The sequence below is a fragment of the Streptomyces enissocaesilis genome, assembly GCF_039533765.1.
Taxonomy (GTDB): Bacteria; Actinomycetota; Actinomycetes; order Streptomycetales; family Streptomycetaceae; genus Streptomyces; species Streptomyces enissocaesilis.
On record NZ_BAAAUD010000049.1, the window covers coordinates 54,371 to 108,646 of the forward strand.

The following is a 54,276-nucleotide window of genomic DNA, read 5'->3' on the forward strand; positions in this document are numbered from 1 at the left end:
GAAGGTCGCCGACGACCACCGCACCCGTACCGGCTCACCGATCGACACCGACACCCTGCGTGCCCGTCTCGGGGTCCCGCCCCAGCTCGCCGCCGCCATCGCCGCCCAGCTCGCCTGAACCGACTTGAACCGAGAGGAGATCCACTATGCCCGCTCGCGACCACTTCCACTCCGTGCTGCGGATCGGTCCGGTGCAGATCGGTACCCACCGCGACCGGCACGGCCGCACCAAGCACGCCGCCGTGTGCACCGCCGACCGCTGCGGTTGGTCGTCCGACTTCACCAACCGGTCCGCCGCCCAGCTCGCCGCCCGTACCCACCGCTGCAAGGTCCGCTGAAGGAGCCCCGCCATGGACGTCCCTCTCTGGCTCGCCCTGATCGTCGTCGGCTGGCTCGGCGTGAAGTTGATCCGCCCGCCCTGGTGGCTCGTGCTCGTGCTGCTGCTCGGCGGTTACCTCCTCGCCGACAGCCTGCTGTCCCCCGTGATCGACACCGCCGTCAAGTAGGCCCGACCGAAGGGAGAACCACCATGCTCCGCCCGAAGATCCCCACCAACCCGACGCCGATCGGCATCGTCACGGGGTCCGCCCGGACCGACGTGCCCGCCGCGCTCCACCCCACCCCGGCTCCCGTACCCGCCGCCCCGGCCCCGGCCCGTCCCACAGTCCAGCTCACGCCCGGTGCCGTCGTCGCCGTCATCGGTGGCGGTACGGCCGTGGTCCTGGTCGTCGGCGCGGTCCTGGTGTCCATGCTGCTGGCGGTCGCCGTCTCCGCCGCGTCGCTCGCCATCTGCGCGCTGGTCATCCGCTCGCTCGTGGCGTCGCAGAACCACCGCTGACCGGCTTCCGGGCGGCCTCGATACCGCCAAGCATCCGCCGCCCGGAAGCCGTGCCCCTGTCCGAACCACAGATCCGGAAGGAAGCACCATCATGACCGACCGCAACCGCCCGTCGTCCCGCGTCTGTTCGGCCTGCCGCGGTTTCGCCTCCGTCGCGATCACCCTCGGCGGACGCGAACGACACGGCCACCGCCGGACCGTCACGGCGAACTGCTCGACCTGCCACGGCACCGGGACCGTCGGCACCACACGTCTCCGGGAGAGTGCACATGCCTGAGACGCCGCTCGACCGGATCACCCTCGGCGACCTGCTGAGGGTGGCTTCGGCCCCCGACTTCCACCGCTGGGAAGACCAGATCCGCCGTACCGGCGGCTGCTCCGACCCGATCCACCTGACCGGCTGGACCCTCACCAAGGACAAGACCACCGGCGAGACCCTGCACCACTACTCGACCGAGTCGGAACCCGGCGGACGCCTTCGTCTCGCCTGCGGCAACCGCCGCGCCTCCCGCTGCCCGTCCTGTGCCTGGACGTACGCCGGAGACACGTACCACCTGATCCGCGCGGGCCTGGCCGGAGACGACCGCCGCGACGTGCCCGCCACCGTGCGGGATCACCCCCGTGTCTTCGCCACCCTCACCGCGCCGTCCTTCGGACCGGTTCACAACCGGCCCGACCGGGGCACCTGTCGCTGCGGCGGCCGGCACTCCGCCGACGTCCCCGAACTCGGCACCGCCCTGGACCCGGAGACGTACGACTACGCCGGATCGGTCCTGTTCAACAACCACGCCGGTGATCTCTGGATGCGGTTCACCACCCGCCTCCGACGGGAGATCGCCGCCCGCGCCGGACTCACACAGGCCGAACTGAAGGAATCCGCCCGGCTCTCGTACGGCAAGGTCGCGGAGTTCCAGAAGCGCGGGGCGATCCACTTCCACGCCGTGCTGCGGATCGACGGGCCGGACGGACCCGACACCCCGCCTCCGTCCTGGGCCACCGTCGGCCTGCTCACCGACGCGATCCACGCCGCCGCCCGGCACAACTACACCTCGGTGTCCGCTCCCGCCGTCGACGACCAGCCCGCTCGCACGTTCCGCTGGGGCACCCAGCTCGACGTCCGCCCGGTCACCGCCTTCGGCGACGGTTCCGACATCACCGAGCAAGCCGTGGCGTCCTACGTCGCGAAGTACGCCACCAAGGCCGCGGAGAACACCGGCACCCTGGATCGGCGCATCGGCGAACTCTCCGAACTCGACCGCCACGGCGTCCCCGATCACGCCCGTCGCCTCATCGCCGCGTGCCACCTCCTCGATCCGCTCTACCCCGAACGCCGGCTGTGGGCCTGGGCGCACATGCTCGGGTTCCGCGGGCACTTCTCCTCGAAGTCCCGCCGCTACTCGACCACCCTCGGCGAGCTCCGCCAGGCCCGCGCCGACTTCCGCGCCGCGCAGGAACGACAGTCCCTCGGCATGGACGACCGCGCCCCGGACACCGTGCTCGTCCTCACCGACTGGCAGTACGCCGGGCACGGCCACTCCCCCGGCGAATCCGTCCTCGCCGCGACCATCGCCCGAGATCTCCGGCTCAACCGTGAGACCGCCCGCGAAGCCATGGCGGAGCTGGCCGATGAGAGGGAGTGGTGACCATGGCGCTTCCCCTGCCGAGTCGCTATCTGACGCCTGACGACCTGGTCGAGATGTTCGAGCTGCCCAGTGTGGAGACGGTCTACCAGTGGCGACGGAAGCGGACCGGTCCGCGCGGCTTCCGTGTCGGCCGGCACCTTCGCTTCGACCCCGACGACGTACGGGCCTGGGTCGACTCCCGTCGGGGCGAGGTGGCTGCCTGATGGCCGGACACGTCCAGGACCGCTGGTTCACGACGGAGACCGGCCCCGACGGCAAGCCACGCAAGGTGAAGTCGGAGCGCTATGGATCCGGGCTGCGCTACCGCGCCCGCTACGTCGGCCCAGACGGTACGGAGAAGTCCAAGAGCTTCCCCGACCGACAGAAGCGACTGGCTGATCAGTGGCTGGCGCACATCGAGGCGGACATGGCGCGTGGCCAGTACATCGACCCTCGTGCCGCCCGGACCACCTTCCAGCAGTACGCGGAACGCTGGGTAGCCACGCAGGGGGCCGACCCCAACACGCAAGCCTCGATGGAGTCGCAGCTCCGGCTGCACGCGTTCCCGTACCTGGGCGCGCGTCCGCTCGGTTCGTTCCAGCCGGCGCACATCCGCGACTGGGTGCAGCAGCTCCAGGCGAACGGTGTCCGCGGCTCGTACGCCCGGACGATCTACTCCAACGTGCGGGCGGCTCTGAGCGCGGCCGTGGACGACGGGCACCTTCCCCGGAACCCTTGCGCTGCCCGCTCGGTCCGGCCGCCGACCGTGGACACGAAACGTGTCACGCCCTGGACCGCGGAACGGCTCTTCGCTGTGCGCGCGGCCATGCCCGAGCGGTATCAGGCGATGGTCGACCTCGGCGGCGGCTGCGGCCTCCGGCAAGGCGAGATCCTGGGCGTCGCCGTGGACGCGATCGACTTCGACGCGGACACGCTGCACGTCGTCCAGCAACTGAAGCTGAGCCGCAGCAAGCCCGTCTTCGCCCCGCCCAAGGGTGGCAAGCTCCGGGACGTACCGCTCCCGGGTCCCGTCGCTGACGCGCTACGGGCCCACATGAAGCAGTTCCCGCCGGTCGGGATCACGTTGCCGTGGAAGGTCGCGGGCGGGCCGATGGTGACCAAGCGGCTCATTTTCACGGGCCCGCGCGGTGGCCACGTCTGGCGAACCTCGCTCAACGAGGAAGCGTGGAAACCGGCTCTGGCCTCGGCCGGAGTCATCTCGGTGCCTGCGGCCGGCACCCCACATGCCGAGTCGCGCGAGAACGGGATGCACGCCGTGAGGCACTTCTACGCATCGGTGCTGCTGGACGCCGGGGAGAACATCAAGGCGCTCGCCGAGTACCTCGGTCACTCGGACCCCGGCCTGACGCTGCGGGTGTACGCACATCTGATGCCGTCGAGTCAGGAGCGCACGCGGAAGGCAATCGAGCACACATACGAAATCCAGGGGCACGGAAACTGAGCTCTCAAGATTCAGTAAAGCTCAAAAACTGAGCGCGAGGCGTGAATTGGAGCCCGATTACCTAGCCTTCATTCATGCACGATTGACTTCCGTTCGCGCATGAACGATTGAAAATCCCTGCAAGGAAGGTCCGGAAGGCTCCACGCTTCTCGAACATCCCTGCCTGGGCAGGCAACTCCCCACTCAGGCAGGGTGTTCGAGCCATCCCAGCCATACAAGGAAACGTCCAACCAGTAAAACGAGTCAGCGTCCGCGTAAATCAATCTGCGACTTTTCTGCTGTTGCAGTTAAGCCCTCTTCTAGCTGCACGTTTGTCTGCGAAGCTGAGCTGTGCGAAAGTCTCACCACATGCGAATGCCGCCCGTGCATGGGCGGCATTCGTTTCCATTTCCGCACTCGGAATCCCTAGCCAGGAACCAACCGCAGATGGAGGCCTCATGGTCCCACGCACAGGTGTCACCGTCGACATCTGTCCTCGCGACTTGCCGCTCGCGCTCGTCGGCACAGCCGGCGGCGCGCTCGCCTTATGGGCCGACGCCCCCGCCGAGATCGCCGTCCCCGTAGCGCTGCTGATCGTCCTCGACATCCGCATCCGCCGCTGGCGTCGCCGCACCTGACGGCCCGCCCAAGCACCTCACGGCCCACAGACGGCCCAGCGCAGTGAAAAGCCCCCCACCACGCGGAAAACCCGCAGGTGGGGGGCTTACAGCTGGTTGGTTACTTCTTCTTGCCCTGGTTCTTCACGGCTTCGATGGCGGCCTTCGCGGCCTCCGGGTCGAGGTACGTGCCGCCCTTGGTGAGCGGGCGGAAGTCGGCGTCGAGCTCGTAGTAGAGCGGGATACCGGTGGGGATGTTCAGTCCGGTGATGTCCGCGTCGGAGATGCCGTCGAGGTGCTTCACCAGGCCGCGCAGCGAGTTGCCGTGGGCGGCGACCAGGACGGTGCGGCCCGCGAGGAGGTCCGGGACGATGCCGTCGTACCAGTACGGCAGCATGCGCTCGACGACGTCCTTGAGGCACTCGGTGCGCGGGCGCAGCTCGCCGGGGATCGTCGCATAGCGCGGGTCGTCGGACTGGGAGAACGGCGCACCGTCCTCCAGGACCGGCGGCGGGGTGTCGTACGAGCGGCGCCAGAGCATGAACTGCTCCTCGCCGAACTCGGCGAGGGTCTGCGCCTTGTCCTTGCCCTGGAGGGCGCCGTAGTGGCGCTCGTTCAGACGCCAGGAGCGGTGGACGGGGATCCAGTGACGGTCCGCGGACTCCAGCGCCAGCTGGGCGGTGCGGATCGCGCGCTTCTGGAGCGAGGTGTGCAGGACGTCGGGCAGCAGGCCGGCGTCCACGAGCAGCTCACCGCCGCGTACCGCCTCCTTCTCGCCCTTCTCGGTGAGGTTGACGTCCACCCATCCGGTGAACAGGTTCTTCGCGTTCCATTCGCTCTCGCCGTGGCGGAGGAGGATCAGCTTGTACGGTGCTTCGGCCATGCGCCGAGCCTAATCCACGCGCCACGATTGACGCCTGCCGTCAATTGACTGGCACCCCCGAGCAGGGCACTTGTAAGTTGCGATTATTCGCTGAGCCGCTTACATCCCTGGGGGGAAGCCCGATGGCCACCATGTCCGTGAAGAGCTTGAGGCGGGCCGCGCGCGAGAGCGTCGCCGGGCTTCCCAAGGAGTTCTGGTGGCTGTGGACGAGCACTCTCGTCAACCGGCTCGGGGCCTTCGTCGCGACCTTCATGGCGCTGTATCTGACCCTGGACCGCGGCTACTCGGCGTCGTACGCCGGACTCGTGGCCTCGCTGCACGGGCTCGGCGGCGTCGTCTCCTCCCTGGGCGCGGGCGTGATGACCGACCGGCTCGGCCGGCGTCCCACCCTGCTGGTCGCGCAGACGTCGACCGCCTTCTCGGTGGCGCTGCTCGGCTTCATGGAGCACCCGGCGGCGATCGCGGCCGTCGCCTTCCTCGTCGGCATGACGAGCAACGCCTCGCGCCCGGCGGTGCAGGCGATGATGGCGGACATCGTGAAGCCCGAGGACCGGGTGCGCGCCTTCTCCCTGAACTACTGGGCGATCAATCTCGGGTTCGCGATCTCCTCGGCGGGGGCCGGGTTCATCGCCGAGTACAGCTATCTGGCGGGCTTCCTCGGCGAGGCCGTGATGACGCTGGTGTGCGCGGTGCTGATCTTCGTGAAGCTGCCCGAGTCCAGGCCGGTACGGGTGATGGACGCGGCGGGCAGGCCGGCCGAGCCGGACGTCGGGCTGGGGGCCGTACTGCGTGACGGGCGTTTCATGGGCGTGGTCGGGCTGTCGTTCGTCATCGCGCTGATCTTCCAGCAGGGGTACGTCGGCCTGCCGGTGGCGATGGGCACGGACGGCTTCACCAGCGCCGACTTCGGCATGGCGATCGCGGTCAACGGTGTGCTGATCGTGGCGTTGCAGATACCGGTGACCAGGTTCATCGAGCACCGGGATCCGCGTCGGCTGCTGATCGCCTCGTCGCTGTTCGCGGGGTACGGCTTCGGGCTCACGGCTTTCGCCGGGTCGATCGCCGTCTACGCGCTGACCGTGTGCGTCTGGACGTTGGCGGAGATCGTGAACTCCCCCACCCAGACGAGCCTGGTGGTGCGCCTGTCGCCGGTGCACGGGCGCGGCCGCTACCAGGGCATCTACACGATGTCGTGGGCGGCGGCGGCGCTGGTCGCCCCGCTGATGTCCGGCTTCCTGATCGACCGGTACGGGGCGGAGTGGCTGTGGGGGGCCTGCGCGGTGCTGGGGACGGTGGCGGCGGCCGGGTACTGGCTGCTGATGCGGAGCCTTCCGGCGGAGGCGAAGGTGGAGGCGAAGACGGAGGGAGTGGTGGTGGAAGCGGCGGTCGCGGAAGTGGCGGTGGTGGAAGCGGCGATGGCTCCCTCCGCCGCCGGTGCGCGGAAGCAGGCGGCGGAGCCCGGGGCCGGTGCCCGGGGGTGAGGGGCGGGTAACGCGCCTGCGGGCAGAGCCGGACGGGACCGGACGCGGGGAAGGGGGCTCGCGCGCGGGGAAGGCGGTGCGTTCAGTGCGGGCGGGTACGCGGAAGGGGTACGGCGGGCGATCCGCCGTACCCCTTCCGGCATGTGAGCTGTTGTCAGCTGTCAGTCGTCAGCTGCTACGCGTTGCCTGACGGCGCCGCACGGCGAAGAGGACGCCGCCGCCGGCGGCGAGCAGGGCGGCCGCACCGGCGACGGTGACGCCGACGTTGCTGCTGCCGGTCTCGGCCAGCGGACCGGTGGAGTCGTCGGACCCCGGGTTCGCGGGGGCCGACTCGGACGGCGCGTCCGAGGGGGAGGCCGTCGCGGTCTCACCGGCGGGGGCCGTCCCGGCCTCCGTGGGCGTCGCCGGCTCGGACGCCGCGGGCGTCTTCGTCGCGGGGGCGGTCTCCGTCTCGGCCGGAGTCTCCGAAGGGGTCTGCGACGGGGTGTCGGAGGGGGTCGCGGAGGGGGTCCCGGGGGCCGGGACCTCCTGCTTGGTGCAGTCCTTCGTACCGCCGTTCCAGGCCGCGATCAGCTGGTCCTTGATGACCGGACGGCTGGGGCCGACCGGCAGGTCCCCGTGCTCGAAGCCGTCGTTCGCGTCGGTCCTGCCGTCGTACTTGACGCTGCCGCGGTAGAGGTCGACCTGGGCGAAACAGCCCACGTCCGGCACCGCGATGTCGAGCGTGTCGACCGCGCCGCCCTTGACGTTCACGGTGTCGAAGTCGTGGAAGACCTGTTCCCCGGAGGTCTGCCACGTCGCGCCGTGCGTACGGTAGGAGGCGAGGGAGGCCGTGCACGACGCCGCGTCCGCGGCGGCCCGGACCTTCACGTGCACCTTGCCGTCGTCGGACGGCTTGAGGGTCAGGTCGTCGACCCGGACAGAGGCGTTCCACGCCTGCCCGTCGAGGGAGAACTCGCAGCGGTCGGTCGCGGTCTTCACCCCTGCGCCCGCGCCCGGCTTGTACGCGGCCTGGGGACCGTTGTCCCACCCGTTGCCGCCGGGGGAACCGGTCGCGTGGGCGGAGGCGACGACTGCCGTGGACAGGGCGAGAGTTGCTGCGCCCACCCCCGCCAGGCGCCACAGGGTGACACGACTCGCTATGGACATGCGGAATCCAATCATGGCTTCACAACGCCCGGCCGAGCGCTCGAGGCAGCGGGAACTGCCGGGAAAAGGAAGAGCGACGCCGCACCGGGCGAATGGTCGAGGAAGGCACAGAGGCGCACGCCGGGACAGTACGGCCCCAGCGGCAAGAGGCATATTTGTTCTCAGCGCATGCCCCTGTCAACTGCCGCACCGTGCGCGGGGCCTTCGGCGGACCGCCGGGGCCGGTCGGGGACGGTCGGGATCAGTCGGCCGCAGGCCGGGTCAGGTGCGCGAACGCGTCCAGGTTCCCGGTCGACTCGCCGCGCGACACCCGCCACGCGTACTCCCTGCGGATCGCGCTCGCGAAACCCAGCTCCAGCAGGGTGTTGAAGCTGCCGTCGGCCGCTTCCAGGACGCTCCCCAGCAGGCGGTCCAGCTCGTCGGGGGTCACCGCGGAGAGCGGGAGCTTCCCGGCCAGGTAGATGTCGCCGAGGGAGTCGATCGCGTAACTCACCCCGTACAGGCGCAGGTTGCGCTCCAGCAGCCAGCGGTGCACCGCCGCGTCGTTCTCGTCGGGGTGCCGGATCACGAAGGCGTTGATCGAGAGGGAGTGCCTGCCGACGATCAGGGAGCAGGTGGTGGACAGCTTGCGCGTGCCGGGGAGGGTGACCACGTACGAGCCGGGCTCGGGGCTCTCCCACTTCAGGTCCGCGTCCTTCAGCGTCCGTTCGAGCGTCTCGGCGGCGGTCTGCCGTGCGTCAGCCATGGTGCGAGCGTACGCGACGGCGGTGTTCGTGCATCGCGGCCGTGTACACGTCGGCCGTGGCGGACGCGGCGGTGTCCCAGCCGAAGGACTGCGCGTGGCGGGCGGCCGCCGTGCCCATCCGGTCCACCAGGCCGGGCTCGTCGATGAAGCGGCGCAGCGCGCGGGCGTATCCGGCCGGATCGTGGCCCTCGACGAGGATGCCGGTCTGCCCGTCCCGTACGGCGACGGGCAGACCGCCCACCGCCGCCGCCACGACCGGTGTGCCGGACGCCTCGGCCTCTATCGCGACCAGGCCGAAGGATTCGCTGTACGAGGGCATGACCAGGACCGACGCCGCCCTGAACCAGTCCGCGAGGCGGTCCTGGCCGACGGGCGGGCGGAAGCGTACGACGTCGGCGATGCCGAGGCGGGCGGCGAGCTTCTGAAGGCCCTCGGGCTTGGCGAGGCCGCTGCCGCTGGGGCCGCCGACGACCGGCACGACGATTTTCGAGCGCAGCGACGGGTCCTCGTCGAGGAGCACCGCGACCGCGCGCAGCAGGATGTCCGGGGCCTTGAGCGGCTGGATGCGGCCGGCAAAGAGCGCGACGACCGCGTCCTGGGGCAGGTCCAGGCGGTCGCGGGCCGCTGCCCGGCCGTCGGCCGGACGGAAGCGTTCCAGGTTCACGCCGGGGTGTACGACGGCGATCTTGCCGGGGTCGGCCTCGTAGAAGCGGGCCAGTTCGTCGGCCTCCTCCGCGGTGTTCGCGATGAGGCGGTCCGCGGCGCGCACGATCTGCGTCTCGCCGATGACGCGCGCGGCCGGCTCGGGCGTGTCGCCCTCCGCGAGCGCGGCGTTCTTGACCTTGGCCATGGTGTGCATGGCGTGCACGAGGGGGGCGCCCCAGCGCTCGGCGGCGAGCCAGCCGACGTGTCCGGAGAGCCAGTAGTGGGAGTGGACGAGGTCGTAGTAGCCGGGGCGCTGGCCGGCCCATGCCTGCATCACCCCGTGTGTGAAGGCGCAGAGCTGCGCGGGCAGCTCCTCCTTGGCGAGGCCCTCGTACGGTCCCGCGTCGACGTGGCGGACCAGCACGCCGGGCGCGAGCTCGACGCTCGGGGGCAGGCCGCCCGTGGTCGCCCGGGTGAAGATCTCGACCTCGATGTTGATCGCGGCCAGGCGCTTGGCGAGCTCGACGATGTAGACGTTCATGCCGCCCGCGTCGCCCGTTCCCGGCTGGTGCAGCGGGGAGGTGTGGACGCTGAGCATGGCGATGCGGCGCGGCTTGCGGTGGTGGCCGCCGGGCAGCCTCAGGCGGGGCGGCGTCGCCAGTGTGCCGGCGAGTCGGGAGACGTACTGGCTCACGTCGACGGTCCTCCTCGCTGGGGCATGACGGAGAGAGGGTGTGAGGCCCTCTATTGAGCGCAAACAGCGGAATGCCCCCTTCCAATTTCCGCTTTGCCAAATCATTACTCAATCCGTCCCGACCTTCACGGGACCGGAGGGGCGTTTTCCCTCACTTACCCTCGGTTCATGGCCTCCCGTACTCCCCCCTCGCGCCCTGTCGGCGCCGTGACCCGCGGGACGACCAACCCGAACCGCCTGCGCCGCATGGACCGCTGGATCGCCGCCGTGCACGGTCCCGAGCTGCGCCGCAGCCCCGACCCCGTCGCGGTCGACCTCGGGTACGGGGCCGCGCCCTGGACCGCCGTCGAGCTGCTCGGCCGGCTGCGCACCGCCGTGCCCGCCGCCGAGGTCGTGGGCATCGAGATCGAGCCGGCCCGGGTCGCCGCCGCGAAGCCGTACGAGCGCGACGGCCTCGCCTTCCGGCACGGCGGTTTCGAGGTGCCGCTGCCCGGCGGACGCCGCCCCGCCCTCATCCGGGCGGCGAACGTGCTGCGCCAGTACGACGAGGGGGAGGTCGCCGCCGTCTGGGCGCGGCTGTGCGGGCGGCTGGCGCCCGGCGGGCTGCTGGTCGAGGGGACGTGCGACGAGATCGGGCGGCGGCACGTGTGGGTCGCGCTCGGGGCCGGGGGGCCGCGGACGGTGACCTTCGCGACCCGGCTCGGGTCCCTGGACCGGCCGTCGGACCTCGCGGAGCGGCTGCCGAAGGCGCTCATCCACCGCAATGTGCCGGGCGAGCCGGTGCACGCCTTCCTGCGGGACTTCGACCGGGCGTGGGCGGCGGCCGCTCCGTACGCCTCGCTCGGCGCCCGGCAGCGCTGGATCAAGGCCGTGCGCGACCTCTCGGCCGACTGGCCGCTGGCGGACGGGGAGCGCCGGTGGCGGCAGGGCGAAGTCACGGTGGACTGGGCCGCTCTCCAGCCCCGCGCCGCCTGAAACCGGTCCGGGCCTCCTCGGACGAGTGACTGCCGGAGGGGAACACGGCCCGCCGGCCGTTCGTCAGAAACCTGTGAGCGGGGGCCTCTGTCGTTTTGACGGACGACATGGCAGCATCACGGCATTGAGACCTAAGTTACTGACGGTAAATCACATGTGGATGTGTGATCTGGGATCTGGGATCCGGGGGGAGCTCGTGAACCGACGTCGCAGCGCCGTGAGCGCGATCGCGCTGGTCTGCGCCTTGGCCGTGCCGGCCTTGCACGGACAGGCGTACGCGGACCCCGGGCCGCCGAGGAGCGAGCAGCGCCTCCAGGAGGTGCGCGGCGAGATCGACGCCCTCTACCGCAGGGCCGCGGCCGCCACGGACGCGTACAACCTCGCCGAGGAGCGCGCCGAGGAGCAGTCGTCCGAGGTCGAGGAACTGGCCGAGGAGATCGTCAAGGGCGAGAAGCGCATCGAGAGGCTGAAGAAGCGGGTGGGGGCCGAGGCCAGCGCCCGGTACCGCAGCGGCGGCCTGCCGCCCGAGGCCCACCTGATGCTCAGCAACGACCCTCAGCACTTCCTGGACGGGGCGAGCCGGATCCTGGAGGGCCAGCAGGCGGCCGAGTCCCTCATCGTCGAACTGTCGCGGGCCCAGGTCGACTTGGAGGCGTACACCCAGGACGCGACCACGCAGTGGAAGAAGCTGGAGTCGCACCGCAAGAAGAAGGAAGCGGCGAAGAAGGAGATCAAGAAGCAGATCTCCGCCGCCGAGAAGCTGGAAGCGACGCTGGAGAAGGAGGAGCGGGCCCGGCTCCTCAAGATGGAGCAGGAGGCGCAGCGCGCGGCGCAGACCGCCTGGCTGGACTCCGGCGCCCTCAAGACCACCGGTGACGCGGCGGCGCGGGGCGGCAAGGCGACGCGGGACGGCGAGGCGGCTGTCGCGTACGCGTTGGCGCAGATCGGCAAGCCGTACGTCTGGGGAGCCGAGGGGCCGGGCTCCTTCGACTGCTCGGGGCTGACGTCGCAGGCGTGGCGCGCGGGGGGCCGTGCCATACCGCGCACGTCGCAGGAGCAGTGGAGGCAGCTGCCGCGCGTCGACGTGAAGGACATGCGGCCCGGCGACCTGATCGTCTACTTCGACGACGCCAGCCACATCGGGATGTACCTGGGCGACGGCACGATGGTGCACGCGCCGCGTCCCGGCCGGGACGTGACGGTCGCCGGGGCCGGTTCGATGCCGATCCTGGGCGTCGTGCGTCCGGACAAGTAGCGGCGGCCGAACGGGCGGGGCGCGGGGGCGGCGGGGCGTGATGTTCGTCATGACCCCGCACCCCGCCGACCCCGTCGGATGCGTTGCGGGAGGCGGCATATGACGCCGGCGGCCTTCCGCACGGCATTCCATTGCGGTGCCCGGTGACGCTATGGTCCCCGTTTGGCGGAACGTCGATCGGCGTGCCGCCGCACCCTCGGGGGGAGGGAAGGAAACCGAGACCGATGCCCGTACCCGTACCGCGGCAGCGTGAGAACCCGTCCGTGGAGCACGGTCAGGCCGTCCTGCCGAGGCAGCAGCACGCCGGGAACAGCCCGGAGACCACGACAGCCGTCACAGCGCCGGCAGCCGCGGGCCGCGCGGCCCCGGCGGCTCCGAGGGCTCCGAGGGCTCCGGCAGCCCCCGTCGCCCCCGTCGCGTCCGCGCCCAGCAACGACCTCACTCTGCTGGTGATCGAGGGCGACCCGGCGGGGACCTTCACCGTCCCGTCGCTGCTCGACGCCGCCGGCACCCGGGTCCGTATCCGTACCGCCCGCAACCTCACCGAGGCCGAGCGGCTGCTCACGGACGACGTGCACTGCATCCTGCTCGACCTGGCCCTGCCGGGACCCGCCGGCGAGGACGGGGACGAGCTGGCGACGCTGCGGCACGTGCTGCGCCTCGCGCCCCGGCACGCCGTTCTGGCGCTGACCGCCGAGGCCGACGCCGAGCGGGCCGCCGAGGCGGTGCGCGTCGGCGCCCAGGACTACCTCTTCCGCGACGAGCTCGACGGCCGCCAGCTCAGCCGCGCCATCCGGTACGCCGTCGAGCGCAAGCGCGCCGACACCGCGCAGCACAAGCTGGCCGAGTCACGGCTGCGCGCCCAGGAGAACGCCCGTCTGGAGCGCGGCCTGCTGCCCACCCCGCTGCTGGAGGGTTCGAACCTGCGTTTCGCCTCCCGCTACCGGCCGGGACGCTCGCGCGCCCTGCTCGGCGGGGACTTCTACGACACGGTCCGCACCTCCGACGGCACGGTCCACGCGATGATCGGCGACGTCTGCGGCCACGGCCCGGACGAGGCCGCGCTCGGTGTGGAACTGCGCATCGCCTGGCGGGCCCTGACCTTCGCGGGACTGTGCGGCGACGAGCTGCTCTCCACGCTCCAGCAGGTCCTGGAGCACGAGCGGGAGAGCGAGGAGATCTTCGCGACGCTCTGCACGGTCGACATCGCGCCGGACGGACGGCGGGCCGGCCTGTGCCTGGCCGGTCACCCGTCCCCGCTGATCGCCCGCCACGGCCGGGCCGCGCAGCTTCTCCCGTACGAGGACGGGGGCCCCGCACTCGGTTTGGTGCCGCGCGCCCGCTGGCCGCGCCGCCAGGTCGAACTGGGCGGCTCCTGGAGCCTGATGATGTACACGGACGGCCTGATCGAGGGCCGCGTCGGCCCGCCGGGCTCGAAGCAGCGGCTCGGGCAGGACGGGATGGTCGCGATGATCAACCGCCAGCTCGCGGCCGGACTCGGCGGCGAGGACCTCCTGGAGGCCGCGGTCACCGAGGCACGGGACCTCAACGGCGGCGAACTGACCGACGACGTGGCGCTGCTGCTCCTGGACCGGGGCTGAGCGGCGCCTGTCCCGGGCGGGCCGGCCCGGGACAGTTCCAGCCGTGGCAGCTGTGACAGCCATGACAGCTGTGGCAGCCGAGACTGATGCCCTGGCGCCCTAACGCCCGCCGTTGTACGGCCCGTACGGACCGTCGCTGCTGCTGCCGCCCCTGCGGCCGCCGCCACCGCCACCGCCCGAGACCTGCCGGACCGCGGGCCGTACGTCGACCATGAAGACGATGGTCGCGACCAGACCGGCGATCTGCAGGAACAGCATCGGGACGAACAGGTTCACGGCGACCGTGACGCCCAGCAGGACCAGCCAGAAGACCTTGGTCTGCTTGTCGGCGGCACGGTACGCGTCCTCGCGGGCCGTCGCGGCGAAGAACAGCGCCACCACGGCGAGGACGAGCATGGCGAGGTTGATCAACCACAACAGAGTGCCGAATGCCGAAAGCAACATGCTGTACACCGCCTAAGAGTGGATGAGCGCCTCGCGGCCAAGGTACCCGGACAACGAGCCGGACACCCATAAAGGTGCCCGGCTCGCTCTCGTATCGCCCGCTTGCCCTGTCCGCCCGGCTTGCCTTACTTGTCGGTGGCCGGGGTGGCCGGGGTGGCCTTCTTCGCCGGAACCTTGCGCGCGGTGGGCTTCTTCTCCGGAGCGGCCTTGGCCTCGGCGGCCTTCGGCTCGTCCGCGTCCGCCTTCTTCCCGGTCTCCGGGGAGGGCTCGACGGCGATGGCGATCTCGTTGATCTCCTCGGCCGCCTCGCCGCGCCAGGTCTTCACGCTCTGCTCGCCGTGCTCGGCGACCTTCTCATACGTCTCGCGCGCCTTGACCACGTACTCGGCGGCCACCCCCACGCTCCGCAGCGCGAGGTCCTGCGCCTGCTCTCCCAGCTTCTTCAGGTCGGTGTCGAGCGCGCCGAGCACCTCGGTGACCTTCGCCTGGACGGTGGCCTGGGCCTCCTTGGCCTGGATGGCCACCCGGTCCTGGACGGTCTTCGGGTCGGTGTTGCGCACGGCGTCGATGCGCGCCGGGGCCTCGGCCCGCAGCTGCTCGATCAGCGCGGGCACCTTCCTCGCCTGCTGTACGGCGAGGTCCGCGGTGCCGGCCGCGAAGTAGAGGGGGGTCGGGTCGGTGAGGGTCTTGCGCAGGTCATCGGTGATGGCCATGACTGTGGTCCTCCCGGAGCTCAGTTCACTGTGAGGGTGGTGTGCCTGCATCGCTGCCGTCGGCGGGGGCGTCCGTCACGACGTCCGCTTCGGCGTCCGTCGCGTTCTCCTTGCGGAACGACTCGTAGATCTGCAGCAGAACCTGTTTCTGCCGCTCGCTGATCGACGGGTCGGCGAGTATGACGGCGCGCGTCTCCAGCTCCTCGCGCTCCCGCTCGTCGAGGATCCCGGCCTGCACGTACAGCGTCTCGGCGGAGATCCGCAACGCCTTCGCGAGCTGCTGGAGGATCTCCGCGCTCGGCTTGCGCAGACCGCGCTCGATCTGGCTGAGGTACGGATTGGACACCCCGGCGGCGTCGGCGAGCTGCCGCAGCGACAGCTGCGCGCTGCGCCGCTGCTCGCGCAGGTACTCACCGAGATTGCCGACGTTGAGCGATGCCATGTCCCGATAGTGCGCCATGGTTGCTAACTTTTGCAAGCGCATGCTTGCAAAAGTGTTACGCGTCGGTGTGGCCGAGTGCGGGTGCCCGGGTGCGGGTGCCCGGGCACGGGGCTTGGTCGACGCGGCCGGCCCGGCGGACGAGCGGCAGCATGAGCTCCCGCGCCTGTTCCCCGTCGGCGACGTCAGGCAGCCGCTCGGCGATACCGAGCGCCGCTCCCATGAGGAGCGGGTCCGGTGGCGGGGCGAGCGGTCGTACAGAAGACGCACGGGAAGGCGGGGCCCACTCCGGGCCGGGGCCGGAGAGACGGGCACACGACCCGCAAGGCCCGCCCGCACGAAGGGAGTTCGGCCCGCGGCAGGACTCCGGCGGCAGGACTCCGGCGGCAGGGCCTTGGCTGATCTGCACGGGTGACCACCGGCCTGGCCCTGCTGCCGCGTGTCGCCTGCCGCGGACCGGAGGTCACCGCGCCCCGGCTCCGCGGCCTCCTCGCGCTGCTCGCGCTGCTCGCGGGCGACCTGCGCACGGGTTGCGGCACCGAGCGGTTCGTGGAAGGGCTGTGGCCGGACGAGTTGCCGGAGCGGCCAGCGAAGGCGGTGCGGGTCCTCGTGTCCAGGGCGCGGGCGCAGCTGGGCGCCGACGCCATCGCCAGCACGCCGGCCGGATGCCGGCTCGCCCTCGCCGAGGACCAGGTCGACACCTCCGCCCTGCTGCTGCACGCCGCCGCGAGCGCGGACCGGGACAGGGCCGGGAACCACGCGGGATCGCCGGCCGGGGCCGGGCTCGCGCTGTGGGAGGGCGTTCCCGGCAGGAGCGGCGGAAGCGGCGGAAGCGGCAGGAGCGGCGGAAGCGGCGGAAGCGGCAGGAGCGGCGGGCTTAAGAGCCGGTGCGGCCGTCGGCCAGCTCCCGCAGGATGTCGAGGTGGCCGTTGTGGCGGGCGGTCTCCTCGATCAGGTGCAGCAGGATCCAGCGCAGATTGGGGTGCTTGCCGTTGCGCCTGGCGCGCTTGGCCTCGGTGTCCAGGTCGTGCTCGGCGACGAGCTTGCGGTAGCGGACGCACTGGGCCTCGTACGCCGCGAGGAGGTTGGCCAGGGGCACGTCGAGCGCGACGCGCATCTCCCGGTCCGGGTCCTCGTCCGTCCACGGCCCCTCGTCCTCCTCACCGAGGAACACCACCTGGAACCAGTAGTACTCCACCCAGTGGAGGTGGCTGATGAGCCCGCACAGGGTCATCAGCGGGGAGCCGGGCAGCGGCGCCTTGCGGGCGTCCTCCGGCGAGACGCCGTCGCACTTGGCGCGCGCGGTGTCGCGGACGTAGTCGAGGAAGGTGGCGAGCGAGGCGCGCTCGTCGGGTGTGGGAGGCTCATCGGTTCGTGTCATCGGGGTGAATGTTCTTCGCCCGTACGCCCGCTGTCGAGCGATTTTGTGCGGCCTGCGGCTCCAGGGGCGACTCTGGAGAGTGCCCGGCAGTACGACGGGACATCGACACGGCGATACGGCGAGAAGGAGCGGCACACGTGGCACACGGAAACGGCGGCGGAAACGGCGGCAGCAGCAGCGGTGCGGTGAAGCTCAGTCCCAGCAGCTGGGTGGCCGAACAGGCCGAGCTGTACGAGGAGTCCGGCGGCACCAAGGGCACCACCATGCAGGGCGCACCGTGCCTGCTGTTGGACTACGTCGGGCGGCGCAGCGGCATCACACGGCGCACCGTGCTGATCTACGGGCGCGACGGCGACGACCATCTGATCGTGGCGTCGAAGGGCGGCTCCGACGAGCACCCGCTGTGGTACCGGAACATCCAGGACAACCCCGACGTGCAACTCCGGGTCGGCACCGAGCGGTTCCCGGCCCGCGCCGAGACGCTCTCCCCCGAGGAGAAGGCCCGGGTGTGGCCGCACCTGGTGGACGTCTTCGCGCCGTACGAGAGCTACCAGAAGAAGACCACCCGTGACATTCCAGTGGTGCGGCTCCGGCGTACGGACGTGTGAGGCGGGACGCGTGAGGTGAGGGGCCGCCCGGCGCCCGGTGGCGTACGGGCGGCTCTCCGCGTTCCCGGCCGCCCCCCTCTACGGCGGCCACTTCGCGCCGTACGCTCCGCGCCCGCGAAGACCGGGACTGCCGCTGTCACCGCACAGACCTCACCGTAGGCCCCAGCTCCGGTACTGGCGCCGGGCCGTGGGGCGGGTACTTCGCGGTGTGGGCCGCCCAGGCCGCGTCCTGGCGGCAGCGTCCGCAGTGCGTCTCGTCGTCCAGCGGCCGGAAGAGGTGTTCGGGGCCGGGTCCCTCGCAGGCGATGAGGGGCTTCGGATGGTGGGACTCCTGCCGGGGCGCGGTGTCGTGCGGCGGGCGTACGGTGGCCCGTTCCTGGGGCGTCTTCTCGGTCAGGCGGTGCCGCAGGAAGCCGACGGCGGAGCGGACGCCGGTCGGTGGCAGTCCGTTGGTCAGGGCGTGCCGCAGGTCCGTCGCGCTGATGCTCGGCTCCACCCGCCTCGACGAGGACGGGCTACACCACCGCGTGCGGGCGCTCAGGCCCGCATCTCCGCCGGAAGCGGAAGGCGGTGGAGCACGTCGAGGCGGCTGACCGCCCGCGTCAGCACCACATAGAGCCGGTGCAGGCCCCGCTCCTCGGCTCCGGCGATCTCGGCCGGTTCGACGGCGACGATGTGATCGTACTCGAGGCCCTTGGCGAGCGTGGCGGGCAGTACGGACACCCGGGGCGTCTCCCCCGGCCCGGCCGCCCCCACCGCCTCTCCCAGCCCAGCCGCCTCCAGCGCCTCCCTGAGCTCCGCCACCCGCCCCGCGTCCGCGATGACGCCCACCGAGCCCTCCCGGGCCAGCGCCGCCCGTACCGCGTCGACCGTCGCCGCCACCACGTCCGGAACCCGGCGCACCGACAGCTCCCCGTCCGCGCGCAGCGACCGCCCCGGCGGTACGTCGACGTCCAGCGCCCCCAGCAGCCGGTTCGCCAGCTCCACGATCGCGGCCGGGACACGGAAGCCGGTGGTCAGCGGGACGACGGCGGCCGTGGGCCTGCCGAGGTGGGCGAGGAGTCCGGGCCAGGTGCGGGCGGCCCAGGGCGTCGTGCCCTGGGCGAGGTCGCCCAGCACCGTGACCGACCCGAAACCGACCCGGCGCGCGATCGCCCGGCACTGCATCGGGGACAGGTCCTGCGCCTCGTCGACGACGACGTGACCGTAGCTCTCGGGGCGTTCGACGAGTCCGGCGACCTCGTCGATCAGCACCAGGTCGGCGGCCGACCACCTGGCGCTCCGCCACGAGCGCGGCGGCTTCGCCCAGCGGATCGCCCGCCGCTCGTCCGGGGTGAGGAGCGGGTCGGACGGGTCGGTGAGCACGGCGGCGACGATCTCCTCCGGCCGGACCTTCGGCCACACCGAGTCGACGAACGCCCCGATCGCCCGGGACCGTCCCATCCGCCGCAGCCAGTCGTCGCCCGGCGGCCCGGACCGCCGTTCGGCCTGGAGCTGGAGCGCCCGGACGGCGCGCGTGCGGACGCGTTCGCGGCCGACGGCGTACGGGGGCGCCTCGGCCCGTACCTCCGCGACGATCCGCTCCAGCTCGTCCAGCGGAATCCGCCGGCGGTACGAGCCGTCCGGCACGACGACGGTCTCGACGGGCGCCGACACCCGCCCGTACAGAGCCCGGTGGAGCACGGCCGCCATCCGGGCGTCGTGCTTGACGGCGGCCGCCGCGGAGGTGTCCTGGGCGCGCACCGGGTGACGGCCGGTCTCGTCGTCGACCGTCGACTGCCTGATGCCGCTCTCCCCCAGCGCGGGCAGCACCTCGGAGATGTACGAGAGGAAGGTCCGGTTGGGCCCGAGGATCAGCAGGCCGCCGCGCTTGAGGCGCTGCGGGTACGTGTAGAGGAGGTAGGCCGCGCGGTGCAGGCCGACGGCGGTCTTGCCGGTGCCCGGGGCGCCCTGCACACAGACCGATTCGGTGAGTCCGGAGCGTACGAGATCGTCCTGCTCGGGCTGGATGGTGGCGGCGATGTCGCGCATCGGGCCGACGCGGGGGCGCCCGATCTCGGCGGCGAGGATGCCGCTGCTTGGTACGCCGCCGGCTCCCTCCCCCGGTACGCCGCCCGTCTCCGCCACCGGCACGCCGCCGGGCTCCGCCCCCGCCGCGAACCGCTCGTCCTCCAGCCCGGTCAGGTCCTCGGACGCCCCCTTGCTCCCCGGCGCCCAGCCGAACCGCCTGCGCACCACCACGCCCTGCGGGTCGCGCGCGCTCGCCTGGTAGAAGGTGCGGGAGACGGGGGCGCGCCAGTCGATGACCAGCGGCGGGTCCGCGGGGTGTTCGGCGATGCGGCGGCGGCCGATGTGGTGGCTCTGCCCGTCGGCCAGATCGAGCCGCCCGAAGAAGAGCGGGCTCTCGGGCTCCTGACTCAACTCCTTGGCGTACGAGCGCAGATGGAAGCCGAGGGCTTCGGCGTCGGCACCGGAGGCGGAGACGTCCTCGCCGGTGACGACCTGTTCACCGGCGCCTTCGGTCATCCGGGTCAGGGCCGCGCGGCAGAGGTCGTGGAAGGTCCGCTCCTGGCTGAGGGCATGGTCGAGTGACGTCATCCACCCAAGGTAACGCAACCTAGTAATAAATTTAACCAAGCTTCAATTTATGCCCGGAGTCCGGTCCGCAGCTGCCCGAAGGCCAGGTCCGCCGCCGCCACCGCTCCCGGAAGCACCTCTTCCGCACTCTCCCCCGCCTCGATCCGGCGCCAGTTCTCCTCGGCGAGGATCCGCTGTACGGCGACGATCTGACCGGCCGCGAGCCGCGAAGCGAGGGGGCCGGGTCCGTCGAGGGGGCCGGACCCGTCCAGGGGGCCGGACCCGTCCAGGGCGGCGGCGAGCTCCTCCTCGGAACGCTTCACATAGGTGTGCAAACGGGCCACCAGGCTCGGTGTCCCGTACAGCAGCCGGTGGAAGGCGAGCACGTCCGCGTCGTCACTGAGCCCGGTCACCGGATCGCGCCGGCAAAGCCCGTCCAGGAAGTGCCGGCGCAGGGCGTCCAGCGGCGGGAGCCCCTCCGCACGCCCGTCGGCCACCACCCGGGCCGCCTCGTCCACGTGGTCGGCGAACCGGTGCAGCGCGAGGTCCTCCTTGGCGGGGAAGTACCGGAACAGCGTCGGCTTGGAGATCTCGGCCGCGGCCGCCACCTCGGCCACGGAGACCTGGTCGAAACCCTTCTCCAGGAAGAGGGTGATCGCGGCATCGGAGATCACCTGGTACGTCCGCTGCTTCTTGCGCTCGCGCAAACCACTCATGTTGACGAAGCGTACGCGCTTGACCTCAACGGAACTTGAGGTCCCAGACTCGTCGGCACAGGGACACAGACACCGACGGAATGGGAGTGGACGCCATGCGCGCGATTCAGGTGACGGAGTTCGGCGGCCCGGAGGTACTGGTGGCGACCGAGCTGCCGGACCCGGTGGCCGGTCCTGGCGAGGTGGTCGTCGAAGTCGCCGCGTCCGACACCCTCTACGTCGAGACGCAGATCCGCGGCGGCTGGGGCCCGCAGTTCGGCATCGAGCCGCCGTACGTGCCGGGCGGCGCGGCCGCCGGCACGGTACTGGCCGTGGGCGACGGCGTGGACCCCGCGTGGACCGGCCGCCGGGTCGTGGCGGGCGCGGGCACCCGCGGGACGTACGCCGAGCAGGTCGCCGCCCCGCTCGACCGGCTGATCCCGGTCCCGGACGGCCTCGGCCTGCGCGAGGCCGCCGCGCTCGCGCACGACGGCGTCACCGGCTCCGGCATCGCCGAGGCGGCCGGCATCCGGCCCGGCGAGCGGGTACTGATCCTGGGCGCGGCGGGCGGCATGGGAACACTGCTGGTGCAGATGGCCCGTGCGGCCGGGGCGCGTGTCGTCGGGGCGGCGCGCGGCCGGCGGAAGCTGGATCTCGTACGGGAACTGGGCGCCGACGCGGTCGTGGACTACTCCGAGGAGGGCTGGATCGACCGGGCCCGTGAAGCGCTCGGCGGCGCGGGGGCGGACGTACTGCTGGACGGCGTGGGCGGCGAACTGGGCCTGGCGGCCTTCGCGCTGACGGCCGACGGCGGCCGCGTCTCCGCGCACGGCGCGTCCAGCGGCGGTTTCGCGGCCGTCGACGCGGGCGAGGCGGAGCGCCGGGGGATCACGCTGCGCGGGATCGGCGAGGTCCAGTACGGGGCGGCCGACATCACGCGACTGTCGGCCAAGGCCCTGGCGGAGGCGGCGGCGGGCCGCCTGCGCCCGGTGATCGCGGCCACGTTCCCGCTGGCCCGGGCCGCGGAGGCGCACACGGCGATCGAGGCGCGGGCGGTGGCGGGCAAGGCGCTGCTCACGGTGGCACCGGCCGCCTGACCGGTGCCGGGGCGCGCACCCTGCGGGCCCCTTCCGGGGCCCGGGGCATGTCCTGGCTCGCCGGACGGGCCGGGTTTTCCCGCTCGGCGGGCACATGCAGCCCCTTGGGGGCGCCCCGGACGAAGCCGGGGGCGGGACCGGGGTCCGGGGCGGAGCCCCCACACGGCGGAGCCGCGGACTGTCACCGCCGGGAAGGGGCGGGCAGGGGACGCCCCTTGCCCGGAGCCACCGCCCCCTCACCATGACGGGCCGCTCCCTCCGCCTGAGCCGCCGCACGCCGGACGGCACGAACCCCGGGACGGGACGAGGGCGACGACGACGGCTTCACCCACGGCGGGTGGTCGCACCCGCTCCTCCGGACCGCTTCCGGGCCTTCAGACCCGAGCCGTCGCCCGCACCACCCGGAGCACCGGCTCCAGATCGTCCACGACCACCGCCGCGCCAGCCCCGAGCAGCCGCCGCGTCCGCCTCTCGTCGCGTGCGTGGCCGAGGAACCGTACGCCTGTCTCCCGCGCCGCGAACAGGTCCGAGGGGGTACCGCCGATCCTCAGGGTCTCGGCAGGCCGGGCGCCCCATGCGGTGAGGGCGCGGCCGAGGCGGTCCGGGCCGGGCTCGGGGTGGTCCGGGCCGGGCGTACGGCCGTAGATGTGCGGGGTGAAACAGCCGGCGAGGCCCCGGCCGGTCAGGTACTCCTCCGCCACCAGCGGGGAGCTGTCCGTCATGAGCGCGAGACGGCCGCCGACCGCGCTCCAGGTGCGTACCAGCGGGTCGGCGTACGGGGTGGGCCGGGCGGTGGCGGCGGCCCGGAGCTCCTCGCGGGTGAGCTCTTCCTCCAGGGTCCGCACCAGCTCGCTGCCCGGGCGGGCCCGTGCCACGGCCCGCAGGACGGTGTACGGGTCGCCAAAAGCCCGTTCCTCCTCCGTCAGCGGCACGGGCCGGCCGTGCCTCTCCAGCCGGTCGGCCAGGCTGTCCGCCACGTCGTGCGCCCGGTGGCCCGCGAAGAGCCGGCAGAGGGGGCCGTCGAAGTCGAAGAGCACCCATCGCGCACCCGTGATCAGATCCCGCAGTTCCTCGATCACCGATGCCGCCTGTTCGGTTTGAGTCGCGTCAGAAGTCACTAGGAGAGTGTCAGGTCCGACATGCCGGTGTTCCAGAGCGCGTCGCTCCGGAGCGCGTCTTTCCAGACCGCGCCGAACCACTGCTGCGACCGCTCCACGGACCTCACGTCCGCCCGGTCAGAAGATGTCCGGGCACCACGGACGCCTGGGCGTACGGAACAGGGCGTCGGCAACGGCGGCGGCGCCCGCCGACTCCTCCTCGACCCGGCCCAGCGCCACGAGCCGCACCGCGGACTCCTCGCCCAGGTACAGCGCCCCCAGCTCCCTCACGTCCAGCGTGAGATCGGGCGTCTCGGCCGAAGGGGCGCACACCGCCCCGTCCGCCGAGGCGTCCAGCCGGAACCGCCCGCCGGCCAGTCCCGCCGCGTCGCGCACCTCCAGGACGAGCGAGGCGGGCACCGCGTACGTCCGCGCCTCCAGGGCCCGTACGACGTCCAGCAGCCGCACCCACAGGAAGTCGGCCTGCGTGACGACCCCGGCCGCCCGGGGGTCCGGGAGCAGCAGGGGCAGCAGATCGTCGCCGGCGCGGTGTCCGGACCGTACCGTCGTGATCCAGTCGACCGCGCAGACGAAGTGCCACAGCGCGCGCTCCGCCGCCGGCGACACCGCGATCATGTCGCGTACGGTCGCCGTGTTGAGCGGCTGCTTGCCGTCGCCCCACTTCTCGTCGGCGTGGTAGGTCATCAGCCCCTCGACCTCGCCCCGCGCCGATCGGTAGACGGCGTGGAACGGCTCGGTCCAGGGCTGGGAGGACATCACCACCTGCCCCGTGCCGAGCTGCCACCAGCGCTCGTCCCGGCTGACCGCACCGTGCTGCACCGCGCGGAAACGCTCGTGCAGTCCGGGCCCGAGCTTGCGCACGTCGGCCCCGTCGACCAGGTCGATCCGGCCGCCGCCGTCACCCGGCCCCGCCCAGCGCGCGTCGAGCCCGGCCCGGGGCACGTCGATCTCCCACTCGGTGACCGAGGCGGCGGGCCCGAACCCGTACCGCCCGTAGATCGGGTACTCGGCGGCGATCAGCGTCGACAGGACGTCCCCGCGCTCCTTCGCCGCCGCGAGGTCCGCGCCCATCATCCGGCCGAGCAGACCGCGGCGGCGGTGCGTCGGCGACACGGTCACGTTCGACACCGCGCTCGCCGCCACCTGTGCGCCGCCCGGCACCGTGAGTTCCTGCGCGAAGGAGCGGTACGTCGCGACGCAGCGCCCGGCGTCGAACGCGCCCCGCACCCGCGGCAGGCCCATGTGCGGCAGGCGCTCCGCGGCCTCGTCCGGCGAAACGACGGGCGGGCGGAGGAACCCGGTGGCGAGAGCGCGCAGCCAGTCGGGGAACTCGGATGCGGTGACCGTACGGACGTCGACACTCATGCGCCCACGCTAGGCACTCCGGCCGTCGGCTGTCGCCCGCATTTCGCGCCCCGCGACGGCCGCCCCGGCGGTCCGCTTCCCGACCGCCCCCGGCCCCTCCCCCGCCGCCTCAGAACGCCGCGCGTATCTCCCCGACCTCGGCCGCCCCGCCCAGCAGTGGCGCCCGCCCGATCCGGTCCACCACCGGCGCGTCCACACCGAGCCGCCGCAGCGCCCGTGCCAGCACCGGCCCCAGCGCCCGCGTCGCACCGTCGTCGACCTTGAACGCGAGGGCCCGGCCGTCCGGCAGGGCCACCGCCTGCACCGCCTCGGCGCCCATCTTGGACAGCGTGCCCGGCACCTCGCGCATCAGCCAGGTGTCGGGACGGCGCGTACCCGCGACGTACTCGGGGTACGCCCGCATCGCGTCCGCGACGCGGCGCTCCGCCGTGCCCTCCCCGGCCAGGACGAAGTGGCGGAAGGCCCGCGCGAGCCCGGTCAGGCTGATCGCCATCAGAGGCGCGCCGCAGCCGTCGGTCCCGACCGCCGTGACGCGCTCGCCGCTCACCTCCTCGACCACCGTCAGCACGAGCCGCTGGAGCGGATGAGCCGGGTCCAGGTAGGAATCCGCGTCCCACCCGTTCAGCGCGCAGGCCGCCAGCATCGCCGCGTGCTTGCCCGAGCAGTTCATGGTGAGCCGCTCGCGCACCCCGCCCGCGGCCAGGTACGCCTCCGCCTCCACCGGGTCCAGCGGCAGGTCCGGCGGGGTCTGGAGGTCCGCCTCGGTGAGCCCGTGCTCCGCCAGCATCTTCCGTACGAGGTCCAGCTGGAACCGCTCCCCCGAGTGGCTCGCGGCCGTCAGCGCCAGCCGCTCGCCCGACAGGTCGAGTCCGGCCCGCAGCACCGCCGCCGCCTGCATCGGCTTGTTGCTGGAGCGCGGGAAGACCGGGGCGTACGGGTCCCCGACCGCCAGCTCCACACTGCCGTCCGCCGCCAGGACGACGAGCGAACCCCGATGGTGGCCCTCGACGAAACCGGAACGAACGACTTCCGCGAGGACCGGGGATATGGCGGCGGCAGCGGTGCTGGAGGACATGCGGGGCGACCTTCCGAGGGCAGGACCCGACTCCCCGAGGCAGAGTCGGCCGGGTCACGGCCTCGAGGTCGGCTTCAGGTCAGCAGGTCGTCTACTTGTGCTTCCCCATCACGGTACCTGCGGGCGATCTCGGCGCTGCAATCGTCCGCCGTCCGCTGGAGGAGCTGCCGGCGGCGCGAAACCTGCTGCTCGTAGCGGACGAGCCGCACCATGGCCGCGTGCAGCTCCTCGTCCGTACGGGCACCGAGGTCCGAGAGCTCGACCTCGGCGAGCATCTCGGCGGCCAGCTGCCGGGACTCCTCGCTGCGCGGTGTGGAGAGCGTGACGTGCCGGGCGGAGGAACGGTGCTGCGACGGGGCGTCCGCGAGGATCTCCGAGAGCCGGTCGACGACCGGGGACTCCGGCCCCGTACGCCGCGCCAGTTCGGCCCGCAGGATGTCGATCCGCCCGTGCAGCAGACGCCGCACATAGCTGAGGTCCGCCTCGTCGCGCTGCGAGTCACGGCGCAGGGCGCGCAACTCCGGAAGCCCCAGCACGGCGAGATCGGGCTTGTCGCGGTCGGCCGCGAAGACGTTGCCCGTGCTCTCGCCGGTCCGCTGCGCCGGTGGTCGTGCGGCGGAAGCGGAAGCCGTCAGCCGGCTCATCGGCATAGGTACGGGCCCGGGCGGCTGCCCGGCGCCAGGTGTGCTCATGAAGTGTTCCGTCCCCTCGACCGGTGCGGCGCACCGCCTCTGTGCATCGTGCCACTCCTGACTGCCACCCTGCAGGCGCTCTACGCCCGTTCGGCCCCCGATAGGTTGGTCCACATGCGTGCAGTGGTGCAGAGGGTCGACGGCGCGAGCGTCGTCGTGGCGGGGCGGACGGTCGGCGAGATCGTCGGCGAAGGGCTGTGTGTGCTGGTGGGAGTGACCCACGAGGACACAACGGACAAGGCCGCACAGCTCGCCCGGAAGTTGTGGTCGGTTCGGATCCTTGCGGGCGAGAAATCCTGCTCCGATGCGAATGCGCCACTTCTGGTCATTTCACAGTTCACCCTCTACGGGGACGCCCGCAAGGGCCGCCGCCCGACCTGGAACGCCGCGGCCCCCGGCGACGTCGCCGAGCCCCTGGTCGACGAGGTCGTGGCACAGCTCCGCGCCCTGGGCGCCCACGTGGAGACGGGCCGGTTCGGAGCGGAGATGCGCGTCTCGCTCACGAACGACGGCCCGTTCACGGTACTGATCGAGGTCTGAGGCGAAGAAGGGCGGAAAAGGACCTCTACGGCTCTACGGCTCCACAGTTCTACGGCTCTACGACGACTTCCTGCGCCGCGGCCGTGTTCCCCGCCATCAGCTCCGCGTCCACCGGCACGTTGCGCTTGACCAGCGCGAGGGCGATCGGCCCCAGCTCGTGGTGGCGGGCCGAAGTGGTGACGAAGCCGAGCTGACGGCCCTCCTCGCCGTCCGCCGCGAGCCGCACCGGCGTACCGGGCGGCGGCAGCAGGACCTCGCTGCCGTCCAGGTGCAGGAAGACCAGGCGCCGCGGCGGCTTCCCCAGGTTCTGGACCCGGGCGACGGTCTCCTGGCCCCGGTAGCAGCCCTTCTGGAGGTGTACGGCGCTGCCGATCCAGCCCAGCTCGTGCGGGATGGTGCGGTGGTCGGTCTCGAATCCCAGCCGGGGCCGGTGCGCCTCGACGCGCAGCGCCTCGTACGCCAGGATGCCGGCCGCCGGACCGTGGGCCCCGGCGTACGCCTCCAGCCCGCCCCGCGGCAGGAAGAGGTCCCGGCCGTGCGGAGTCTGCCGTACCGCCACCCCCTCGGGCACGTCGGCGATGGAGCCGGCCGGGAGGTGGACGACCGCGAAGTCCTCGGTGCGGTCGGCGGTCTCCACCCGGTAGAAGAACTTCATCGACTCCAGGTACGCGAGGAGATCGCCCTGCGTACCCGGCTCGACGTGCATCCACACCGTCTCGCCGTCGTCGACGAGGTACATCGCGTGCTCGACGTGGCCGTGCGCGGTGAGGATCAGCGCCTCGGTGGCCCGGCCGGCCGGGAGATCGCTGACGTGCTGCGTGAGCAGGAGGTGCAGCCAGCCCAGCCGGTCGTCCCCGGTGACGGTGACGACGCCGCGGTGGGACAGGTCGACGAAACCGGTGCCGCCGGCGAGCGCGCGCTGCTCGCGGAACAGGTCTCCGTAGTGCGCGGCGACGCCTTCGTCACGCCCTTCGGCGGGTACGGCGCCGGGCAGGGACAACAAGGGGCTGGTCGGTGAGTGTCGCAGCATGCGGGCCAGCCTACGACTCGGTGGCCGCGGCCTGTGCGGCGCACTTCTCGCAACGCCCGAAGATCGCGAAGTGCTTCATGTCCGTCTCGAAGCCGAACGTCTCGCGCAGCTTGGCGGTGAAGTCGGCGGCGATCCCGATGTCGGCCTCGATCACGTTCGTACAGTCGCGGCACACCAGGTGGATGTGGTGGTGGCGGTCCGCCAGGTGGTACGTCGGGGCCCCGTGCCCCAGATGCGCGTGGCTGACCAGACCCAGCTCCTCCAGGAGCTCCAGGGTCCGGTACACCGTGGAGATGTTCACGCCGGACGCGGTTTTGCGCACCTCGACGAGGATGTCGTCGGGCGTCGCGTGCTCCAGGGCGTCCACGGCCTCCAGGACGAGCTGGCGCTGGGGCGTCAGCCGGTAGCCGCGCTGCCGCAGGTCGCTTTTCCAGTCGGTGCTCACCACGTGCCCAGTGTAGGCAACGCGGCGGGCAACCGACCGTCCGTCGTTCTGTCCTGCCCCTGGGAATCGCCTACTTGAAGAAGGCGATTCCGTCGTCGGGCAGGTCCTTGAGGTCCTTCGCCCACTCCCTCGGGTCGACGACCTTCTTCAGGTGCGCCGACATGTAGGGGCGCAGCTCGACGTCCGGGGTCGCCTTCTCGCCGACCCACATCAGGTCGCTCTTGACGTAGCCGTAGAGGCGCTTGCCGCCGGTGTACGGCCCCGAGGCGGCGGTACGCGCCACGGCGTCCGTCACCAGGTCGATCTGCGGCTTCTGGTCCGCCAGCTCGCCGTACCAGATCTCGACGACGCCCTGGTCGCGGATCATGACGACCTCGACCTTGCGGTCCTTGTCGATGCGCCAGTAGCCGGTCTCGCTCTCCAGCGGGCGGACCTTCTTGCCCTCGCTGTCGAGCACCCAGGTGCGCGAGACGTACTCGAGGAAGTCCCGGCCGTCGTGGGAGAAGGTGACTTCCTGGCCGAAGTTGGCCTTCTCGTCACCGGGGAAGTCGAAGACGCCCGCGCCTTCCCAGTTTCCGAGGAGGAAGACGAGGGGGACGAGGTCCGGGTGGAGGTCGGACGGGATCTCGATCATGAGCTGCTCAGACGATCTGTGAGGGGAGGGGTGGGTTAGCGCTGACCCTGGTAGAGCTTCTTCACGGTCAGGCCGGCGAAGGCCAGAACACCGACGCAGACCAGAACCAGCAGGGCTTCGAAGAAAATCGTCAGCACGGGGGTGCTCCTTGCACGAGCGGTGGGCGGTACGGGGCCGGGCCCCAGCTTAGTCGGCGGGGCCCGGCACGGCCGTCCCGGGGCTTCAGCCGGGCAGCTGATTCTGGAGAATCACCGACCGGTGGAAGGGCGCACCGGGGGCGCCGCCCTTCCTGGAGCGCGTGAGCAGCGCGATCGTGTCGCCGGCCGGGACGTAGGCCGGCCGGACCTGCTCGCCGTCGTACGGCTCCTCCTCGGCGAAGAGGTACGCCCTGGTGTTCCCGACCGGGCCCGAGCTCGTCCGGCCGGGGCCGAGCTCCGGGGTGGGCGGCCCGGCGAGCGGTACGCCGCCGTCGGGGCCGACGGTGAGCACATGGTTCCTGACGCGCTCGGCGATGCCGACCGAGTGGAACCGGAGCAGGCGGACCCGGGGCGCGGGGAGCCGGCCGGCCTGGACGGTGCGGCCCGCGGCCGGCCCGCCGACGCTGCCCGGCGCCGCCGCGGCAGCGGTGATCAGGGGCGTACGGGCGCGCGACCTGAGGCGCAGGCTCCGTCCACCTGCGGCGCAGTACAGAGCCGCGAGGGGCGACCGTGGTGGTACGGCGGCGGATTACAGTTCGGACATGGCGAAGAAGCTCGTGATCAAGGTGACCGCCGGGGCCGACGCCCCCGAGCGGTGTTCGCAGGCGTTCACGGTGGCGGCGGTGGCCGTGGCCAGCGGGGTCGAGGTCTCGCTCTGGCTGACCGGCGAGTCCGCGTGGTTCGCGCTGCCGGGCCGCGCGGCGGAGTTCGAACTGCCGCACGCGGCGCCGCTGCCGGACCTGATCGAGTCGATCACGGCGGCGGGCCGGATCACGCTGTGCACGCAGTGCGCGGCGCGGCGCGAGATCACCGAGAAGGACGTGATCGAAGGCGTACGGATCGCGGGCGCCCAGGTCTTCGTCAGCGAGATCATGGCGGACGGCGTCCAGTCCCTCGTCTACTGAGAGCGGCGTTTCCTGCCGTCCAGCTCGTCCCACCACTCGTCGGACTTCGGGTCTCCCGACGGATCGTCCCACCAGCGGTCCTCCGGCCCCCGCCGGTTGGCGACCACCGCCGCGACCGGCGGAATGACCATGGCGACGAAGCACATCCCCACGGCCACCGGCACGGACCACAGCCGCACGAGGGACCAGGCGGAGACGAAGAGGACGATGCATCCGCCCATCAGCAGGAGATAAGCGTGACGGCGCCGCGCGTACATACCTCCACGGTACGACCGAAGGGCCGCACCCCGACCAGTGGCGTCCAACCTCCCCTGGGGTGCGGCCCTTCGGCCGGCAGTGAGGACCGTCGTCACACGGCGATCGCGACCTCGGCGAGGCCACCCGTCCGGGCGACGACCGTACGGTCGGCCGTGCCGCCCGGGACCAGCGCGCGCACGGTCCAGGTGCCCTCGGCCGCGTAGAAGCGGAACTGGCCCGTGGCCGAGGTCGGGACCTCTGCGGTGAACTCGCCGGTCGAGTCCAGGAGGCGGACGTAACCGGTGACGGGCTCGCCGTCGCGGGTCACGCTGCCCTGGATGGTGGTCTCACCGGGCTTGATCGTCGAGGCGTCGGGGCCGCCGGCCTTTGCTCCACACATGTTGAAATCCGTCCTTCGAGTCGCAGGCGATGAGGGGTTACTTGTTGGCGCCGAGCTCGATCGGCACGCCGACCAGCGAGCCGTACTCGGTCCACGAGCCGTCGTAGTTCTTGACGTTGTCGACACCGAGCAGCTCGTGCAGGACGAACCAGGTCAGGGCCGAGCGCTCACCGATGCGGCAGTACGCGATGGTGTCCTTCGCGAGGTCGACCTGCTCGGCCTCGTACAGGGCCTTCAGCTCTTCGTCGGACTTGAAGGTGCCGTCGTCGTTGGCGTTCTTCGACCACGGGATGTTGCGGGCGGACGGGACGTGGCCCGGGCGCTGCGACTGCTCCTGCGGGAGGTGGGCGGGGGCGAGCAGCTTGCCGCTGAACTCGTCGGGCGAGCGCACGTCGACGAGGTTCTGGCTGTCGATCGCGGCCACGACGTCGTCGCGGAAGGCGCGGATCGAGGTGTCCTGCGGCTTGGCCTCGTACTGCGTGGCCGGGCGCTGGGGGACCTCGGCGACCAGGTCGCGGGAGTCGAGCTCCCACTTCTTGCGGCCGCCGTCGAGGAGGCGGACGTCCTGGTGGCCGTAGAGCTTGAAGTACCAGAAGGCGTACGACGCGAACCAGTTGTTGTTGCCGCCGTAGAGGACGACCGTGGTGTCGTTCGCGATGCCCTTCTCGGACAGGAGCTTCTCGAAGCCGGCCTGGTCGACGAAGTCGCGGCGGACCGGGTCCTGGAGGTCCTTGGTCCAGTCGATGCGGATCGCGTTGCGGATGTGGTTCTTCTCGTACGCGGAGGTGTCTTCGTCGACCTCGACGATGGCGACCTTCGGGTCGTCGATGTGGGCCTCGACCCAGTCTGCGTCTACCAGGACATCGCTGCGGCTCATGCTGTTCTCCTCCGGGGCAGGTGCGGCGGTTGTGCGCGAGGGGCGTGTGCGGGTACGCCGGTACGCGGAACGGGACGGCGTACGACCGCACGGGGGGCCGGCCCTGACTTCGACTGCACCGGTTCGGTAGGTCGGAGGGCCGGGGGGGGAAGGCGGGTGGCCAGGGGCTGCTGCGGCCGGAACCCGCTCAGACAGTGCGACAGAGCATGGCGGCGACGCGGCACAGGTCTACTGCCCGCCGCTTCGTGAGGTCCGCCTGTCGCTGCTGCATGGGACCGATCGTAGGGACGTCACGACCGGCATGTCACCGGCGTGTCGGATAGTGAGACACGATCGTCCGCGATGTGGGACAGGAAGAGGGGCGGGGCCGCCGTCCCGGGCGCCCGCCCGGTCCGCGTCCGTCCGCTTCCTGAGGGGCGGACGCGGGTGTCTCACTATCCGGCGAGGGCCACGTCCGTGCCGGTGACGGAGATCTTCGCCCCGTCCTCCGTCGCTTCGACCTTCTCGAGTGCGATGCCTTCGGGCAGCCCGCTGACCTGCCGGTCGAAGTCGGTCCTCTCGCGGATCATCCCCTCCAGCCCCGGGATGCCCTCGCCGGGCACCTCGTCCGCCCGCACCCGGATCGTGTCGCCGTCGACCAGACTCACGCTGGACAGCACACTGCGCGTGATCTTGCGGCCGAGGATCTCGGCGGAGCCGGTGACCTTCACCTTGCCGTTGCCGCCGTAGGAGAGGGAGACATCGTCCTCGGCGGCCTCGGACAGGTCCTCGTACGAGATGAGGGCCCGGCCGGTGGCGCGGTCCGCCGTCGCGCCGGAGAAGCCGGTGACGCTGCCCCGCACCCGCACGTCGTGGAGCTCGGCGGTCATCTCGCCGATCCGGAGCCGGTGGCCGGCGGCGCTCGCCTCGATGTCCTTGAGGGTGACGTCGACCCGGTCGAAACGCTTGGCGGCGACCTGGGTCAGGAAGGGAAATCCCTTGATGGACACGTCGGGCGCGGCGGTCAGGCCCTGCCGGCTCTGGACGCGCTTCGCGACCTCGGACTCGGCCATGTTGACCGCCAGGCGGTCCAGGGCCACGAAGATGCCGCCGAGGACCACGGCGACGACCAGCAGTATTCGCAACGCACGCATTGTTTACGGATCCCCCGAGTCGCCCGGCCCGCCCTTGACGATCACGAGCGTACTGCCAAGTAGCGTAAGGATCAGGTGATGACCCGGCCGATCAGATACACGGCGGGAGCGGCGGCGGTCAGGGGCAGGGCCACTCCGGCCGTCATGTGGACGAACCGGGACGGGTAGTCGTAGCTGGCCACGCGCAGACCGATCAGCGCGCACGCTCCGGCCGCGAACCCGAGCAGGGCGCCCCCGGCGCCCACGTCCGCCGTCCCGCCGGCCGCGATCCCGGCGCCGGTGGCGGCGAGCAGCGCGACGACGACCGACACGACGCCGGACAGCGGCAGCGCGCGGGTCAGTGCGGCGACGGCGACGGCCACGCCGCCGGCGGTCACGGCCTCGGGGGCCGCCGCGAGGTGGCCCGCGGCGAGTACGGCGAGGGCGGCCGAGGTGATGGTGGCCGTCAGGCCGTACATCCGCTCGTCGGCGGGGGCGCGGTTGCGCAGCTGGAGTACGAGCGCGAGCAGCACCCAGACACCGAGCGTGCCGATGATCGCGGTGGGCGCGTGCTCGGCGTCGACGGCCAGCAGCACGACGTCGGCGGTGACGCCGCCGAGGAAGGCGAGCGCGATGCCCTGGCGGGCGGGCCACATGCCGTTGAGCCGGAACCAGCCGGCCGCGGTGACGGCCTGGAGCAGCACGAGCGGCACGAGCAGGGCGTACGGGCCGACGGCCGCCGCGCCGGCGAGCAACAGCGAGAGCCCGGCGGTCAGGGCGGCCGGCTGCATGCCGGGCGCGATGACGGGCGACCGGCCTTCGGCGCGGGCGCGCTGGGCGGCGGTGAGCGGGGCCTCTCCCGTCCGGGCGGAACCGGGAGCCCGGGAAGCCTGGGGACGTGCGTTGCCCAGGGTGGTGGGCGCGCTGTACGCCGCGTGACCGGTGGAGGGGGACGCGGCAGCGGGGGCCGCGGGCGCCGGGGCGGGCTCGTACGCCGCCGGGGCCTGCGGGTAGGGGTCGTAGGCGCCCGGGGCCTGCGGGTACGGGTCGTAGGCGTCCGGGGCCCCGGACGGCGGGGCGTACGCGCCGTTGTGGGACGACGGGTCCGAGGGGCGGGACGGCTGGGACGGGTACGCCGGGTACGCCGTGTCGGCCGCGGACTGTTCCTGCGGCCGGTACGGCTGCTGGACCGGCTGGTACTGGGTGTCCCAGGTCGGCCCCTCCCACGTCTGGGTGTAGGGCTCCTGCGCGGACGGGTGCGGTTCCTGGTGCCCGTCGCGTCCGTCGTGTCCGTCGTGTCCGTCGTACGGATACGGGTACGGCTGCTGGTTGCTCATGGTGTGGGGGTCATCCTCCTGCGAACGGCGGGAGCACCTCGACCGTGCCGCCCTCGGCCAGCCGTACGGTCTCATGAGGGCGGGTACCGACGGGATCCCCGTCGATGAGGAACGAACACCGCTGGAGTACGCGCGTCAGCTCCCCGGGGTGCCGGTCGCGCACCGCGTCCAGCGCCTCGGCGAGCGTCCCGGCCGCGTACGGCTCCTCGGCGGTCCCGGCCGCGGCCTTGGCCGCGGCCCAGTAGCGGATGGTGCCCGCTGCCATAACGGCGCTCCTTTCGTCGGCTTCCATGATGGGCTATGCCGCCACCGGCCAGGCGCCGATGCCGGTGAGGAGTGTCTCCTCGGCCGCGTTCCCGGCGTGGACCACGCCGGGAACGACCCACAGTTCGCTCCCGTCGGCCGCCGCCGCGAGCGCCCCGGGCGGTCCGGCGGAGGGGCCCCTCCCCTGCTCTCAGGGCCATGGGGGGCGTACGGGTCGCGGTCGCCGTGCACGACCGGCGGCGGCGTCCCGCCCAGCCCGGCCGCCGCCCCGACCGGCGGGAGCGCCACCGCGTCCCGGCCCTGGTCGTGGCTGCGGGTGCGGAGCCCGCCCCGCCCGACGAGCCGCCCGGCGGGGCGGGTGACCACCCGGTGCAGCCGCCCCATCGGGGCCGTGCCCCGGCAGTACCAGCGGGCGGGGGCGCTGACGGCCGCCACCGCGTCGGCGTGCGCGGACCCGTGCGCGGCTGTGTTCGCTTCTGTGCGCCCCCCGTGCGGGAAGCCGCTCCCGTCCCCGTGCAGCGCCGTGTGCCGGACGGCCACCGAACCCGCCCTCCCCCACGGCCTTCGGCGTGGGAGGTGACCCCGGAAGCCCGCCGTGGCCGCCCGCCCGTGCCCGGGCGGGCGCGTCCGGCGGACCGCCGCCGCCGGGTCGAGGGCCTCGCGGTCGACGGCCGTGGAGCGTCCGCCGGAGCCTCCGTGGCCCCGGGACGAGAACGTGATCACGGCCGTGTACTGCCGGAACACCCGGGCGGCGCGCCGCACCGCGGGCCGGCCCGGGGAGCCCGTGAAGCCGTGCGCGACGACGATGCCGGGCCGTCGGTCCCGCCGCCCTGCGACGGCTCGTACAGCGCCCCGGTCCGCCCTCCGTCGTCCGCCCGCGGGACCGCGCGCCGGGCCCCGCGCGTGATCGAGGGAACAGGTGATCTGCGGGACTGACCCTCCGGCACGGAACTCATGTGAGCTATTGTGCTGGGCATAGGACCTGGGCAACGTTGCCCCCGGGTCCTTTTGTGTTTTCTGACCGTTGTTACGGACAGATGACGCGGTGCGGTTCCAGGGCGCGGAACCGCACCGCACGAAGTACGCGTACGAAGCAGTGCCGCATACTCCCCCACGCCTTGAGGGCGCGGGTGGGACCCCCTCCGCAGGGACCGAGGAGGAACCGACGTAATGGGCGAGCGAACCGTGCATGATCGGACGACCCGGGCAGGTGGCCGACGATGAGTTCTCTGCTGCTCCTGACCAATGCCCTCCAGCCGTCGACGGAGGTGCTCCCCGCCCTCGGCCTGCTTCTGCACAGTGTGCGGGTGGCCCCCGCCGAGGGCCCGGCTCTCGTCGACACCCCCGGTGCCGACGTCATACTGATCGACGGCCGCCGCGACCTCCCGCAGGTCAGGTCGCTGTGCCAGCTGCTGCGGTCCACCGGACCCGGCTGTCCGCTGATCCTCGTCGTGACGGAGGGCGGCCTGGCGGCCGTCACCGCCGACTGGGGCATCGACGACGTACTGCTCGACACCGCGGGCCCGGCCGAGGTCGAGGCGCGGCTGCGGCTCGCGACGGGCCGCCGGCAGATCACCTCCGACGACTCCCCGATGGAGATCCGCAACGGCGACCTGTCGGTCGACGAGGCGACGTACAGCGCGAAGCTGAAGGGACGGGTCCTGGACCTGACCTTCAAGGAGTTCGAGCTGCTGAAGTACCTGGCGCAGCACCCCGGCCGGGTCTTCACGCGCGCCCAGCTCCTCCAGGAGGTGTGGGGCTACGACTACTTCGGCGGTACGCGCACGGTCGACGTGCACGTACGGCGGCTGCGCGCGAAGCTCGGCCCCGAGCACGAGTCGCTGATCGGGACCGTACGCAACGTGGGCTACCGCTTCGTGACCCCCGAGAAGGTCGAGCGCGCGGCCGAGGAGGTCCGGGCCAAGGCCGGGCAGAAAACGGCGCCCGAGGCCGTCACCCGTGCGGCGGACACCGCCGCGGACACCGCCCCCCGGGAGGAAGCCGCCGTACGGCCTGCCCGGCGGTAGGTCACCCCGCGTAGACTGCCGCGCGTGGCCAAGGTGACGCGGGACGATGTGGCGCGACTGGCGGGGACTTCGACCGCGGTCGTCAGTTACGTCATCAACAACGGACCCCGGCCGGTCGCCCCGGCCACGCGCGAGCGTGTCCTCGCCGCGATCAAGGAGCTCGGCTACCGGCCGGACCGGGTCGCGCAGGCCATGGCGTCCCGCCGCACCGACCTCATAGGCATGATCGTCCCCGACGCGCGGCAGCCGTTCTTCGCCGAGATGGCGCACGCGGTCGAACAGGCCGCCGCCGACCGCGGGAAGATGGTCCTCGTCGGCAACTCCGACTACCGCGACGAGCGCGAGGTCCACTATCTGCGGGCCTTCCTCGGCATGCGGGTCTCCGGTCTGATCCTGGTCAGCCAGGGCCCGAGCGAGTGGGCGGCCGCCGAGATCGAGGCGTGGGACGCGCGGGTGGTACTGCTGCACGAGCGGCCCGAGACGATCGACGACGTGGCGGTCGTCACGGACAACATCGGCGGTGCGCAGCTCGCCACCCGCCACCTCCTGGAGCACGGTCACCCCTACGTCGCCTGCCTGGGCGGCATGGAGTCGACACCGATGGTCGGCGACCCGGTGGCCGACCACGTCGTGGGCTGGCGGCGGGCGATGCGCGAGTCGGGGCGGTCCACCGAGGGCCGCCTCTTCCAGGCCCCGTACAACAGGTACGACGCCTACCAGGTCGCCCTGGGGCTGCTCGCGGGGCCGGACCGGCCGCCCGCGATCTTCTGCTCCACGGACGACCAGGCGATCGGCGTGCTGCGGGCCGCGCGGGAGCTGCGCATCGACGTACCGGGCGAGCTGGCGGTGGCCGCCTTCGACGACGTGAAGGAAGCGGCGCTCACCGATCCGCCGCTGACGACGGTGTACTCCGACCGGCCGGCGATGGCGCGGGCGGCGGTGGACCTGGTGCTGGACGACGCGCTGCGGGTGGCGGGGTCGCGGCGCGAGCGGCTGAAACAGTTCCCGTCGGCGCTGGTGGTACGGCGCTCCTGCGGCTGCCCGGCGACGTAACCCCTCTTCGTCCGGGGCACACGCACTTCTGCCGGGCTTCTCAGCGGCTCCTCAGACCGTTCTCATACGCACTGGCCAAGCTCGGGGGCATGACCGAAAGCCCCCGCCGCAGCGGCGAGCACCCCGAGCCCGAGCAGCAGCCCTCCTCCTCCTCGTACGACTCGCACGGTGCCGCGTACCCGCCGCCGCCGGCGTACGCACCTCCGGTGGCCGCGCCCCGGCGGGCGCGGCGGCCGGTCGCCCTCCTCGCCGCCGTCGCGGTCGCCGCCGCGGCGATCGGCGGCGCGACGGCGGTCTTCGCCGAGCGCCTCACCGCCACGGACACCGCCACCGGCGGCAACGGCGTCTCCGGCACGACCGTCTCGCGGAGCAGCAGGGGCACCGTCTCCGGCGTCGCGCAGGCCGTGAGCCCGAGCATCGTGGAGATCAGCGCGACGTCGGCCTCCGGCGCCTCCACCGGCTCCGGCGTGGTGATCACCGCCGACGGCGAGATCATCACGAACAACCACGTCGTCTCGGGCGCCTCGTCGGTCGAGGTCGAGCTGGACGACGGCAGGACGTACACCGCCGATGTCGTCGGCTCCGACCCGGACAAGGACCTCGCGCTGATCAGGCTCCGGGGCGCGAGCGGCCTGAAGGCGGCGGCGCTCGGGGACTCCGAGGACGTCGAGGTCGGCGACGAGGTGGTGGCGATCGGCTCGCCCGAGGGCCTGACCGGGACGGTGACCAGCGGAATCGTCTCGGCGCTGGACCGGGACGTGACCGTGTCGAAGGACGGGAACCCGGGCCAGGAACAGCAGGGGCAGCAGGGGGAGGGCGGCGGACCGTGGCCGTTCGAGTTCGGCGGGCAGCGGTTCAACGGCGACACCGGTTCGTCGAAGACGACGTACAAGGCGATCCAGACCGACGCCTCCCTCAACCCCGGCAACTCCGGCGGCGCCCTCATCACCATGGACGGCGAGATCATCGGCATCAACTCCGCGATGTACGCCCCGAGCGGAGCCAGTGGTTCCGCTTCAGGCAGCGTCGGCCTCGGCTTCGCCATCCCCGTCGACACGGTCAAGGCCGACCTGGACGGGCTCCGCGCCGGGGGCGACAGCTGACGTCCGTACCGTGTGAGGTTGAAGGCGACGTACGCCGCCACGCAGCGACCGATCCCGAGGAAGACCGATGAACACCCCCGCCGAGCGCATCCTGATCGTCGACGACGAGCCCGCCGTGCGCGAGGCGCTCCAGCGCAGTCTCGCCTTCGAGGGGTACGGGACGGAGGTCGCCGTCGACGGCGTCGACGCGCTCGCCAAGGTGGCGTCGTACGCACCGGACCTGATCGTCCTCGACATCCAGATGCCCCGCATGGACGGTCTGACCGCGGCCCGCCGCATCCGCTCGTCCGGCGACACGCTGCCCATCCTGATGCTCACCGCCCGCGACACGGTCGGCGACCGCGTGACCGGGCTCGACGCGGGCGCCGACGACTACCTGGTGAAGCCGTTCGAGCTGGACGAGCTGTTCGCCCGCATCAGGGCGCTGCTGAGGCGCAGTGCGTACGCCGCCGGGGCAGCGGCCGGCGAGGAGGCGCCGGGGCACGTGCTGTCCTTCGCCGACCTGCGGATGGACCTCGTGACGCGCGAGGTGACGCGGGGCGGCCGGCCGGTGGAGCTGACCCGCACCGAGTTCACGCTGCTGGAGATGTTCCTCGCGCACCCGCGCCAGGTGCTGACGCGCGAGCAGATCCTCAAGGCGGTGTGGGGCTTCGACTTCGAACCCAGCTCGAACTCCCTGGACGTGTACGTGATGTACCTGCGCCGCAAGACGGAGGCGGGCGGCGAGCCGCGCCTGGTGCACACGGTGCGGGGGGTCGGGTACGTGCTGCGGGGCGGTGAGGCGTGAGCGGTACCCCCGCGCCGGCCCCGGCGTCACCGCGCAGGTTCCGCCCGTCGGCGCTGCGGTCCCGGCTGGCGCTGCTGACGGCCACGGCGGTGGCGGTCGCGGTGGCGGCGGTCGCGGCGGCGTGCTGGTTCGTGACGAAGGCCCAGCTCCAGGAGCAGATGGACGACTCGCTGCGCGACGCGAAGTTCGACGGGAAGGCGACCGGAGACCTGCTGGCGTCCTGCCTGAGCGGCGGAGCCCTGCCGGCCCCGGTGTTCCCCGGCGAGTACTCCGTGCAGATCGTGGCGGCGTCGGGCCGGACCTGTACCGCCCCGGGCTCCTCACCGATCCCCGCGCAGCGTGACGACATCGCCGTGGCGAGCGGGCCGCGGGACGACGCGCTGCACACGACGGCCGACGGGTCCGGCACCCGGATGCGTGTCCACACCCGGCCGCTCGGCGGCATCGGCGGCGCCGGCCCCGCCGCCGAACGGTTCGCGCTCTCCGTGGCCCGCCCGGTGAGCGAGATCGACGAGCCGCTCGGCTCCCTCGCCTGGGTACTGCTCACGGTGTCCGGGATCGGTGTCGTCGGCGCCGGCGCCGCCGGCCTCTGGGTCGCCCGCGCGGGCCTGCGCCCCGTCGACAAGCTCACCGGCGCCGTCGAGCACGTGGCGCGCACGGAGGACCTGACCGTACGCATCCCGGTCGAGGGCGAGGACGAGATCGCCCGCCTCTCCCGCTCCTTCAACGCCATGGCCACCGCCCTCGCCTCCTCCCGCGACCGCCAGGCTCAGCTGATCGCCGACGCGGGCCACGAGCTGCGGACCCCGCTCACCTCCCTGCGTACGAATGTGGAGCTGCTGGCCCGCAGCGACGAGACGGGACGGGCCATCCCGGACGCCGACCGGGCCGCGCTCATGGCGTCCGTGAAGGCGCAGATGACCGAACTGGCTTCGCTGATCGGCGACTTGCAGGAGCTCGCGCGGCCCGACACGGCCGACCGGGGCAGCCCGCCGGGGATCGTCGCGCTGCACGAGATCGCGGCCGCCGCGCTGGAGCGCGCCCGGCTGCGCGGCCCCGGGCTGACGATCGGGGCGGACCTCTCCCCCTGGTACGTACGGGCCGAGCCGGCGGCGCTGGAGCGGGCGCTGGTCAACGTCCTGGACAACGCGGTGAAGTTCAGCCCGCCGGGCGGCGCGGTCGACGTGGCCCTGGACCGGCACGGCGAGCTGACGGTGCGCGACCACGGCCCCGGCATCCCGGACGCCGAACTCCCGCACGTCTTCGAACGCTTCTGGCGCTCGCCGTCCGCCCGGTCCCTGCCGGGTTCGGGGCTCGGCCTGTCCATCGTGGCCCGTACGGTCCGGCAGGCGGGCGGCACGGTCGTGCTGCGGCGCCCGGCGGACGGGGGCGGCGGCACGGAGGCCCTGATCAGGCTGCCGGGCGCACCGGCGCCGCCGCCCGGCACCGCCTAGTCCTCCGCGGGAAGCGTCCTCGCGGCGCCGTCCGGCCCCGGTGACAGCACTGCGGGGCGGCACCCGGCCCGGGTGCCGCCCCGCTGGGCCGCCTGAGCCCGGTGACTACCCGACGATCGTGATCCGGTCGGCCGCCGGCGGGGCGATGGGGGCCGTCGCGCTGGAGTTCTTCGCCAGGTAGGCGTTGAAGACGTCCAGGTCGGAGGCGCCGACCAGCTTGTTCCTGTGCTCCTTGAAGACCGGGAAGCCGTCGCCGCCGCCCGCGAGGAACTCGTTCATCGCGACGCGGTACGTCTTCGCCGGGTCGAGCGGGGTGCCGTTCAGCTTCACCGAGGAGACATCGACGCGGGCGGCGCCCGTCTTCGTCATGTCCAGGGTGTACGTGAAGCCCTTCGACACCTGGAGTATCTTCGGCGACGCCTCGTTGCCGCCGCTGACCTGCTGCTGGAGCGCGGTGATCAGCTGGGCGCCGGTCAGGTCGACGACGTTCATCATGTTGGTGAACGGCTGGACGGTGAACGCCTCGCCGTACGTCACGACGCCGTCGCCCTCCTTGTCGCTCGCCTTGAAGACGAGGTCGGAGCGGATGCCGCCGGGGTTCATGAAGGCGATCTGCGCGCCGCCCCTGTCGGCCGGGGCCAGGCCCTCCAGCTGCGCGTCCGCGATCAGGTCGCCGAGCGGCTTCTCGGGGGCCGTGGAGCCGCGTCCGTTGATGTCGGCGGAGATGAAGCCCTGCGGCCTGCCCGCGATCGGGGCGGCCAGCGCGTTCCAGCGGCCGATGAGCGAGGTCATGTCCGGCGCCCAGATCCTGGCCTGCTCCTGGTCGCGGACGACGATGTGGTTCGCGCTCCGGACGCCCGTACGCACGATGTCCTTGGTGCGGCGGTCGTAGGTGAGCGTGGTGTCCGTGTAGAGCTTGCCGTACGAGGACGCCGAGGTGACCATGCGCGGCTTGCCCGCCGGGTCGGGGACGGTGCAGACGTACGCCTGGTGGGTGTGGCCGGTGACCAGCGCGTCGACCTCCGGCGTGATGCCCTTGGCGATGTCGACGACCGGACCGGAGATGCCGTCGCCGGCGCCCGGCGAGTCGCAGTCGTAGTCGTACGTGGAGGAGGCCGGCGAGCCGCCCTCGTGGATCAGCGCGACGATGGACTTGACGCCCTGGCGGTCGAGTTCCTTGGCGTACTTGTTGACCGTCTCGACCTCGTCGTGGAACTTCAGGCCCTTGATGCCGTTCTCGGTGACGATGTTCGGTGTGCCTTCGAGGGTCACGCCGATGAAGCCGATCCTGACACCCTTCTTCTTCCACACCGTGTACGGCTTGAGGATCGGCCTGCCGGTCTTCTCGTCCGTGACGTTCGCGGCGAGGTAGGGGAAGTCCGCGCCCTCGAACTCCTCGCCCTCCTCGAAGCAGCCCTCGACCGGGTGGCAGCCGCCGTTCTGGATGCGGGCCAGCTCGGTGGCGCCCTCGTCGAACTCGTGGTTGCCGACGGCCGACACGTCGAGGTCGAGCCGGTTCAGCGCCTCGATCGTCGGCTCGTCGTGGAAGAGCCCGGACATCAGCGGACTGGCGCCGATCATGTCGCCGCCGGCGGCGGTGACGGAGTACCGCTCGCCCTGGCGCGCCTTGCGCAGCGCGGTCGCCAGGTGCTCGATGCCACCGGCCGGGACCGCCTTCACCGTGCCGTCGGGCTGCTTCTCGTTGACCGTGCCGGCCGAGCCCGCCGGGGGCTCCAGGTTCCCGTGCAGGTCGTTGAAGGACAACAGCTGCACGTCCACGGTCCGCGAGGACTTCGGCTTGTGCTGCCCGCCGCCGGCTGCTGCCCGGTCGTGTTCCTGCGCTCCGGCCGGCATCGCCGCGACGAGGGCGCCGAGGGTGGCGAGACCGGCGGCCGAGGCGAGCACGCGCCGGGCCGCGCGGTGGGTGCGGGTGGTACGAGGGTTCGCTGACATCTGTCCCCTTGTGAGTTCAGCGTGACGGACGAACCGCAGCCTAAAGTCAACGCGCGTAGCGCAACAGGGGGTGACGGGTTACAAGCTGGTTGCCTTCGGCGGTACGTCGGCTTCTGCCCGGCCGTCGCCCGTACGGCCGGGGCCCTCCGTCACGGAGCGCGACGAGACGGCCGGGCGGGCCGGGCGGGTCCGCGCGCGGGGACGACCGGAGCGCGGCCGGGGCCGCCGGGTGCGCCCGGCGCGGGGGGCGGTGCGGCCGATCGACGGGGACCGGATCCGTTCGACGCCCTGTCGCACCGGCGTCGCCGTACGCTCGTACCCATGACGACTGACCCCGCCACCCCCGCCTTCCTCAGGAAGATCCAGACCCTCGACGCGCTCACCGAGGAGCAGGCCCGGGAGGTCCTGGCGCTCCTCGACGAGGCCGCCCGCGCGGACGGCGTGCAGGCCGTCTCCGAGCAGGGCCGGCTCCAGCTGCGCGGCGGACACCGGGAAGGCGTCCGGCACTTCCTGCTGTACGTCGGCGAGGGGCCCCTCCTCGGATACGCGCAGCTGGAGGACACCGACCCCGTCGAGGCACCGGCCGCCGAGCTGGTCGTACACCCCGCGCACCGCGGCACCGGGCACGGCCGCACGCTCGGGACGGCCGTGCTGGACGCGTCGGGCAAGCGGCTGCGGGTCTGGGCGCACGGCGGGAAGTCGGCGGCGCGCCACCTCGCCCAGGTCCTCGGGCTCACCCTCTTCCGCGAACTGCGCCAGATGCGGCGGCCCTTGAGCCCGCTGGACATCCCCGAGCCGGTGTACCCGGCGGGGGTCGAGGTCCGCGCCTTCGTGCCGGGGCAGGACGACGCCGCCTGGCTCGCCGTGAACGCGGCGGCGTTCGCCCACCACCCCGAGCAGGGTGGCATGACGCAGCGCGACCTGGACGACCGCAAGGCCGAGCCGTGGTTCGACCCGAAGGGCTTCTTCCTGGCCGAGCGGGACGGCGAACTCGTCGGTTTCCACTGGACGAAGACGCACGCCGAGGAGCAGCTCGGCGAGGTCTACGTCCTCGGCATCCGCCCCGACGCGCAGGGCGGCGGCCTCGGCAAGGCCCTGACCGCGACCGGTCTGCGGCACCTGGCGGCGCAGGGGCTGCCGACCGCGATGCTGTACGTCGACGCGGACAACACGGCGGCGGTGACGGTGTACGAGCGGATCGGTTTCACCACGCACGAGACGGACCTGATGTACCGCACGGAGTCGTAAGGACGGGAACGGCCAAGGGGGCGGCGCCGGTTGACACCGCCCCCTCAGCCTGCGGTGGAGCCTGCTTCCGGTGCGTACGGTCACCGGACCCGGCGAGCACTTCAGGGGCCGGGGCGTGCCCGTGGACGCCTTCATGACGGACACGGGGACGCAGAACGCCGCCGGCGACCGCTTCGTGCTCCGCCAGTGCCTCCCGGACAAGATGCCGGGCGCGCACTGCCCCACCGGCCTCGAGGGCACCGACTGGTACGTGGACTTCCACCCGTACACGCCCTTCTGGTACGTCCGGCCGATCGAGACCGGCATCGTGCCGGCCCTCGCCGCCGCGGCCGTCCACGCCGCCTTCCGGGTACTGCGCCACCGCGCGGCCCGAGCAGACCGGCGGGACGCCGGGGCCCGGGGAAACGCCCCCCGGGCCCCGGTGGTCGCATCCTGCATGTCATGTCTCCGTTACCGCACATTCAGACACGCTTGCGACCCTCACGGAATGCAGCCCGCCGTGCCACCCTCCCCGAACGGGAGATCTCCCCGCACATCACCCCTCTTCGGCGCGCCCGGGGGCCCTCACACGCGGAACAATGGGTTCATGAGCCAGCAGCCGAGCGCCGATGTCCCTGTCCAGCATGCTCAGCCGTCCGTCGGAGCCATCGCCGCGCACCGCCCGCACACCCTGGCCGGGTCGCCGGTGACCAACCTGGACCCCGACATCGACGCGGATCCGGACGCGTACGTGGAGGACGCCGAGGCGGACACCGAGCTGCCGCAGGGCCGTTTCCTCGACCGGGAGCGCAGCTGGCTGGCGTTCAACGAGCGGGTGCTCGAACTCGCCGAGGACCCGGCCACCCCGCTCCTCGAACGAGCGAACTTCCTCGCCATCTTCGCCTCGAACCTGGACGAGTTCTTCATGGTCCGCGTCGCCGGCCTGAAGCGCCGCATCGCGACCGGTGTCGCCACCCGGTCCGCGTCCGGCCTCCAGCCCCGCGAGGTCCTGGAGCTGATCTGGACCCGCTCGCGCGAACTCATGGCCCGGCACGCCGCCTGCTTCCAGCAGGACATCTGCCCCGCCCTCGCCGACGAGGGCGTGCACCTCATCCGCTGGCCCGACCTGACCGAGAAGGAGCAGGCGCGCCTGTTCACGCTCTTCCGGCAGCAGATCTTCCCGGTCCTCACCCCGCTCGCGGTGGACCCCGCGCACCCCTTCCCGTACATCTCGGGGCTCTCCCTGAACCTCGCGGTCGTCGTGCGCAACCCGGTCAGCGGCCACCGCCACTTCGCGCGCGTCAAGGTGCCGCCGCTGCTGTCCCGCTTCCTGGAGGCGTCGCCGCAGCGGTACGTACCCCTGGAGGACGTCATCGCCGCGCACCTCGAAGAGCTCTTCCCGGGGATGGAGGTCCTGGCCCACCACATGTTCCGGGTGACGCGGAACGAGGACCTGGAGGTCGAGGAGGACGACACCGAGAACCTCCTCCAGGCCCTGGAGAAGGAGCTCATGCGGCGCCGCTTCGGCCCGCCGGTGCGGCTCGAGGTCGAGGAGTCCATCGACCCGTACGTCCTGGACCTCCTCGTCCGCGAGCTGAAGATGTCGGACGCCGAGGTGTACCCGCTGCCCGGCCCGCTCGACCTGACCGGCCTGTTCGGGATCGCGGCGCTGGACCGGCCGGAGCTGAAGTTCCCGAAGTACATCGCGGGCACGCACCGCGACCTCGCCGAGGTCGAGTCGGCGTCCGCGCCGGACGTGTTCGCGGCGCTGCGCGAGCGCGACGTCCTGCTGCACCACCCGTACGACTCCTTCTCCACCTCCGTGCAGGCGTTCCTGGAGCAGGCGGCGGCCGACCCGGACGTGCTGGCGATCAAGCAGACGCTGTACCGGACGTCGGGCGACTCGCCGATAGTGGACGCCCTGATCGACGCCGCCGAGTCCGGCAAGCAGGTCCTGGTCCTCGTCGAGATCAAGGCCCGCTTCGACGAGCAGGCCAACATCAAGTGGGCGCGCAAGCTGGAGGAGTCCGGCTGCCACGTCGTGTACGGGTTCGTCGGCCTCAAGACCCACTGCAAGCTCTCCCTGGTGGTCCGCCAGGAGGGCGAGACCCTGCGCCGCTACTCGCACGTCGGTACGGGCAACTACCACCCCAAGACGGCCCGCCTCTACGAGGACCTCGGCCTGCTCACCGCCGACCCGCAGGTCGGCGCGGACCTCTCCGACCTCTTCAACCGGCTCTCCGGCTACTCGCGCCGCGAGACGTACCGCCGGCTGCTCGTCGCGCCCAAGTCCCTGCGGGACGGCCTGGTCGCCCGGATCAACAAGGAGGCCGCGCACCACCAGGCGGGGCGTCCGGCGTACGTCCGGATCAAGGTCAACTCGATGGTCGACGAGGCGGTCATCGACGCCTGCTACCGGGCGGCGAAGGCGGGCGTGCCGGTCGACATCTGGGTGCGCGGGATCTGCGCGATACGCCCCGGAGTCGCCGGCCTCTCGGAGAACATCCGGGTCCGGTCCATACTCGGCCGTTTCCTCGAACACTCGCGGCTCTTCGCCTTCGGCAACGGCGGCGAGCCCGAAGTCTGGTTCGGCAGCGCCGACATGATGCACCGCAACCTCGACCGCCGCATCGAGGCACTGGTCCGGGTCACCGACCCGGCCCACCGCGCGACCCTGAGCCGGCTGCTGGAAACCGGCATGTCCGACACCACGTCCTCCTGGCACCTCGGCCCCGACGGCAACTGGACGCGGCACGCGACGGACGCCGAGGGACAGCCGCTGCGGCACGTACAGGAAATGCTCATAGAGGCCCGGAGGCGCCGGCGTGCAACACCGTGACACCGCATCCCGAACCCGCCCCCGGCCGGACACCGGCCCCGGCCTTCCGCCGGCGGGGGGCGAGGCGCTGCCCCCCGAGGACCTGTCCAGCCGGCTGCGCGCGCAGGAGCTCCAGGCCGGTGACCTCCTGGCCCGCGACCTCCTGGCTCCGTACCTCCACTCCCTGGCCGCGGACTTCCTGCGCTCCCTGCGCCTGCACCGCGAGAGCGGCCAGGACCCGCAGGGGGCGGCGGAGGCGGCCGAGGCGACCCGCGCGCTGCGCGGCGCGGCGCGCCGGATCAGCGGGACACTGCACACGTTCCGGCCCCTGACCGACACGGGGTGGGCGGACACCCTGCGCGGCGAGCTGGCCTGGCTCTCGGGCACCCTGGCCCGCGAGCACGCCTACGCGGGACGGTTGAACCGGCTGCTGGAGGCGCTGAACCGGCTCTCGGGCGCGGGCGGCGGCGCGGGCGGCGGGACCCCCGCGACGCCGGGGGCCCGGGAGAGCGCCGCGTCGCGGGCGCAGCCGGGCGGGACGCTGACCGTGGGCGCGGCGCGGGCCGGCGCGCTGCTGGAACGGCAGCTGACGCTGGCCAGGACACGGTCGCACTCGGCCGCTCTGCAGGCGCTGGGTTCCTCGCGGTTCCACGCGGTCGCCGACGCCGTGGCCTTACTGGCCTCGGACGTTCCGCTCGGGCCCGCCGCCACCGCGCCCGCCGCCGAGGTGCTCGCACCGCTCGCGGTGGGCGCCGAGCAGCGGCTCAAGGAGGCGGTGGCCGCACTTCCGCTGGGGCGCGCCGCCCACCCGTACAACGCGGAGGCACTCGTCCACGGCCTGGCCGCCACGCCCACGAGCGAGGCACAGGACGCCCCCTGGCACCAGGTACGGCTCCTCCTGCGCCTGCACCGTTACGCGCAGGAGACCTTCGCGGCCCCCGCGGCCCCCGCCGGCACGTGCCTCGCGGCGCAGGCGCTCGACCGCCACCGGGACGCGGCGGAGGCGGCCGGCGCGGCGGCGTCGGCGGCCCGCACCCCGCGCATCGCCCCGGCCACGGCGTACGCCCTGGGCGTCCTCCACGCCGACCAGCGCCACGAGGTCGAGGCGGCCCGCTTCGCCTTCCAGCAGGTGTGGCAGCGGACGGCGGCGACAGCGCCGTGACCGGCACGGCCGGCGCCCCCGACCCCCGTCCCGTGCTCGCCGCGGGCTGCGTGCTGTGGCGCCGGTCGCCGTCCGACGGCGTTCCCCGGGCTCTCGGCTCCGGGCGCACGGAAGAGGCCCCGTGGGAGATCTGTCTCGTCCACCGGCCCAAGTACGACGACTGGTCGCACCCCAAGGGCAAGCTCAAGTCCGGGGAGGACGCCAGGGACGCGGCGGTCCGCGAGGTGCGCGAAGAGACCGGTATGACCTGCGCCCCGGGGCCGGAACTGCCCTCGGTCCGCTATACGGCCGACGGCCGTCCCAAGGTGGTCCGTTACTGGGCGGCAGAGGCCACCGGCGGCTCGTTCGAGCCGAACGACGAGGTGGACCGCGTGCTGTGGCTGCGTCCCGACGCGGCGCAAAAGCAACTGACGCGGGACAGGGACGGAAAACTGGTCGCCGCCCTTCTCCACGTCCTGCGCGCGGCCCGGGAAGACCGGGAGGAACGGGAAAACCGGAGAGCGGACGAGCCGACGGACCGGCGGGAAACGCCGCGCAGCGGAGTATAACCCCGCGTTTCGGGCATCACCCGCACGGGGAGCCTCCCCCCGGCCACCGGTCCGCACCCCACCCCCCTCTCCGCCGCGAGACACCCCGCGCACCACACCGTTCGGCACGGTTCACCTCCCGTTCACCCTCCTCCGCCGGTGGCTTCACCTGTTCTGCCTAATTTCGGACGTACGCGGTGCGAGGCACGTCGCAGGACGCCGCCCCACTGGGTAGCTGGGACCCGAGAACACCTACCTCTTCGCACGCCGCCACCACACAGGACCGGCGGCTCCTGGAAGGAACACCCGAACAGTGAAGCTTCAGCGCAAGAACCGGCTTCGCGCCACCGCGCTCGGCGCCCTCGCCGTCTCCGGCGCCCTGGTCCTCACGGCGTGCGGCTCGGACGACAACAGCGGTTCCACCGGCGGCTCCGGCGAGACCAAGGCCGCCAGCAGCATCAAGTGCGACGACGCCAAGGGCCAGCTCCTCGCGGCCGGCTCGACCGCCCAGAAGAACGCCATGGACCTCTGGGTCAAGAACTTCCAGGCCGCCTGCGAAGGCGTGGAGATCAACTACCAGGCCATCGGCTCCGGTGGCGGCATCACCAAGTTCAACCAGGGCCAGGTCTCCTTCGCCGGTTCCGACTCGGCGCTCAAGCCCGAGGAGGTCACCGAGTCGAAGAAGATCTGCAAGAGCGGCCAGGGCGTCAACCTCCCGATGGTCGGCGGCCCGGTCGCCATCGGCTACAACCTGGAGGGCGTCGACGACCTCGTCCTCGACGCCAAGACGCTCGCGCGGATCTTCGACAACAAGATCACCAAGTGGAACGACCCGGCGATCGCCAAGCTCAACCCGGACGCCAAGCTCCCGTCCAGCACGATCCAGGCCTTCCACCGCTCGGACGAGTCCGGTACGACCCAGAACCTGGGCAAGTACCTGAGCACGGCCGCCGAGAAGGACTGGACGTACGACCCGAAGTCGAAGTCCTGGCCGGCCAAGGGCGGCCAGGCCGCCAACGGCTCCTCCGGCGTCGTCTCCAACGTCAAGGACACCAACGGCGCGATCGGCTACTTCGAGCTGTCCTACGCGACCGCCAACAAGCTGAACACCGTCAAGATCGACACCGGCGCCTCCGCCCCGGTCGAGGCCACCACGGACAACGCCTCCAAAGCCATCGCCGCCGCGAAGATCGAGGGCCAGGGCAAGGACCTCGCCCTCTCCCTGGACTACGCCACCAAGGCCGAGGGCGCCTACCCGATCGTTCTGGTGACGTACGAGATCGCCTGTGAGAAGGGCAACAAGGCCGAGACCCTGCCCACCCTGAAGGCGTTCCTGAACTACGCCGCCAGCGAGGAGGGCCAGAAGGTCCTGGCCGACGCCGGCTACGCGCCGATCCCGGCCGAGATCGCGGCCAAGGTCCGCGAGACCATCCCCACCCTCTCCTGACCCCGGCCGTGGCCGGCCCCGCCGCCCGGGGCCGGCCGCGCCTTCCGGTGCACCGCCGCCAGGAGCCCCCACCGGCTCCGCAGACCGGAGAAAACCGATGGATATAGCAACCGAAACCACCTCGCCCTCCCCACCCCCGACCGGACCCGGCACCACGCTGGCCTCCAAGGGCAGCAGCCACGCCGGTGACCGCGTCTTCATCGGCCTGTCCCGCGGCTCGGGAATCACGCTCCTGGTGATCATGGCCGCCATCGCGGCCTTCCTCACCTACCGCACCGGCCTCGCCGTCTCGAAGGACGAAGCCAACTTCCTCACCACCTCCGAATGGAACCCGGCGGGCGACCCGCCGGTGTTCGGCATCGCGGTGCTCCTCTTCGGCACGGTCGTCAGCTCGGTCATCGCCATGGCCATCGCCGTACCGGTCGCCATCGGCATCGCGCTGTTCATCTCGCACTACGCCCCGCGCAGGCTGGCCACACCGCTCGCGTACGTGGTCGACCTGCTGGCGGCGGTGCCGAGCATCATCTACGGCCTCTGGGGCGCCGTCTTCCTGGTCCCGTACCTGGACGGCCTCAACAAGTGGCTCGACGCGTACCTCGGCTGGACCTACGTCTTCGACAAGACGAGCGACGGCGTCGCCCGCAACCTCTTCACGGTCGGCATCCTGCTGGCGATCATGATCCTGCCGATCGTCACCAACGTCACCCGTGAGGTCTTCCTCCAGTCGCCGAAGATGCACGAGGAGGCCGCCCTGGCCCTCGGTGCCACGCGCTGGGAAGTCATGCGGATGTCCGTCCTCCCCTTCGGCCGCTCCGGCATCATCAGCGCCTCGATGCTGGGCCTGGGCCGCGCCCTCGGCGAGACGATGGCCGTCGCCGTCGTGCTCTCCCCGAGCTTCATCATCTCCGGCCGGCTGCTCGACCCGGGCGGCGGCACCTTCGCGCAGAACATCGCCGCGAAGTTCAACGAGGCGGACGAGTTCGGCCGCGACGCCCTGATCGCCTCCGGCCTCGTCCTCTTCGTCATCACGCTGCTGGTCAACGGCGCGGCCCGCTGGATCATCGGCCGCCGCAAGGAGTACTCGGGGGCCAACGCATGAGCCTGACAAGCCCGACCACGGACAAGCGCCCGGTCTCCCCCGCGCTCCACGCCTCGCTCGCCCACGCCCGCCTCCCCCGCTGGGCTCCCGCCGCCATCGCCGCCGGGTCCGCCGCGGCCGGCATCGGCCTCGGCCTCCTCGCCGGCTGGCACAGCCGTGTGCAGTGGGGCATGCTGGCCGCCCTGTTCTTCGTACTGGCCACCTTCGCGATCACCACCAAGGTGGAGGGCAGCCGCCAGGGCAAGGACCGCGTGGCCACCAGCGTCGTCTGGGTCTGCTTCGTCCTCGCCCTCGTCCCGCTGCTCTCCCTGGCCTGGGTGACGGTCACCAAGGGCATCGAGGTCATCGACGGGTACTTCCTCACCCACTCGATGAGCGGCCTGCTCGACACCGACGAGGGCGGCGGCATCTACCACGCCCTGCTCGGCACCCTGGAGCAGGTCGGCATCGCGACCCTGATCGCCGCCCCGATCGGCCTGCTCACCGCGGTCTACCTGGTCGAGTACGGGCGCGGGAAGCTGGCGAAGACCGTCACCTTCTTCGTCGACGTCATGACGGGCATCCCCTCGATCGTCGCGGGTCTGTTCATCCTCGCCACCTGGAACCTGATGCTGGGCTTCGGTCCCTCCGGATTCGCCGGCGCGCTGGCCCTCTCGATCCTGATGATGCCGGTGGTCGTCCGCTCCACCGAGGAGATGCTCAAGCTCGTCCCGAACGAGCTCCGCGAGGCGTCCCTCGCCCTCGGTGTCCCCAAGTGGCGGACCATCCTCAAGGTGGTGCTGCCGACCGCGATCGGCGGAATCACCACGGGTGTGATGCTCGCGGTGGCCCGCATCACGGGTGAGACCGCCCCGGTTCTGCTGCTCGTCTTCGGTACGAAGCTGATCAACCCGAACCCCTTCGAAGGCGCCCAGTCCTCGCTCCCGCTGTACGTGTACGAGCAGTACGTCGTCGGCACCGAGGCATCGGTCGACCGGGCCTGGGGCGCGGCGCTCGTCCTGATCGCCTTCGTCATGATCCTCAACCTGGTGGCCCGCGGGATCGCCCGCTGGAAGGCCCCGAGCACCGGCCGCTAAGGCCAACGGAAAGCAGTGATTTCAATGGCCAAGCGAATCGACATCAGCGGCCTGTCGGCCTACTACGGCAACCACAAGGCGATCGACGACATCTCGATGACCGTCGAGCCCCGCTCCGTGACGGCCTTCATCGGCCCCTCCGGCTGCGGCAAGTCCACCTTCCTGCGCACCCTCAACCGGATGCACGAGGTCACCCCCGGCGGCCGCGTCGAGGGCAAGGTCCTCCTGGACGACGAGAACCTGTACGCCAAGGACGTCGACCCGGTCGCCGTACGCCGTACGGTCGGCATGGTCTTCCAGCGCCCGAACCCCTTCCCCACCATGTCGATCTTCGACAACGTGGCGGCGGGGCTGCGCCTCAACGGCTCGTACAAGAAGAACAAGCTGGCCGAGGTCGTCGAGAAGTCCCTGCGCGGCGCCAACCTCTGGAACGAGGTCAAGGACCGCCTGAACAAGCCCGGCTCCGGTCTCTCCGGCGGCCAGCAGCAGCGCCTGTGCATCGCCCGCGCGATCGCGGTCGAGCCGCAGGTCCTCCTGATGGACGAGCCGTGCTCGGCCCTGGACCCGATCTCGACCCTCGCCATCGAGGACCTGATCGGCGAGCTGAAGGAGCGCTTCACGATCGTCATCGTGACGCACAACATGCAGCAGGCGGCGCGCGTCTCGGACCGCACGGCGTTCTTCAACCTGGCGGCGATCGGCCAGCCCGGCAAGCTCATCGAGATAGACGACACCGAGCGGATCTTCTCCAACCCGTCCGTCCAGGCCACGGAGGACTACATCTCCGGCCGCTTCGGCTAGGCCGCTTCGGCCGGAAACCGGCCGCCACGCCTGTCCTGCGGTGCTGCATGGCGGTGCCACCGCAAGGCAAAGACCCGCCCCCGCTCCTTCGAGGAGCGGGGGCGGGCCCATTTCCATACGTTCGTACGCGTCAGCCGAAGGCCAGCAGCACGACCCAGTAGCACGCGGCCGCCACCAGCGCGGCGGCCGGCATGGTGATGAACCAGCCCATCACGATGTTCTTGGCGACGCCCCACCGCACGGCACGCGACCCCTTGGTCGAGCCGACGCCCATGATGGCGGAGGTGATGACGTGCGTCGTGGAGATCGGCGCGTGGAACATGAACGAAGCCGTGTACATCACGGACGCGGCCGTGGTCTCCGCGGCGAACCCCTGCGGGGGGTCCAGCTCGATGATCCGGCGCCCCAGCGTCCGCATGATCCGCCAGCCGCCCGCGTACGTACCGAGCGAGAGCGTCAGCGCACAAGCGATCTTGACCCAGATCGGGATCGCGTCGCCCTGGTCCTCGACATCGGCGATGACCAGGGCCATCACCACGATGCCCATGGTCTTCTGCGCGTCCTGGAGACCGTGGCCGAGCGCCATGCCGGCCGCCGAGACGGTCTGGGCGATACGGAAGCCCCGCTTCGCCTTGTGCGGGTTGGCCTTCCGGAACATCCACAGGATGACGACCATCACCAGGTAGCCGAGCAGCAGCCCGACGAACGGCGAGATGAACATCGGGATGACGACCTTCTCCAGCACCCCGTTCCAGATGACCTCGGTCCCGCCCGCGAGCGCCGCGCCCACCATGCCGCCGAAGAGCGCGTGCGAAGAGGACGAGGGAAGACCGAAGTACCAGGTGACGAGGTTCCAGACGATCGCCCCGACCAGTGCGGCGAAGAGGATTCCCATCCCCTTGTCGCCGTGCGGGGTCGCGATGAGCCCCTCACTGACGGTCTTGGCGACGCCGCTGCCGAGGAAGGCACCGGCGAGGTTCATCACGGCGGCCATGGCGAGGGCCGCGCGCGGGGTCAGCGCCCGCGTGGAAACCGAAGTCGCGATGGCGTTCGCGGAGTCGTGAAAGCCGTTGGTGTACGTGAAGCCGAGCGCGACCCCGATGGTCACGATGAGCGCAAAGGTGTCCACCGGAGGTCAGGACTCCTTGACGGCGATCGTCTCGACCGTGTTGGCGACGTGCTCGAAGGCGTCGGCCGCCTCCTCCAGCACGTCCACGATCTGCTTCAGCTTGAGCACGTCCATGGCGTCGTACTTGCCGTTGAAGAGGTGCGCGAGCAGCTTGCGGTGGATCTGGTCGGCCTGGTTCTCCAGGCGGTTGACCTCGATCCAGTACTCGGTCAGGTTGGTCATGGTCCGCAGGTGCGGCATGGCCTCGGCGGTCAGCTCGGCCGCCCGGGCCAGGACCTCGATCTGCTGCTCGACGCCCTTCGGCAGCTCCTCGATCTGGTACAGGACGACCAGGTCGACGGCCTCCTCCATGTAATCCATGATGTCGTCGAGCTGCGAAGCGAGGTTGTAGATGTCCTCGCGGTCGAACGGCGTGATGAACGAGGAGTTGAGCTGGTGGAAGATCGCGTGGGTGGCGTCGTCCCCCGCGTGCTCCGCTGCCCTCA

59 protein-coding genes and 2 pseudogenes (2 of these 61 only partly in view) are annotated in these 54,276 nt (G+C 72.0%); 31 read left to right on the forward strand and 30 right to left on the reverse strand.

Going from position 1 to position 54,276, the window contains the following annotated elements; all coding sequences use genetic code 11:
- The 9 genes from ABD374_RS25110 to ABD374_RS25150 form a co-directional block, all read left to right on the forward strand.
- Positions 1-118: the end of a DUF2637 domain-containing protein gene (locus ABD374_RS25110; protein ID WP_344497878.1), read on the forward strand. The gene continues 548 nt to the left of window position 1, outside the view; 118 of the gene's 666 nt are visible here — the last part of the coding sequence; the start codon falls outside the window, past its left edge; the stop codon is at positions 116-118.
- A 28-nt stretch (positions 119-146) separates the two neighbouring features.
- Entirely contained in the window at positions 147-338 is a 192-nt protein-coding gene (locus ABD374_RS25115) for a mobile element transfer protein (protein WP_344497879.1), read from the forward strand.
- A 12-nt stretch (positions 339-350) separates the two neighbouring features.
- Positions 351-506 carry a hypothetical protein gene (locus ABD374_RS25120; protein ID WP_344497880.1) on the forward strand — a complete coding sequence of 52 codons (156 nt, stop codon included), beginning with the start codon at positions 351-353 and terminating at the stop codon, positions 504-506.
- Between the two features lie 23 nt (positions 507-529).
- Positions 530-838 carry a SpdD-like protein gene (locus tag ABD374_RS25125; RefSeq protein ID WP_344497881.1) on the forward strand — a complete coding sequence of 103 codons (309 nt, stop codon included), beginning with the start codon at positions 530-532 and terminating at the stop codon, positions 836-838.
- A 91-nt stretch (positions 839-929) separates the two neighbouring features.
- A complete protein-coding gene (locus ABD374_RS25130; RefSeq protein WP_344497882.1) occupies positions 930-1,115 on the forward strand; it encodes a hypothetical protein in 186 nt (61 codons plus the stop codon).
- A complete protein-coding gene (gene repSA / locus ABD374_RS25135) occupies positions 1,108-2,481 on the forward strand; it encodes a replication initiator protein RepSA (RefSeq protein WP_344497883.1) in 1,374 nt (457 codons plus the stop codon). The genes ABD374_RS25130 and repSA overlap by 8 nt, the downstream gene beginning before the upstream one ends.
- 2 nt (positions 2,482-2,483) lie before the next feature.
- A complete protein-coding gene (locus ABD374_RS25140; RefSeq protein WP_014047492.1) occupies positions 2,484-2,684 on the forward strand; it encodes a helix-turn-helix transcriptional regulator in 201 nt (66 codons plus the stop codon).
- Entirely contained in the window at positions 2,684-3,922 is a 1,239-nt protein-coding gene (locus ABD374_RS25145) for a tyrosine-type recombinase/integrase (protein WP_344497884.1), read from the forward strand. Before ABD374_RS25140 ends, ABD374_RS25145 begins: the two co-directional genes overlap by 1 nt.
- A 437-nt stretch (positions 3,923-4,359) precedes the next feature.
- Entirely contained in the window at positions 4,360-4,539 is a 180-nt protein-coding gene (locus ABD374_RS25150) for a hypothetical protein (RefSeq protein ID WP_344497885.1), read from the forward strand.
- 100 nt (positions 4,540-4,639) lie between these two features.
- Here ABD374_RS25150 and ABD374_RS25155 read toward each other — a convergent pair whose 3' ends face one another.
- Complete coding sequence (locus ABD374_RS25155) at positions 4,640-5,401, reverse strand: phosphoglyceromutase (protein ID WP_344497886.1); 762 nt, start codon at positions 5,399-5,401, stop codon at positions 4,640-4,642.
- A 131-nt stretch (positions 5,402-5,532) separates the two neighbouring features.
- Between ABD374_RS25155 and ABD374_RS25160 the strand changes: the two genes are divergently transcribed.
- The gene (locus ABD374_RS25160; protein ID WP_344497887.1) at positions 5,533-6,882 is read left to right on the forward strand and encodes an MDR family MFS transporter; all 1,350 of its coding nucleotides are present in this window, start codon (positions 5,533-5,535) and stop codon (positions 6,880-6,882) included.
- Positions 6,883-7,050: 168 nt separating this feature from the next.
- Here the strand turns inward: ABD374_RS25160 and ABD374_RS25165 are convergent, their stop codons facing one another.
- From ABD374_RS25165 to mshA, 3 genes are all read right to left on the reverse strand, one after another.
- Positions 7,051-8,031, reverse strand: a complete 981-nt coding sequence (locus ABD374_RS25165) for an LAETG motif-containing sortase-dependent surface protein (protein ID WP_344497888.1) — start codon at positions 8,029-8,031, stop codon at positions 7,051-7,053.
- Between the two features lie 241 nt (positions 8,032-8,272).
- On the reverse strand, positions 8,273-8,776 hold the full coding sequence (locus tag ABD374_RS25170) for a type III secretion system chaperone family protein (protein WP_344497889.1): 504 nt from the start codon (positions 8,774-8,776) through the stop codon (positions 8,273-8,275).
- A complete protein-coding gene (gene mshA / locus ABD374_RS25175; protein ID WP_344497890.1) occupies positions 8,769-10,115 on the reverse strand; it encodes a D-inositol-3-phosphate glycosyltransferase in 1,347 nt (448 codons plus the stop codon). The genes ABD374_RS25170 and mshA overlap by 8 nt, the downstream gene beginning before the upstream one ends.
- A gap of 168 nt (positions 10,116-10,283) precedes the next feature.
- On the opposite strand from mshA, the gene ABD374_RS25180 reads away from it, so the two are divergent.
- The 3 genes from ABD374_RS25180 (at position 10,284) to ABD374_RS25190 (ending at position 13,946) form a co-directional block, all read left to right on the forward strand.
- Entirely contained in the window at positions 10,284-11,090 is an 807-nt protein-coding gene (locus ABD374_RS25180; protein WP_344497891.1) for a class I SAM-dependent methyltransferase, read from the forward strand.
- 196 nt (positions 11,091-11,286) lie between these two features.
- Positions 11,287-12,345: a C40 family peptidase gene (locus ABD374_RS25185; protein ID WP_344497892.1), complete on the forward strand. Its 1,059-nt coding sequence runs from the start codon at positions 11,287-11,289 to the stop codon at positions 12,343-12,345.
- A 224-nt stretch (positions 12,346-12,569) separates the two neighbouring features.
- Positions 12,570-13,946: a PP2C family protein-serine/threonine phosphatase gene (locus ABD374_RS25190; protein WP_344497893.1), complete on the forward strand. Its 1,377-nt coding sequence runs from the start codon at positions 12,570-12,572 to the stop codon at positions 13,944-13,946.
- Positions 13,947-14,045: 99 nt separating this feature from the next.
- Here ABD374_RS25190 and ABD374_RS25195 read toward each other — a convergent pair whose 3' ends face one another.
- From ABD374_RS25195 to ABD374_RS25210, 4 genes are all read right to left on the reverse strand, one after another.
- Positions 14,046-14,390 carry a DUF2516 family protein gene (locus tag ABD374_RS25195; protein WP_344497894.1) on the reverse strand — a complete coding sequence of 115 codons (345 nt, stop codon included), beginning with the start codon at positions 14,388-14,390 and terminating at the stop codon, positions 14,046-14,048.
- Positions 14,391-14,515: 125 nt separating this feature from the next.
- Positions 14,516-15,103, reverse strand: a complete 588-nt coding sequence (locus tag ABD374_RS25200) for a hypothetical protein (RefSeq protein ID WP_344497895.1) — start codon at positions 15,101-15,103, stop codon at positions 14,516-14,518.
- A gap of 25 nt (positions 15,104-15,128) precedes the next feature.
- Entirely contained in the window at positions 15,129-15,545 is a 417-nt protein-coding gene (locus ABD374_RS25205) for a helix-turn-helix domain-containing protein (RefSeq protein WP_344497896.1), read from the reverse strand.
- A 55-nt stretch (positions 15,546-15,600) separates the two neighbouring features.
- Positions 15,601-15,765: a hypothetical protein gene (locus ABD374_RS25210; protein WP_344497897.1), complete on the reverse strand. Its 165-nt coding sequence runs from the start codon at positions 15,763-15,765 to the stop codon at positions 15,601-15,603.
- 188 nt (positions 15,766-15,953) lie between these two features.
- Between ABD374_RS25210 and ABD374_RS25215 the strand changes: the two are divergent.
- Positions 15,954-16,364: pseudogene (locus ABD374_RS25215) on the forward strand (AfsR/SARP family transcriptional regulator); the annotation flags it as partial.
- Positions 16,365-16,419: 55 nt separating this feature from the next.
- On the opposite strand, the gene ABD374_RS25220 reads toward ABD374_RS25215, so the two are convergent.
- Entirely contained in the window at positions 16,420-16,923 is a 504-nt protein-coding gene (locus ABD374_RS25220; RefSeq protein ID WP_344497898.1) for a DinB family protein, read from the reverse strand.
- 137 nt (positions 16,924-17,060) lie between these two features.
- Between ABD374_RS25220 and ABD374_RS25225 the strand changes: the two genes are divergently transcribed.
- Positions 17,061-17,531, forward strand: a complete 471-nt coding sequence (locus ABD374_RS25225; protein ID WP_344497899.1) for a nitroreductase family deazaflavin-dependent oxidoreductase — start codon at positions 17,061-17,063, stop codon at positions 17,529-17,531.
- Between the two features lie 136 nt (positions 17,532-17,667).
- Here ABD374_RS25225 and ABD374_RS25230 read toward each other — a convergent pair whose 3' ends face one another.
- From ABD374_RS25230 to ABD374_RS25240, 3 genes are read right to left on the reverse strand one after another with little or no spacing between them, the layout of a single operon-like run.
- Complete coding sequence (locus tag ABD374_RS25230; RefSeq protein WP_344497900.1) at positions 17,668-18,027, reverse strand: hypothetical protein; 360 nt, start codon at positions 18,025-18,027, stop codon at positions 17,668-17,670.
- A gap of 41 nt (positions 18,028-18,068) precedes the next feature.
- On the reverse strand, positions 18,069-20,129 hold the full coding sequence (locus ABD374_RS25235; protein ID WP_344497901.1) for a HelD family protein: 2,061 nt from the start codon (positions 20,127-20,129) through the stop codon (positions 18,069-18,071).
- Positions 20,130-20,176: 47 nt separating this feature from the next.
- The gene (locus tag ABD374_RS25240) at positions 20,177-20,824 is read right to left on the reverse strand and encodes a TetR family transcriptional regulator (RefSeq protein WP_344497902.1); all 648 of its coding nucleotides are present in this window, start codon (positions 20,822-20,824) and stop codon (positions 20,177-20,179) included.
- Positions 20,825-20,919: 95 nt separating this feature from the next.
- On the opposite strand from ABD374_RS25240, the gene ABD374_RS25245 reads away from it, so the two are divergent.
- Positions 20,920-21,900 carry a zinc-binding dehydrogenase gene (locus ABD374_RS25245; RefSeq protein ID WP_344497903.1) on the forward strand — a complete coding sequence of 327 codons (981 nt, stop codon included), beginning with the start codon at positions 20,920-20,922 and terminating at the stop codon, positions 21,898-21,900.
- Positions 21,901-22,274: 374 nt separating this feature from the next.
- Here the strand turns inward: ABD374_RS25245 and ABD374_RS25250 are convergent, their stop codons facing one another.
- From ABD374_RS25250 to ABD374_RS25265, 4 genes are all read right to left on the reverse strand, one after another.
- Positions 22,275-23,018, reverse strand: coding sequence for an HAD family hydrolase (locus tag ABD374_RS25250; RefSeq protein WP_344497904.1), 744 nt, complete (start codon positions 23,016-23,018; stop codon positions 22,275-22,277).
- 117 nt (positions 23,019-23,135) lie between these two features.
- On the reverse strand, positions 23,136-24,383 hold the full coding sequence (locus ABD374_RS25255; protein ID WP_344497905.1) for a GNAT family N-acetyltransferase: 1,248 nt from the start codon (positions 24,381-24,383) through the stop codon (positions 23,136-23,138).
- A 109-nt stretch (positions 24,384-24,492) separates the two neighbouring features.
- A complete protein-coding gene (locus tag ABD374_RS25260; RefSeq protein WP_344497906.1) occupies positions 24,493-25,458 on the reverse strand; it encodes an asparaginase in 966 nt (321 codons plus the stop codon).
- A 74-nt stretch (positions 25,459-25,532) separates the two neighbouring features.
- Positions 25,533-26,150, reverse strand: coding sequence for an RsiG family protein (locus ABD374_RS25265; protein WP_344497907.1), 618 nt, complete (start codon positions 26,148-26,150; stop codon positions 25,533-25,535).
- Positions 26,151-26,264: 114 nt separating this feature from the next.
- On the opposite strand from ABD374_RS25265, the gene dtd reads away from it, so the two are divergent.
- Positions 26,265-26,690 (forward strand): D-aminoacyl-tRNA deacylase, encoded by a 426-nt coding sequence (dtd, locus tag ABD374_RS25270; protein WP_344497908.1) that lies wholly within the window; start codon positions 26,265-26,267, stop codon positions 26,688-26,690.
- Between the two features lie 49 nt (positions 26,691-26,739).
- Here dtd and ygfZ read toward each other — a convergent pair whose 3' ends face one another.
- The 4 genes from ygfZ to ABD374_RS25290 form a co-directional block, all read right to left on the reverse strand.
- The gene (ygfZ, locus tag ABD374_RS25275; protein WP_344497909.1) at positions 26,740-27,720 is read right to left on the reverse strand and encodes a CAF17-like 4Fe-4S cluster assembly/insertion protein YgfZ; all 981 of its coding nucleotides are present in this window, start codon (positions 27,718-27,720) and stop codon (positions 26,740-26,742) included.
- Positions 27,721-27,730: 10 nt separating this feature from the next.
- A complete protein-coding gene (locus ABD374_RS25280) occupies positions 27,731-28,168 on the reverse strand; it encodes a Fur family transcriptional regulator (RefSeq protein WP_344497910.1) in 438 nt (145 codons plus the stop codon).
- Positions 28,169-28,235: 67 nt separating this feature from the next.
- Positions 28,236-28,799 carry a heme-binding beta-barrel domain-containing protein gene (locus ABD374_RS25285; RefSeq protein WP_093800242.1) on the reverse strand — a complete coding sequence of 188 codons (564 nt, stop codon included), beginning with the start codon at positions 28,797-28,799 and terminating at the stop codon, positions 28,236-28,238.
- 222 nt (positions 28,800-29,021) lie between these two features.
- On the reverse strand, positions 29,022-29,288 hold the full coding sequence (locus tag ABD374_RS25290) for a hypothetical protein (protein ID WP_344497911.1): 267 nt from the start codon (positions 29,286-29,288) through the stop codon (positions 29,022-29,024).
- A gap of 250 nt (positions 29,289-29,538) precedes the next feature.
- On the opposite strand from ABD374_RS25290, the gene ABD374_RS25295 reads away from it, so the two are divergent.
- Entirely contained in the window at positions 29,539-29,901 is a 363-nt protein-coding gene (locus tag ABD374_RS25295; protein ID WP_344497912.1) for a DsrE family protein, read from the forward strand.
- On the opposite strand, the gene ABD374_RS25300 is transcribed toward ABD374_RS25295, so the two are convergent.
- The 7 genes from ABD374_RS25300 to ABD374_RS25325 all read right to left on the reverse strand — a co-directional run bounded on the left by ABD374_RS25300 (position 29,895) and on the right by ABD374_RS25325 (position 34,129).
- The gene (locus tag ABD374_RS25300; protein WP_344497913.1) at positions 29,895-30,158 is read right to left on the reverse strand and encodes a DUF3099 domain-containing protein; all 264 of its coding nucleotides are present in this window, start codon (positions 30,156-30,158) and stop codon (positions 29,895-29,897) included. The genes ABD374_RS25295 and ABD374_RS25300 overlap by 7 nt on opposite strands.
- A 92-nt stretch (positions 30,159-30,250) precedes the next feature.
- Positions 30,251-30,538 carry a DUF1416 domain-containing protein gene (locus tag ABD374_RS25305; protein WP_093800238.1) on the reverse strand — a complete coding sequence of 96 codons (288 nt, stop codon included), beginning with the start codon at positions 30,536-30,538 and terminating at the stop codon, positions 30,251-30,253.
- 37 nt (positions 30,539-30,575) lie between these two features.
- Positions 30,576-31,415, reverse strand: a complete 840-nt coding sequence (locus ABD374_RS25310) for a sulfurtransferase (protein ID WP_344497914.1) — start codon at positions 31,413-31,415, stop codon at positions 30,576-30,578.
- 187 nt (positions 31,416-31,602) lie between these two features.
- Positions 31,603-31,686 (reverse strand): putative leader peptide, encoded by an 84-nt coding sequence (locus ABD374_RS34730; protein ID WP_369689033.1) that lies wholly within the window; start codon positions 31,684-31,686, stop codon positions 31,603-31,605.
- Between the two features lie 163 nt (positions 31,687-31,849).
- Complete coding sequence (locus tag ABD374_RS25315) at positions 31,850-32,548, reverse strand: LmeA family phospholipid-binding protein (RefSeq protein ID WP_344497915.1); 699 nt, start codon at positions 32,546-32,548, stop codon at positions 31,850-31,852.
- 71 nt (positions 32,549-32,619) lie between these two features.
- Positions 32,620-33,864: a hypothetical protein gene (locus tag ABD374_RS25320; protein ID WP_344497916.1), complete on the reverse strand. Its 1,245-nt coding sequence runs from the start codon at positions 33,862-33,864 to the stop codon at positions 32,620-32,622.
- A gap of 10 nt (positions 33,865-33,874) precedes the next feature.
- Positions 33,875-34,129, reverse strand: coding sequence for a MoaD/ThiS family protein (locus ABD374_RS25325; protein ID WP_344497917.1), 255 nt, complete (start codon positions 34,127-34,129; stop codon positions 33,875-33,877).
- Between the two features lie 1,219 nt (positions 34,130-35,348).
- Between ABD374_RS25325 and ABD374_RS25335 the strand changes: the two genes are divergently transcribed.
- The 5 genes from ABD374_RS25335 (at position 35,349) to ABD374_RS25355 (ending at position 40,552) form a co-directional block, all read left to right on the forward strand.
- The gene (locus ABD374_RS25335) at positions 35,349-36,155 is read left to right on the forward strand and encodes a response regulator transcription factor (RefSeq protein WP_344497918.1); all 807 of its coding nucleotides are present in this window, start codon (positions 35,349-35,351) and stop codon (positions 36,153-36,155) included.
- A 24-nt stretch (positions 36,156-36,179) separates the two neighbouring features.
- Positions 36,180-37,208 (forward strand): LacI family DNA-binding transcriptional regulator, encoded by a 1,029-nt coding sequence (locus tag ABD374_RS25340; RefSeq protein ID WP_344497919.1) that lies wholly within the window; start codon positions 36,180-36,182, stop codon positions 37,206-37,208.
- A gap of 89 nt (positions 37,209-37,297) precedes the next feature.
- Positions 37,298-38,311 carry a S1C family serine protease gene (locus ABD374_RS25345; RefSeq protein ID WP_344497920.1) on the forward strand — a complete coding sequence of 338 codons (1,014 nt, stop codon included), beginning with the start codon at positions 37,298-37,300 and terminating at the stop codon, positions 38,309-38,311.
- Positions 38,312-38,378: 67 nt separating this feature from the next.
- The gene (locus tag ABD374_RS25350; RefSeq protein WP_344497921.1) at positions 38,379-39,098 is read left to right on the forward strand and encodes a response regulator transcription factor; all 720 of its coding nucleotides are present in this window, start codon (positions 38,379-38,381) and stop codon (positions 39,096-39,098) included.
- Positions 39,095-40,552 (forward strand): sensor histidine kinase, encoded by a 1,458-nt coding sequence (locus tag ABD374_RS25355; protein WP_344497922.1) that lies wholly within the window; start codon positions 39,095-39,097, stop codon positions 40,550-40,552. The genes ABD374_RS25350 and ABD374_RS25355 overlap by 4 nt, the downstream gene beginning before the upstream one ends.
- Before the next feature lie 105 nt (positions 40,553-40,657).
- On the opposite strand, the gene ABD374_RS25360 is transcribed toward ABD374_RS25355, so the two are convergent.
- Entirely contained in the window at positions 40,658-42,505 is a 1,848-nt protein-coding gene (locus ABD374_RS25360) for a bifunctional metallophosphatase/5'-nucleotidase (RefSeq protein WP_344497923.1), read from the reverse strand.
- 321 nt (positions 42,506-42,826) lie between these two features.
- Here ABD374_RS25360 and mshD point away from each other — a divergent pair, with 321 nt between their 5' ends.
- From mshD to pstB, 8 genes and pseudogenes are all read left to right on the forward strand, one after another.
- The gene (gene mshD, locus ABD374_RS25365; RefSeq protein ID WP_344497924.1) at positions 42,827-43,753 is read left to right on the forward strand and encodes a mycothiol synthase; all 927 of its coding nucleotides are present in this window, start codon (positions 42,827-42,829) and stop codon (positions 43,751-43,753) included.
- Positions 43,754-44,339: 586 nt separating this feature from the next.
- Positions 44,340-46,571, forward strand: coding sequence for an RNA degradosome polyphosphate kinase (locus ABD374_RS25370; protein ID WP_344497925.1), 2,232 nt, complete (start codon positions 44,340-44,342; stop codon positions 46,569-46,571).
- Between the two features lie 94 nt (positions 46,572-46,665).
- Complete coding sequence (locus ABD374_RS25375) at positions 46,666-47,712, forward strand: CHAD domain-containing protein (RefSeq protein ID WP_425577346.1); 1,047 nt, start codon at positions 46,666-46,668, stop codon at positions 47,710-47,712.
- A pseudogene (locus ABD374_RS25380) lies at positions 47,709-48,179 on the forward strand (NUDIX hydrolase); the annotation flags it as partial. The gene ABD374_RS25375 and the pseudogene ABD374_RS25380, both read left to right, overlap by 4 nt.
- Before the next feature lie 373 nt (positions 48,180-48,552).
- Complete coding sequence (gene pstS, locus ABD374_RS25385) at positions 48,553-49,686, forward strand: phosphate ABC transporter substrate-binding protein PstS (protein WP_344497927.1); 1,134 nt, start codon at positions 48,553-48,555, stop codon at positions 49,684-49,686.
- A gap of 97 nt (positions 49,687-49,783) precedes the next feature.
- Complete coding sequence (gene pstC, locus ABD374_RS25390; RefSeq protein WP_344497928.1) at positions 49,784-50,785, forward strand: phosphate ABC transporter permease subunit PstC; 1,002 nt, start codon at positions 49,784-49,786, stop codon at positions 50,783-50,785.
- Positions 50,782-51,861, forward strand: coding sequence for a phosphate ABC transporter permease PstA (gene pstA / locus ABD374_RS25395; protein WP_344497929.1), 1,080 nt, complete (start codon positions 50,782-50,784; stop codon positions 51,859-51,861). Before pstC ends, pstA begins: the two co-directional genes overlap by 4 nt.
- Positions 51,862-51,885: 24 nt before the next feature.
- Positions 51,886-52,662, forward strand: a complete 777-nt coding sequence (gene pstB / locus ABD374_RS25400) for a phosphate ABC transporter ATP-binding protein PstB (RefSeq protein WP_138897830.1) — start codon at positions 51,886-51,888, stop codon at positions 52,660-52,662.
- Between the two features lie 130 nt (positions 52,663-52,792).
- Here pstB and ABD374_RS25405 read toward each other — a convergent pair whose 3' ends face one another.
- Positions 52,793-53,791: an inorganic phosphate transporter gene (locus tag ABD374_RS25405; protein WP_344497930.1), complete on the reverse strand. Its 999-nt coding sequence runs from the start codon at positions 53,789-53,791 to the stop codon at positions 52,793-52,795.
- Positions 53,792-53,797: 6 nt separating this feature from the next.
- On the reverse strand, positions 53,798-54,276 hold the 3' portion of the coding sequence (locus ABD374_RS25410) for a DUF47 domain-containing protein (protein WP_028814660.1). It continues 142 nt past the right edge of the window; 479 of the gene's 621 nt are visible here — the last part of the coding sequence; its start codon lies off the right edge, out of view — the gene reads right to left on this strand; its stop codon occupies positions 53,798-53,800.

What these genes read in the sequence shown, in the direction of transcription:
- ABD374_RS25115 (WP_344497879.1), top strand. Translation starts at nt 147, where the DNA reads ATGCCCGCTCGCGACCACTTCCACTCCGTGCTGCGGATCGGTCCGGTG.
- ABD374_RS25120 (WP_344497880.1), top strand. Translation starts at nt 351, where the DNA reads ATGGACGTCCCTCTCTGGCTCGCCCTGATCGTCGTCGGCTGGCTCGGC.
- ABD374_RS25125 (WP_344497881.1), top strand. Translation starts at nt 530, where the DNA reads ATGCTCCGCCCGAAGATCCCCACCAACCCGACGCCGATCGGCATCGTC.
- ABD374_RS25130 (WP_344497882.1), top strand. Translation starts at nt 930, where the DNA reads ATGACCGACCGCAACCGCCCGTCGTCCCGCGTCTGTTCGGCCTGCCGC.
- repSA (WP_344497883.1), top strand. Translation starts at nt 1,108, where the DNA reads ATGCCTGAGACGCCGCTCGACCGGATCACCCTCGGCGACCTGCTGAGG.
- ABD374_RS25140 (WP_014047492.1), top strand. Translation starts at nt 2,484, where the DNA reads ATGGCGCTTCCCCTGCCGAGTCGCTATCTGACGCCTGACGACCTGGTC.
- ABD374_RS25145 (WP_344497884.1), top strand. Translation starts at nt 2,684, where the DNA reads ATGGCCGGACACGTCCAGGACCGCTGGTTCACGACGGAGACCGGCCCC.
- ABD374_RS25150 (WP_344497885.1), top strand. Translation starts at nt 4,360, where the DNA reads ATGGTCCCACGCACAGGTGTCACCGTCGACATCTGTCCTCGCGACTTG.
- ABD374_RS25155 (WP_344497886.1), bottom strand. Translation starts at nt 5,401, where the DNA reads ATGGCCGAAGCACCGTACAAGCTGATCCTCCTCCGCCACGGCGAGAGC.
- ABD374_RS25160 (WP_344497887.1), top strand. Translation starts at nt 5,533, where the DNA reads ATGTCCGTGAAGAGCTTGAGGCGGGCCGCGCGCGAGAGCGTCGCCGGG.
- ABD374_RS25165 (WP_344497888.1), bottom strand. Translation starts at nt 8,031, where the DNA reads ATGTCCATAGCGAGTCGTGTCACCCTGTGGCGCCTGGCGGGGGTGGGC.
- ABD374_RS25170 (WP_344497889.1), bottom strand. Translation starts at nt 8,776, where the DNA reads ATGGCTGACGCACGGCAGACCGCCGCCGAGACGCTCGAACGGACGCTG.
- ABD374_RS25180 (WP_344497891.1), top strand. Translation starts at nt 10,284, where the DNA reads ATGGCCTCCCGTACTCCCCCCTCGCGCCCTGTCGGCGCCGTGACCCGC.
- ABD374_RS25190 (WP_344497893.1), top strand. Translation starts at nt 12,570, where the DNA reads ATGCCCGTACCCGTACCGCGGCAGCGTGAGAACCCGTCCGTGGAGCAC.
- ABD374_RS25195 (WP_344497894.1), bottom strand. Translation starts at nt 14,390, where the DNA reads ATGTTGCTTTCGGCATTCGGCACTCTGTTGTGGTTGATCAACCTCGCC.
- ABD374_RS25200 (WP_344497895.1), bottom strand. Translation starts at nt 15,103, where the DNA reads ATGGCCATCACCGATGACCTGCGCAAGACCCTCACCGACCCGACCCCC.
- ABD374_RS25205 (WP_344497896.1), bottom strand. Translation starts at nt 15,545, where the DNA reads ATGGCATCGCTCAACGTCGGCAATCTCGGTGAGTACCTGCGCGAGCAG.
- ABD374_RS25210 (WP_344497897.1), bottom strand. Translation starts at nt 15,765, where the DNA reads ATGGGAGCGGCGCTCGGTATCGCCGAGCGGCTGCCTGACGTCGCCGAC.
- ABD374_RS25220 (WP_344497898.1), bottom strand. Translation starts at nt 16,923, where the DNA reads ATGACACGAACCGATGAGCCTCCCACACCCGACGAGCGCGCCTCGCTC.
- ABD374_RS25235 (WP_344497901.1), bottom strand. Translation starts at nt 20,129, where the DNA reads ATGACGTCACTCGACCATGCCCTCAGCCAGGAGCGGACCTTCCACGAC.
- ABD374_RS25240 (WP_344497902.1), bottom strand. Translation starts at nt 20,824, where the DNA reads ATGAGTGGTTTGCGCGAGCGCAAGAAGCAGCGGACGTACCAGGTGATC.
- ABD374_RS25245 (WP_344497903.1), top strand. Translation starts at nt 20,920, where the DNA reads ATGCGCGCGATTCAGGTGACGGAGTTCGGCGGCCCGGAGGTACTGGTG.
- ABD374_RS25255 (WP_344497905.1), bottom strand. Translation starts at nt 24,383, where the DNA reads ATGAGTGTCGACGTCCGTACGGTCACCGCATCCGAGTTCCCCGACTGG.
- ABD374_RS25260 (WP_344497906.1), bottom strand. Translation starts at nt 25,458, where the DNA reads ATGTCCTCCAGCACCGCTGCCGCCGCCATATCCCCGGTCCTCGCGGAA.
- ABD374_RS25265 (WP_344497907.1), bottom strand. Translation starts at nt 26,150, where the DNA reads ATGAGCACACCTGGCGCCGGGCAGCCGCCCGGGCCCGTACCTATGCCG.
- dtd (WP_344497908.1), top strand. Translation starts at nt 26,265, where the DNA reads ATGCGTGCAGTGGTGCAGAGGGTCGACGGCGCGAGCGTCGTCGTGGCG.
- ygfZ (WP_344497909.1), bottom strand. Translation starts at nt 27,720, where the DNA reads ATGCTGCGACACTCACCGACCAGCCCCTTGTTGTCCCTGCCCGGCGCC.
- ABD374_RS25285 (WP_093800242.1), bottom strand. Translation starts at nt 28,799, where the DNA reads ATGATCGAGATCCCGTCCGACCTCCACCCGGACCTCGTCCCCCTCGTC.
- ABD374_RS25295 (WP_344497912.1), top strand. Translation starts at nt 29,539, where the DNA reads ATGGCGAAGAAGCTCGTGATCAAGGTGACCGCCGGGGCCGACGCCCCC.
- ABD374_RS25300 (WP_344497913.1), bottom strand. Translation starts at nt 30,158, where the DNA reads ATGTACGCGCGGCGCCGTCACGCTTATCTCCTGCTGATGGGCGGATGC.
- ABD374_RS25305 (WP_093800238.1), bottom strand. Translation starts at nt 30,538, where the DNA reads ATGTGTGGAGCAAAGGCCGGCGGCCCCGACGCCTCGACGATCAAGCCC.
- ABD374_RS25310 (WP_344497914.1), bottom strand. Translation starts at nt 31,415, where the DNA reads ATGAGCCGCAGCGATGTCCTGGTAGACGCAGACTGGGTCGAGGCCCAC.
- ABD374_RS34730 (WP_369689033.1), bottom strand. Translation starts at nt 31,686, where the DNA reads ATGCAGCAGCGACAGGCGGACCTCACGAAGCGGCGGGCAGTAGACCTG.
- ABD374_RS25315 (WP_344497915.1), bottom strand. Translation starts at nt 32,548, where the DNA reads ATGCGTGCGTTGCGAATACTGCTGGTCGTCGCCGTGGTCCTCGGCGGC.
- ABD374_RS25320 (WP_344497916.1), bottom strand. Translation starts at nt 33,864, where the DNA reads ATGAGCAACCAGCAGCCGTACCCGTATCCGTACGACGGACACGACGGA.
- ABD374_RS25325 (WP_344497917.1), bottom strand. Translation starts at nt 34,129, where the DNA reads ATGGCAGCGGGCACCATCCGCTACTGGGCCGCGGCCAAGGCCGCGGCC.
- ABD374_RS25335 (WP_344497918.1), top strand. Translation starts at nt 35,349, where the DNA reads ATGAGTTCTCTGCTGCTCCTGACCAATGCCCTCCAGCCGTCGACGGAG.
- ABD374_RS25345 (WP_344497920.1), top strand. Translation starts at nt 37,298, where the DNA reads ATGACCGAAAGCCCCCGCCGCAGCGGCGAGCACCCCGAGCCCGAGCAG.
- ABD374_RS25350 (WP_344497921.1), top strand. Translation starts at nt 38,379, where the DNA reads ATGAACACCCCCGCCGAGCGCATCCTGATCGTCGACGACGAGCCCGCC.
- ABD374_RS25360 (WP_344497923.1), bottom strand. Translation starts at nt 42,505, where the DNA reads ATGTCAGCGAACCCTCGTACCACCCGCACCCACCGCGCGGCCCGGCGC.
- mshD (WP_344497924.1), top strand. Translation starts at nt 42,827, where the DNA reads ATGACGACTGACCCCGCCACCCCCGCCTTCCTCAGGAAGATCCAGACC.
- ABD374_RS25370 (WP_344497925.1), top strand. Translation starts at nt 44,340, where the DNA reads ATGAGCCAGCAGCCGAGCGCCGATGTCCCTGTCCAGCATGCTCAGCCG.
- pstC (WP_344497928.1), top strand. Translation starts at nt 49,784, where the DNA reads ATGGATATAGCAACCGAAACCACCTCGCCCTCCCCACCCCCGACCGGA.
- pstA (WP_344497929.1), top strand. Translation starts at nt 50,782, where the DNA reads ATGAGCCTGACAAGCCCGACCACGGACAAGCGCCCGGTCTCCCCCGCG.
- pstB (WP_138897830.1), top strand. Translation starts at nt 51,886, where the DNA reads ATGGCCAAGCGAATCGACATCAGCGGCCTGTCGGCCTACTACGGCAAC.